This window comes from Variovorax sp. MHTC-1 (assembly GCF_003984645.1).
Lineage (GTDB): Bacteria > Pseudomonadota > Gammaproteobacteria > Burkholderiales > Burkholderiaceae_C > Variovorax.
Map to the genome: position 1 here is coordinate 277,421 of NZ_RWKI01000004.1, position 57,671 is coordinate 335,091.

Here is a 57,671-nt window from a genome sequence, read left to right on the forward strand (position 1 = left end):
GGCCAGCATGCCGGCGAAAACGCCGATCACGCCCCAGGACAGGTTCTGGATCGCGAGCGCGAGCGAGAAGCTCTGGCGCGACCAGCCCTGTTCCAGCGTGATCGGCTGCAGCCAGAGACCGAAGCCGTGGCGGATGCCCATCGAGAGGGTGACGATCATGGCGCCGCAGAACAGGACTTGCTTGAGCGACAGCGGCTTCAGGGTGGAATGCATCCAGGCAATGTATCCAAAAGCATGGATACCCGTGTGCCACGGCGGCGACGGGCATTGTTGATATTTTCGGGGCGCGCTGATGCGCGGGCTGCATCAGAGGGGCTTCTGTATGTCCATACAGGTTTTTCGCCGGGCCACGCATACAATCCGCCCCCATGGCGACCCTCAGCAAGACTCCCCCGGCCTATTCGGAAGGCTCGATCCGCGTTCTCAAGGGCCTCGAGCCCGTCAAGCAGCGTCCGGGCATGTACACCCGCACCGACAACCCGCTGCACATCATCCAGGAAGTGCTGGACAACGCCGCCGACGAGGCGCTCGCGGGCTACGGCAAGAAGATCAAGGTCACGCTGCACGCCGACGGCTCGGTCAGCGTCGAGGACGACGGCCGCGGCATCCCCTTCGGCCTGCATCCGGAAGAAAAGGCGCCCGTGGTCGAACTGGTGTTCACCCGGCTGCACGCGGGCGGCAAGTTCGACAAGGGCTCGGGCGGCGCCTACAGCTTCTCGGGCGGCCTGCACGGCGTGGGCGTGTCGGTGACAAATGCACTGTCGAAGCGCCTCGAGGTCCAGTCCTACCGCGAAGGCAAGGCGGCACAGCTCGCGTTCTCGGGCGGCGACGTGATCGAGCCGCTGGTCGTGCGGCCGATCGACGGCGGCGAACGCAGGCAGGGCACCACGGTGCGTGCATGGCCCGATGCCAAGTACTTCGAATCGCCGCAGCTTCCCATCAACGAACTGACCCACCTGCTGCGCAGCAAGGCCGTGCTGATGCCGGGCGTGACCGTCACGCTGGTCGTCGAGAAGACCAAGGAAACGCAGCAATGGCTCTACAAGGGCGGCCTGCGCGACTACCTGATGCAGACGCTCAACGGCGATCCGGTGATCCCGCTGTTCGAAGGCGCGGGCCATGCCGACAAGAATGCCGACAACTTCGCCGAAGGCGAGGGCGCCGAGTGGTGCGTGGCCTTCACCGAGGACGGCCAGCCGGTGCGCGAGAGCTACGTCAACCTGATCCCGACCAGCGCCGGCGGCACGCACGAGAGCGGCCTGCGCGACGGCTTGTTCAACGCGGTCAAGAGCTTCATCGAACTGCACTCGCTCTTGCCCAAGGGCGTGAAGCTGCTGCCGGAGGACGTGTTCGCGCGTGCCTCCTACGTCCTCTCGGCCAAGGTGCTCGATCCGCAGTTCCAGGGCCAGATCAAGGAACGGCTCAATTCGCGCGACGCCGTGCGGCTGGTGTCCAGCTTCGTGCGGCCCGCGCTGGAGTTGTGGCTCAACCAGCACGTCGACTACGGCAAGAAGCTCGCCGAGCTGGCCATCAAGGCGGCGCAGACGCGCCAGAAGGCCGGCCAGAAGGTCGAGAAGCGCAAGGGCTCGGGCGTCGCCGTGCTGCCCGGCAAGCTGACCGACTGCGAGAGCAAGGACATCGCGCACAACGAAGTGTTCCTGGTCGAGGGCGACTCGGCCGGCGGCAGCGCCAAGATGGGCCGCGACAAGGAAAGCCAGGCCATCCTGCCGCTGCGCGGCAAGGTGCTCAACACCTGGGAAGTGGAGCGCGATCGCCTGTTCGCCAACACCGAGATCCACGACATCTCGGTCGCGATCGGCATCGATCCGCACGGTCCCGAGGACACGCCCGACATGTCTGGCCTGCGCTACGGCAAGGTGTGCATCCTGAGCGATGCCGACGTCGACGGCTCGCACATCCAGGTGCTGCTCTTGACGCTGTTCTTCCGCCATTTCCCGAAACTGATCGAAACCGGCCACGTGTATGTCGCCAAGCCGCCGCTGTTTCGCGTCGACGCGCCGGCGCGCGGCAAGAAGCCGGCCTCGAAGGTCTACGCGCTCGACGAGGGCGAGCTGGTCGCCATCCTCGACAAGCTGCGCAAGGACGGCGTGCGCGAAGGCGCCTGGAGCATCAGCCGCTTCAAGGGACTGGGCGAAATGAGCGCCGAGCAGCTGTGGGAGACCACGCTCAATCCCGACACGCGTCGCCTGCTGCAGGTGCGCCTGGGCCGCTTCGACGTTTCGGGCACGCAGGGCGAGATCACCAAGCTGATGGGCAAGGGCGAGGCCGCGGCGCGGCGCGAGTTGATGGAGCTGCGCGCCGACGATGTGGAAGTCGACGTTTGAGGGCGTGACGCTGAGAGCGTTCAGGCCGAAAATGCAGCTCCCCAACCGTTCGGACTGAGCTCGTCGAAGTCACGCCCCGAACGGCAACTCCCATGCGCACCCTTGGTCGTCTCTTTCCGCTGCTGTTGGCCCTGCTGTTGTCGATGACGCAGCTGTCTGCGCACGCGGCCGACATCTACGGCTACGTCGACGCCAAGGGCGTCGCGCATTTCGCGCCCGAGAAGCTCGACGAGCGCTACCAGCTCTTCTTCCGCGGCGGCCAGAGCTTCGACACCGCCGACGGCATCGGCCCGCTTTCGCGCGGCCGCGGCGGCAGGATCGACGGCAAGGTGCCGCGCGCCTCGCAGACGCTGCTCGCGCTGTTCGAGGCCTCGCCCAGCTACAAGCCCGCCCAGGGTGCGTTGCGCGAAGCCGCCAAGCGCCATGCGATCGACTACGAACTGCTGCAGGCGCTGATCGCCACCGAGTCGGGCTTCGACGCGCAGGCCGTGTCGCCCAAGGGCGCGCTCGGCCTCATGCAATTGATGCCGGCCACCGCGCAGCGCTACGGCGTGCGGGCCGACAAGCGCGGCTCGCTCGAGAAGAAGCTGTTCGACCCGCGCGTCAATATCGCGGCCGGCTCGCGCTACCTGAGCGACCTGATCGAGATGTTCCCCGGCGACATCGAGCTCGCGCTTGCGGCCTACAACGCGGGCGAGGGCGCGGTGCAGCGCGCCGGCAACAAGATACCGAACTACCGCGAGACGCAGAACTACGTGAAGACGGTACTGCAGCTCTATGCCTATCTCAAGCCCTCGGCGGTTGCAGGTCGCGGCGGCAAGGCGCCGGGCCGCGTGCGCATGGAACTCGCACCGCCGCGCGGCGGCGCCATCGGCCGCGGCAACCTGCCGCCGGATTCGCGCAGCGTGCCCGCGATGCCGTCCCTGCCCGAGCCGCCGCAAGGGTTGCGGCTCGATCCCGCGCTGTCCTGAGACGCTATGCAACGCCGAAACTTCGTTCTCGCCACCGCGCTGGCCGCCACGACCGGCGCGGCGCGCGCGCAGCACCATCTGCCCGTGAGCCCGTCTTTGGTCGAGCCTTACGCCAAGCTGCAACGCGGCGTGCCGCATCTCACCTTGGCCTGAGCGCAGTCCTTCGCATCTTTTTTTTCTTCTTCTTCCAGTCTCTTCTTCATGGATTCCCAGCCCCCGCTCGATCTTCTAGCTCCCGACGACGATGGCGACAACGCCCTCACGCTGGCCGACTACGCACAGACCGCCTACCTCGAATACGCGCTCAGCGTGGTCAAGGGCCGCGCGCTGCCCGACGTCAGCGACGGCCAGAAGCCGGTGCAGCGGCGCATTCTTTATTCGATGTCGCGCATGGGCCTGGGCTTCGGCGGCGCCAACGGCACCGTGGGCGCCAAGCCGGTCAAGAGCGCGCGCGTGGTCGGCGACGTGCTGGGCCGCTTCCATCCGCACAGCGACCAGGCGGCCTATGACGCGCTGGTGCGCATGGCGCAGGATTTTTCGCAGCGCTATCCGCTGGTCGACGGACAGGGCAATTTCGGCAGCCGCGACGGCGACGGCGCCGCGGCCATGCGCTACACCGAGGCGCGGCTGGCGCGCATCACCAGCCTGCTGCTCGACGAGATCGACGAAGGCACGGTCGACTTCATCCCCAACTACGACGGTTCGACCGAAGAGCCGCGCCTCCTGCCCGCGCGGCTGCCCTTCACGCTGCTCAACGGCGCGAGCGGCATCGCCGTCGGCCTGGCCACCGAGATCCCGAGCCACAACCTGCGCGAGATCGCCGACGCCTGCGTGGCGCTGATCAAGTCGAACGGCAAGCTCAGCGAAGAAGAGCTGTTCGCGCTGGTGCCCGGCCCCGACTATCCCGGCGGCGCGCAGATCATCAGCGGCCCGGCCGACATCGCCGAGGCCTACCGCACCGGCCGCGGCTCGCTCAAGGTGCGCGCGCGCTGGAAGATCGAGGATCTCGCGCGCGGCCAGTGGCAGCTGGTGGTCAACGAGCTGCCGCCGGGCGTCAGCACGCAGAAGGTGCTGGAAGAGATCGAGGAGCTCACCAATCCCAAGATCCGCGCCGGCAAGAAGGCACTCACGGCCGAGCAGACGCAATTGAAGGCGGCCGTGCTCTCGGTGCTCGACGTGGTGCGCGACGAGTCCAGCAAGGACGCGGCCGTGCGCCTGGTGTTCGAGCCCAAGACCTCGCGCATCGGCCAGGAGGAGTTCATCACCACGCTGCTGGCGCAGACCTCGCTCGAGAGCTCCTCGCCGATCAATCTCACGATGGTCGGCATCGACGGCAAGCCGACGCAGAAGTCGCTGCGCCAGATGCTCAACGAGTGGATCGCGTTCCGCGAGATCACGGTCGAGAAGCGCTCGCGCCATCGCCTGGGCAAGGTGCAGGACCGCATTCACATCCTCGAAGGCCGGCAGCTGGTGCTGCTCAACATCGACGAGGTGATCGCGATCATCCGCGCAGCCGAGGACCCGAAGGCGGCGCTGATCGCGCGCTTCGACCTGAGCGAGCGGCAGGCCGAGGACATCCTCGAGATCCGCCTGCGCCAGTTGGCGCGGCTGGAGGCGATCAAGATCGAGCAGGAGCTGAAGGGCCTGCGCGAGGAACAGAAGAAGCTCGAGGACATCCTCGCGAGCCCGGCCGCGCTGCGCCGCCTGCTGGTGAAGGAGATTGAGCAGGACGCGCGGAGCTTCGAGGACCCGCGCCGCACGCTGATCCAGGCCGAGAAGCGCGCCGTCGCCGAGGTGCGCGTGGTCGACGAGCCGGTGACGGTGATCGTCTCGCAGAAGGGCTGGGTCCGCACGCAGAAGGGATGGGCCAGCGAACGCGCCGCGGGTGCGGCCGCGCCCGAGTACAGCTTCAAGTCCGGCGATGCGCTCTACGGCGCCTTCGAGTGCCGCTCGGTCGACACCTTGCTGGTCTTCGGCACCGCCAAGGACAAGACCGTGCGCGTCTACACCGTGCCCGTGGCTTCGCTGCCCGGCGGGCGCGGCGACGGCCAGCCGGTCACGACGCTGATCGATCTCGACAGCGGCACGCACGTGGCGCACTACTTCGCCGGACCGCCCGGGGCGGCGCTGCTGCTCGCCAACACGGGCGGCTACGGATTCATCGCCTCGGTCGAGAACATGATGTCGCGCCAGCGCGGCGGCAAGGCCTTCGTCGACGTCGGCGAGGGCGAGCAGCTCACCCGGCCTTCGCTGGTCGGCGGCGCGAGCGGCGCCGAGCCGATGCCGGCGGCGACGCATGTGGCCTGCGCCTCGACGGGCGGACGCATCCTGACCTTCGAGATCCTCGAGATGAAGGCGCTGCCCAAGGGCGGCCGCGGGCTCATGCTGATCGACCTCGACGCCAAGGACACGCTCGCCGGCGCCGCGGCCTACACGCGCAGCGTGAAGATCGAAGGCATCGGCCGCGGCGGCAAGGAGCGCGAGGAGACGCTCGAGATCCGCACGCTCAACAACGCGCGCGCCAGCCGCGCGCGCAAGGGCAAGGCGGCCGACCTCGGCTTCAAGCCCGCGAGCATCGTACGCGTGCTCTGAGGACAGGAGACACGCATGGATCTCGGACCCGTCGGCATCTTCGTGCTCGTGGTCACCAGCGCCTGCAGCTTCCTGCTTGCACGCTGGCTCAGCAAGCGCTGGCGCGATGCGCGCCGGGAGCGCGAAAAGCGCGCCGCGGAGGCTGCGCAAAGCCGGCAGGTGCGGCGCGCGCGCGAGCGGTCCAAGAGCCGTTCGGGCTGAGCTTGTCGAAGCCAGCGCCCCGGCTTCGACAAGCTCGGACCGACCGGACAGCGCGGCCTACTTCAAGCGCTCCCACCAGCGCACATTCGTGCGCGGCCGGCCGATGGTCAGCACCTCGCCGATCTCCGGCGTCGCAAGCTCGATCTTCTTCGCCTGCGACAAGTCCGCAATGCGGTCCAGCGGATCGCGCCAGGTGTGGAAGGCGAGGTCGAAGGTGCTGTTGTGCACCACGTAGAGCATCTTGCCGCGCAGCTCCTGGAAGGCTTGCACGCTCTCTTCGGGCGACATGTGCACCGAAGGCCAGTAGCTGTCGTAGGCGCCGTTTTCCATCAGCGCCAGGTCGAAGCCGCCGAAGCGCTCGCCGATCTGCCTGAAGCCGCCGAAATAGCCCGAGTCGCCGCTGTAGAAGATGCGCTCGCCGCCGCTCTGGATCACCCAGGAAGCCCAGAGCGTCTTGTTGCGGTCGTTCAGCGTGCGGCCCGAGAAGTGCTGCGCCGGCGTCGCCGTGAGGCCGACACCGTCGTGTTCCGTCGCCTGCCACCAGTCGAACTCGGCCACGCGCTCGGCCGGCACGCCCATCTCGACCACGCGGGCGCGCACGCCCAGCGGCACGAAATAGCGCTGCACGCGCTGCGCGAGGTACTCGATGGTCGCGACATCGAGGTGGTCGTAGTGGTCGTGCGAGAGGATCAGCCCCTCGATCGGCGGCAGCTGCTCGAGCGTGAGCGGCGGCTTGTGGAAGCGCCTGGGGCCGACGAACTGGAAAGGCGACGCGCGTTCGCTGAACACGGGATCGATCAGCCAGTACTTGCCGCGCAGCTTGAGCAGGTGCGAGGAATGGCCGAGGCGGATCACGTGGTTCGCCTGCGAATCCAGGGCCTCGAGTTGCGCGGTGGTCATGGCGCGCACGGGGATCGGATCGACGGGCACGGTGCCGTTCTTGTTGGCCGTGAGAAAGCGCGACCAGATCTTCCAGGAGCCCTGGGAGGGCAGCGCCTGCGGATTCGGCATGTTCTCGAAGACGCAGCCCTTGAATTGCGGCGAGGCGCCGTACGGGCTCTCGCAGGCGCTGGTGCTGCTGGCGCAGCCGGCGATCAGGCCGAAGGCGGCGGCCAAAAAGAGACTCTTGAACATGAGGTCGTTTGTCATCGCCGCGAGCTTAACCACTGCAACCTGCATCCGGCATAGACCGTTTGCGGCATTGATACCCCTCGCCAAGCGTGAAATATTTCACGCGGAACGACGAGGAGCCGCATGGACGACACCATCCAAGAGCTGGTGGCAACGCGCCGCAAGGCGCTGGCGGGCGTCGACGACGGCCGCCGGCCCTGGGGCTTGGCCCTGTCGGGCGGTGGCATCCGCAGCGCCACCTTCTGCCTCGGCCTGATGAAGGCGCTGGCCGCGCGCCGGCAACTGCTCAAGTTCGACCTGATCTCGACCGTCTCGGGCGGCGGCTACATCGGCGCCACCCTGGGCCGGCTCTGCACCGAAGCGAAATCGGCCGAAGAGGTGCGCGACATCGAGCGCGCGATGGGCGACGTCGACCGCGCGCGCTTCGGCTGGTGGCTGCGCAGCAACGGCCGCTATCTCATTCCGGGCGGGCTGCGCGACACGTTGTTCGCCAGCGCGCTCTACCTGCGCAACCTGCTGGGCACGCACATCGAGATCGCGATCGCCGCCGGCCTGATCGGCATGGTGCTCGCCGCCGTCAACCTGCTGCTGTGGGACACGGTGTTCCGTGCCGTGGACCTCAACAGCCTGCCTTCGGATGTGCTGGCCGGCGCCACCGATCTAGCGAGCGTGCATTCGGCGCGCCTGCTGGTGCAATGGTCGACGCAGTGGCCGACGCTGTGGTTCACGCTGATCGGCCCCTTCATCGCCTCGGTGGTGCTGGCCTGCGCCTACTGGTCGGTGCGCGACAAGCCGTCCACCTCGTCGATGCTGGTGCAGGTGGCGATGTGGTGCGCGCTCGGCGCCGGCGCCTGCTGGATCGGGCCGCGCCTGGTGCTCCACTACAGCGGGCCGCTCTGGCTGGCGCCCGCCTTCGTGGCCTTTGCGCTGTGCTGGGTCGTCGCGCTGCTGTGGGTGCTGTGGCGCAGCAACAGGCGCACGCCGGCGCAGCTGCGCAACGAGCTGACCGAGGCGCTCGCGGCCGTGATCAACTCCGCATTGCTGATCGTGATGCTGGGCCTGCTCGACCGCAGCGCCTGGTGGCTCGCCGCCGAAACGCAGCGGGAGCGCGCTTCCTATGGGGCGGCGCTGCTGATCGTTGCGGCGGCCTTGCGCGGCGTGCTGCCGATGCTGCTGTCGCAGAAGCGCGAGGCGCCTGGCATCGGCAAGACGCTGATGCTGACGCTCGCCAGCCTGTTCGGCCTGGTGCTGGCCTTCTGCCTCGCGGCCTGGTGGGTCGGCGTGGTCTATTCGGTGGCGCTGCTGCCCGTGTTCACGCCCGAGGGGCTGGACTTCTCGCGCGGCTGGGTCTGGCTCGGCACCATCGCCGTCATCGTCGGCAGCTATGCGCTGGTCACCGGGCGCAACTTCGGCTTTCTCAACGTCTCCTCGCTGCACATGTTCTACAAGGCGCGCATCGTGCGCGGCTACCTCGGGGCCGCCAACGCGAAGCGCCTGGGCGCCAGTCCGACGGACGCGGTCTCGGGCCTGGAGCCGCCGCGGGTGCCGGTCGGCGAGGTCGACGCGCGCGACGACATCTCGCAGTTGCGCTATGCGCCGCACCTGCATGGCGGGCCGGTGCATCTCGCCAACGTCTGCATCAACCAGACGCACGACCCCAAGCAGCGCCTGTTCAACCGCGACCGCAAGAGCCAGCCGCTCACCATCGGCCCGCTGGGCTGGATGCAGGCCGGCGGCGCCAACTGGGCGCAGGCGCACGGCGATGGCGCGCTCACCCTCGGCGCATGGACGGCGATTTCGGGCGCGGCCTTCGCACCCGGCCTCGGCCGGCTCACCAAGCGCGGCATCGCGGCGCTGTCGGTGTTCGCGGGGCTGCGCCTGGGCTACTGGTGGAACAGTGCCGAAGCCGGCATCGTGCAGCGCGGCGCAGCCGTGCATGCCAGCCCGTTGCTGATGAAGACGCGCTTCATGCTGCTCGAATGCTTCGGCGCCTTTCCCGGCAGCAGCTCGGCCAACTGGTTCCTGAGCGACGGCGGCCATTTCGAGAATACCGGCGCCTACGCGCTGCTGCGCCAGCAGGCCTCGCTGATCGTGATCGCCGATTGCGGCGCCGATCCGGAGTACCGCTTCTGCGACCTCGAGGTGCTGATCCGCCGCGCCCGCATCGACCTCAACGCAGAGATCACCTTCATGAAGCCCCGGCCCGGCGCCGACTGGGCGCACCTGGGCGCCTTCGGTTCGCTCAACGATCTCGCCTCGTCCCACAGCCAGGCCTGCCTGGCGCTCGCGCAGGTGCGCTATGCGAGCGGCGCGACGGGACAGATCGTGCTGGTCAAGCCCAACGTCTCGGCGACGCTGCCGGTCGACCTGGTGAATTTCAAGGCCTCCAATCCGCTCTTTCCGCAGCAGCCGACCACCGACCAGTTCTTCGACGAAGCCCAGTGGGAGAGCTATTTCCGGCTCGGCGCCGAGATCGGCTCGCGCCTCGAAGGCGAGATGCTCGACGAGGTGGCGATGGGCGCGCCGGGGCTCTTCGTCCCCGACGATGGCCAGGCGCAGCCGCCGGTGCGTGCGGCCGATGCCGATCGCGACGACAAGGACAGCGCAGCCGCACCGACTGCCGGCGCGATGAGCCGGCTGCAGGCCCGCGTGATGAGGGCCGGCGCGATGACGGCCTCGGTCGGACTCGGCACGGCCGCCACCTTCGGCGTCGCGGCCTGGCAGGGCATCGACAGCTGGCGCGTGCAGCGCGCCGAGACGCAGAAGGCCGAGAACAGCGCGTTCAAGGACCTCACCGAGCTCTGGGCCCGCCTGCGCGCCGGCACCGCGACGAACGAAGCGCCGGCGCTCCTGGCTGCCGAGCTGCTGCGCACCGGCGACCTGCTGTGCCGCGACGGCAGCGAGAACTTCATGGCGAAGTTCCGGCTCTCGGTGCGCATCGTCGACGATGCCAAGCAGGCCTGCGTCAACGAAGCGGCCGAGCAGCGCACGCCGGCCTGCGCGCGCCTGCTCGACCCCGGCAACGGCATCGACTGCCTGCAGCCGGCGCAGGCGCCGGCCTGCGCGCCGCGCTACTGGGCGCGCGACTATTCCGGGCAGACGGGTTCCAAGCAGAACTGCAGCGGCACCTTGCCCGAGCCCTGGCCGGTGGTGGTGTGGCTGCGCGATCGGATCGCCGGGCCGCCCGGGGTGCAGGTCGCCGCCGCGCCGCCGCCGGTCGTGCAGGGCGCGCAGCCGCCTTACATGCCGCGGTCGGCCCAAAACGGCGAAACGCCGGCGAACGGCGCGCCTGCCGCACCGGCCGCGGTCGCACCGCCGCCCGGCGTGTGCAACGATACCGTGGTCTACATCCAGACCTACGGCTCCGCGCTGCGGGACAAGGCCCGCGCGTGGCGCGGACCCTGGCGCGCGCTGGGCGCTTCGGTGCCGCCGATGGAGGACGTGCTCAGCACCTCGCGCCGGGCCGGACGCTCGCCGCCCACCGGCCATCCCGAGCCTAGCGTGATCATTCGCGACGAGACGGCGCGCGCCTGTGCGCAGGCCCTGGTGCAGACCGCTGCTTCCCCGACCGGCCAGCCCTGGGTCATCAAGCTGCTGCCGCGCTCGATCAGGGCGGCGCCCGGCGCGATCGAGGTGTGGCTGCCGCGGAGCAAGGACGCGTCCGCGGGTTGACGAATCATGGCCACATCCGACAAGCCCGTACGAATCATTCGACCCGAGCAGCTAGGCTTCGGCGAAGGCAGCATCAGCCCCTCGGATTTCGGCTGGCACATGCTGGCCGACGGCGACTCGTGGTTCTCCTTCGGTTCGCTCTTCGGCAACAACCTGCTGAACCGGCTGGTCCTCGGGCGCAGCACGCTGGTGACCAGCACCGCGCGTCCGAGCGACACGTTGGCCCGCATGGTCGACTGGTGGCGCGACCCGGCCTTCGCCAGCTTGGTCGACGGCGGTCCGCAGGGCCTGCGGGCCTGGAAGTTCGATGCGATCCTGCTGAGCGGCGGCGGCAACGACCTGGTCGATGCGGTCAGCGACAAGCGAGTCGACCAGCAGCTGCTGCGCAAGCTGCCGCCGGGCAGCGATCCGGCTTCGCCCGCGGACTGCATTCATCCAGAGGCCTGGGTGCTGTTCGAGCGCTACCTGCGCGAGAACTTCCGGCTCGTGTCGCGCCTGGCCGCGGACAGCGCGCTCAACAGCGCCACGCCGATCTTCGTGCACACCTACGAATACCCGACGCCCCGCAACGCGGCGGCGGCGCCGGGCAGGGGCCCCTGGCTGCTGCCGGCCCTGGTTGCGCATCGCATTCCGAAATCGATGCACCTGGAGCTCGCGAAGCACCTGATCGACCGACTGGCCGGCGTCGTGCGCACGCTGGGCCTCGCCAACGTGCATGTGATCGACACGCTGGGCACCACATTGACACCCGCCGATCCGGACAGCGAAGGCGACAGCAACGATTGGCTGAACGAAATCCACCCCAATTCGAAAGGCTACGGCAAGCTGGCTGACGTGTGGCGCGATGCGATCGAAGCGGTGATCGCGCCCGTCACGTAGGCGCGACCTGGCCCGCGGCGGCTCGCTGCGCAATCCGCCCGCATCGAACGAGAACAGCGCGAACTTGACCGACGAGGAGCCGGCGTTGAAGGTGATGACGTGGCCGGACACGATCGCCCTCAATCGGAGCCCGGCCGCCAGACCCGCATCAGCACCGCCAGCTTGGTGCGAAAGGTGTGGCGCTCGTCCGAGAGCGCATCCAGAAAGTCCGACAGCCGCTTCGACTTGACCATGGTGTAGACCGTGAGGCAGGTGGTCAGCACGCCCACCACCGCGAACCATGTCAGCTTGCGCGAGAGCGGCGCCTCGGCCTCGGCCAGCAGGTTCATGCCGAGGAAGCCGGTGGTGATGGTGCCGATCAGGCCGAACAGCGTGACTACCGTGAGCCGCACCACCGTGTTGGCCTGGCGGCGCAGGCTGTCGGCGTCCAGATACGTGTTCATGTCGGCGATGCGTACCTTGACCTCCTCGTAGAGCGGATCGAGCCCGAGGTGCGTGGTGCACAGGTGCGACAGCGCGCGCACCTGCGCCTGTTCCGAGATCTCGTGAAACCAGTAGCGGTGCGTGAAGCGAAGAAAGGTCTCGAAGCTCCTGCGGATCGTGCGCTTGAAGCGCTTGACGCTGGCCACGTCGTGCACGTTGAGCATGCGCAGCGCCTCGACCAGGCGGTCGGAGAACATCAGCAACGCGGCCTTCTGGAAATGCGCGATCAGGAACAGCAGGAAGTGCTGGTGCCGGAACTGCGCCAGCACGCCGCGGTCGCGGCAGCAGAAGAATTCGGAGCGCGCGTCGCCGACCACGACGAGCGCTCGGCCGTTGCACATGTAGCGCGTGTTGGGCGCCGCGCCGGCATCGACCCAGAAGCGGTCGTAGCAATACTTCTGCTCGAAGTCGGCCACGTGTTCCTCGGCGTAGGGCAGAGGGCCGGCGCCGCCGAGGGCCGGCTCGGCCGCGCCCGTGACCAGGGCCAGGCGGACGAAGTCGTTGCGCGTGAGCCGGCGCGGGTCGTCGAGCGAGAGGTACGCCATCACCGGCATGCGGTAGTACTCGAGCTGGCGGAAGCGCAGCTCGCCCGGCTGCTCCGAATGGTCGCTCACCAGCGGCTGCATCAGCCAGGCCCAGTGCGCGGCAATGCGCGGCGCGCGGTGCTCGGCCACGTGCGAGAGAAAGGCCTCCCGGTTCTGCACGTCCGAACTCGAAAGCACGCTGCCGTCGCTGCCCAGCCATTCGACGCTGTGCATGCAATGCAGCGCGGCGCCCTGGGCATCCCAGCCGCCCGGATAGGCGCGGCCGAAGCGGTAGAGGATCTCCTGCGCCAGCGGCAGGCTCAGGTCGTCGGAGCCGACTTCCAGGTTGAGCAGCACCAGGTCGACGTCGTAGAAGAAATAGAGGTCAACGTGCACTACCCGCAGCACGACGGGCGCATCGCCGGGCCGGGGCACCACGCGCACGGCGGCGATGTCGCGCCGGCGGAAGATGCGCATCGGCGAATCGCCGCCGTCGGGGCCGCCGGACTGGCGCCGGGCGCGGCCTTCGCCGTAGAGGAAGCGCTGCACGTAAGGCAGGAAGCTCACGAACTCGTTGTAGTGGCGCTCGTGGAAGCGCTCGCTGTTGCCCGTGTACTCGTCGATCTCCTCGCGCCAGGGCGAAGCATCGCCGAGCTCGCGCAGCGCGTCCCAGGGGCTGCGCTGCGCGTGGCGGGGCTGCGTCGTCGGCATCAGCCGCAGGGGCCACAACAGGGCCTGCCGCAGATGGCGCACGGTGGGCGCGGCGACCGCACTTTCGCCCTCTGTAGCGGCGTCCGGCAGAGTGGGGGTCAGCATCGGGCGAGTGTAGGCAGAAGGCTCGCTAGGGGAAATCCCTGATGTGATGCTGAAACCGGTTTCATACACTTCGTTCGCTCGCGCCGAAGTCCTGTTCCCTCACCGGGGCAACACCAGCGGCCCCGCAAAGCCGGTTCCGCGGTGTTCCTGGAAGGAGGCACATGAACGTCCTGATTTCTTTGTCGTCCTTCGGCGCGGCCGAGGTAGGGCGGCATGGTCAGCCCTGGTGCGCGCAACTGGCCATGGCAGCCGGCGCCGACAGCGTCGAGGTGCGCGGCGAGCTGCTGCGTGACCCCGCGGCCGAGCTGCCTGCGCTCGCGGGCCTCGCCTCGGTCTACTCGAGCCCCGAAGGTCTCTGCGCCGAAGGCGGCTGGCTCGACAGCGCCGCACTCGCCCGTGGCCTCGCTGCCGCGACCACGCTGGGCGCGCGCCGGCTCAAGATGTCGATCGGGGACTTTCGCGCGTCCTCGCACAGCGCGCTGGCCGGCCTGCGCGCGCAGCTCGCCGAAACGCCGATCGAGCTCGTGATCGAGAACGACCAGACCGTGGCGGCCGGCACGCTGCCCGCGCTGCAAAGCTTCTTCGATGCAGTCGACAATGCCGGGCTCGATCTCGGCATGACCTTCGACATGGGCAACTGGCACTGGCTCGGCGAATGCCCGCTGCAGGCGGCAGAAGCACTGGCCTCGCGTGTGCGCTACGTGCATTGCAAGGGGGTGCAGCGCTTGGCGGCCAAATGGGTCGCGGTGCCGCTGGCCGAATCCGCGGCGCCCTGGCGCGCCGTGCTGCGCGCCTTGCCGGCCGAGGTGCCGCACGCGATCGAATACCCTCTGGTCGGCGACGATTTGCTCGCCATCACGCGCGACCAGGTCGCGTATATCCGGGCATTGCGAACATGACAAACCCAGCCTTCGACGTCGCGCTCTTCGGCGAGGCCATGCTCTTGCTGGTGGCCGACCGGCCGGGACCGATCGAGAACGCCACCGCCTTCCACAAGCGCACCGCCGGTGCCGAAACCAATGTGGCGATCGGCCTCGCGCGCTTGGGCCTCAAGGTGGGCTGGGCCAGCCGGCTCGGCGCCGATTCGATGGGCCGCTCGCTGTTGGCCACCATGCAGGGCGAAGGCATCGATTGCTCGCATGTGATCAGCGACGCCACGCAGCGCACCGGCCTCCAGTTCAAGGGTCGCGTGACCGACGGCAGCGACCCGCCGATGGAATACCACCGCAAGGGCTCGGCCGCGAGCCACATGAGCCCGGCCGACGTCGACGAGGCCTGGCTGTGCTCGGCGCGGCACCTGCATGCGACCGGGGTGTTCGCGGCCATCTCCGACACCAGCCTGCAGGCCGCGATCAAGAGCATGGAGGTGATGCGCGCGGCGGGCCGCACGATTTCCTTCGACCCCAACCTGCGGCCCACGCTGTGGGCGTCGACCGATGTGATGCGGCGCGCGATCAACGACCTGGCGGCACGTGCCGACTGGGTGCTGCCCGGCATGGAAGAGGGCCTGCTGCTCACCGGCGAGAAAACGCCCGAGGGCGTGGCACATTTTTACCGGCAGCGCGGCGCGAAGCTGGTGGTGGTCAAGCTCGGCGCCGAGGGCGCCTACTATGACGGCGATGCGGCCGGCACCGGCCGCGTCGAAGGTTTCCCGGTCAAGCAAGTGGTCGACACCGTGGGCGCCGGCGACGGCTTCGCGGTCGGCGTGATCAGCGCGCTGCTGGAAGGCAAGACCGTGCCTGAGGCGGTGCGGCGTGCTGCCTGGATCGGCGCCCGTGCCGTGCAGGTGCTCGGCGACACCGAGGGCCTGCCGACGCGGGCGCAATTGAACGAAGCGAGGTTGTGATGCGCAAGAAGATCCTGGTCTTTCGCGAACTGCCAGACGACCAGTTGGCACGCCTGCAGGCGGTGCACGAGGTCACGGTCGCCAACCCGCGCATCGCGGCCGAGCGCGAGGCCTTCGAGGCCGCGCTGCCGCTGGCTCAGGGCCTGATCGGTTCGAGTTATCCGGTGGACGATGCGCTGCTCGAACGCACGCCCCAGCTCGAAGTGATCTCCAGTGTCTCGGTCGGCGTCGACAACTACGCGCTGGCCGTCCTGCATGCGCGCGGCATCATGCTGTGCCACACGCCCGGCGTGCTCGACGAGACGGTGGCCGACACCGTCTTCGCGCTCCTCATGGCGACCAGCCGCCGCGTGGTCGAGCTCTCCAACCTTGTGCGCGAGGGCCGCTGGTCCGAGAACATCGGCGAGGACCTGTTCGGCTTCGACGTGCACGGCAAGACGCTGGGCCTGCTGGGTTTCGGCCGCATCGGCCAGGCCATCGCGCGCCGCGCCGCTCTGGGCTTCGGCATGCCGGTGCTCTATCACGCGAGGCGCCCGGTCGACCTGGCCGTGCAGTCGCCCGAGCTGGTGGGGCGCGCGATGCACACGCCGCTCGATGAGCTGCTGGAACGCGCCGACTTCGTGGTCGCGATGCTGCCGCTCGCGGACAGCACGCGCGGCATGATCGACGAGCGCGTGTTCGGTCTCATGAAGCCGGGCGCCATCTTCATCAACGGCGGCCGCGGTGCCACCGTGCAGGAACACGCGCTGCTCGCCGCGCTCGACCAGGGCAGCTTGCGCGCCGCCGGCCTCGACGTGTTCGCGACCGAGCCGCTGCCTTTGGATTCGCCCTTGCGCACCCATCCGCGCGTGACGCCGCTGCCGCACATCGGCTCGGCCACGCACGAGACGCGGCATGCGATGGCCGAGCTGGCCACCACCAACCTGCTGCAGGCCCTGGCCGGCGAGCGGCCGGCGGCGGTTTACGACACGGCCTTCGCCTGAATTTGCGATCGCCCATGCAGCGCCCGGTCAAAGCAACGATTGCGGACGTCGCCAGGATGGCGGGCGTCTCCAAGGCCACCGTTTCGCGCTTCCTCAACCACCGCGAACGCCTGCTGAGCCCCGACATCGCGGCGCGCGTCGAGGCCGCGGTCGCGCAGCTGGCCTACACGCCGAGCCCGATGGCGCAGGCGCTGAGCCACGGCCGCTCGCGCCTGATCGGCCTGGTCGTGGCCGACATCACCAACCCCTACTCGGTCGCGGTGCTGCGCGGCGCCGAGAAGACCTGCCAGGACGCCGGCTACCTGGTGATGCTGTTCAACCTCGGCAACGACATCGACCGCGAGCGCGAGGCCATCGATGCGCTCGCCGGCTACCAGGTGGACGGCTTCATCCTCAACACGCTGGGCCGCGGCGCCGGCCTGGTCGATGTCGACGCGCTGCACGGCAAGCCGGCGGTGCTGGTGGATCGCCGCCATCCCGGCATGCACACCGACTTCGTATCGCTGGACAACCCGGCGGCGATGCAGGCCGCCTGCGGCCATCTGGTCGAGGGCGGCTATCGCGAGCTGCTCTACATCACCGAGCCGCAGAAGGGCGTGAGCTCGCGGCGCGAACGCACCGCCGCCTTCGGCGACTGCATCGCGGCGAACGAACCAGGCGTCGCGGGAGACGTGTTCGAGAGCACCGGCGACGACAGCGAGGCGCTCGATGCCGCGCTGCGCGCCCTGCACAAGCGCGCCAAGCGCGGGCGCCGCGCGGCTGTGCTGGCCGGCAATGCAGTCGTGACCTTGCGCGTGGCCTCGGCGATGGCGCGCCTGGGCTGGCGCTTCGGCGAGGAACTCGGTTTCGTCGGCTTCGACGATCCCGAATGGGCGCCCTTGATCGGGCCGGGTCTCAGCACCATCGCGCAGCCGACCGATGCGATCGGGCGTGCCGCGGCGACCTGTCTGATCGAGCGCCTGCGCGGCCTCGAAGGCCCCCCGCGGCAATTGCTGCTGCCCGGCGAGCTGGTGGTGCGGGGTTCGTCCGCCCCGGCCTGACCATTCGTTCGTGCGCGGCGTCGTTCCGCCGGAAACGCGCGACTTCGCGACGCATTGGCGGCTTCCGGCTGCCAGCACCTGCTCCTACAGTTTCTTCATCCAAACGATGAGGAGATGCTCGATGAGCCCGCAAGACATCCGCAAGGTCCTGGTGCTGGGCGCCGGCAAGGTCGGCAGCACGGTGGCCGACATGGTGGCCGAGTACCACCACCTGCCGGTCACGCTCGCGGACCGCACGCATGCCCATGCCGAGCCCGGCGACCGGCTGGTCGAGCGCATCGTGCTGGACGTGGAAGAGGACGCGGCGCTCGCGGCCGTGCTGGCGGGGCACCAGGTCGTGATCAACGCCTTGCCCTTCTACGTCACGGTGCGCGTCGCCACGGCTGCGCGGGCGCAGGGCGTGCACTACTTCGATCTCACGGAGGACGTGTCGGCTACCAGCGCCATCCGTGCGCTGGCCGAGGATGCATCCACCGTGCTGATGCCGCAGTGCGGGCTGGCACCGGGCGTGATCGGCATGCTCGGCATGCAACTGGCCGGCCGCTTCGAAACGCTGCATGACCTGCATCTGCGCGTCGGCGCGCTGACGCGCCATGCCACCAACCGGCTGCGCTACAACTTCACATGGAGCATCGACGGCCTGATCAACGAGTACTGCAACCCGTGCGCCGCTGTCGTGCAGGGCCGGCCGGTGTCGCTGCAGCCGCTGGAAGGGCACGAGACCCTGGTGCTCGACGGCGAGGCCTTCGAGGCCTTCAACACCTCGGGCGGGCTGGGCACGCTCGGCGAGACGCTCGCTGGCCGCGTACGCAACCTCGACTACAAGTCCCTTCGCTACCCAGGCCACCGCGATGCGATGGACTTCCTGCTGCACGACCTGCGCTTGGTCGAGCGCCGCGACCTGCTGCGCCAGGTGCTGGAACACGCCGTTCCCCACAGCCGGGAAGACGTGGTCATCGTGTTCGCATCGGCATCGGGCGAGCGGGGCGGGCGCTTCGAGCAGCAGACCCGCCTGGCCCGCATCGACGGCGGCCGGCTGCGCGGCGTGGACCGCACCGCGATCGAGCTGGCCACGGCCGCCGGAGTGGTCGGCGTGTTCGAGCTGCTGCACACCGGCCGGCTGCCGTCGCATGGCTTCGTGGGGCAGGAGCAGGTTTCGCTCGAAGCCTTTCTGTCCACGCGAGTCGGCGATTGCTATGCCGCGCTGGGCGACACCAAGACCGCCGCGCCAACGGCGCCCGCGGTGCCGCATCGGGCGCTTCGTGCAGGCAGGCGCGTGCGCAGCAACTCCGCGAAGCAGACGTAGAGGGCCGGGGTCGATTGTTGGTGAAGAGGAAACGGTGAGCTTCCGCCGGGCGCCTTCGGCGCTGCCGATGCGGCTTCAAACTCGCCACCTTGCACTGCAACAAGCCTCGGCACATGACGCCGGGGCTCCCTTCCAAGGCTTCTCCACCCATGACTGCTCCCTGCACCTCATGCGCCGATGCGCTGCCCTCTACCCCTGAAATCGCCGAAACCTCCCGCTCCGCCTGGCTCGCAGTCGGCTCGATCGCCGTCGGCACCTTCTCGATGGTGACGACGGAATTCCTGCCGATCGGCTTGCTGACCGACATCGCCACCGGCCTCGATGTCAGCGACGGCACGGCCGGCCTGATGGTCACGATCCCCGGCGTGCTGGCCGCCTTCGCCGGGCCGGCGCTGATCGTCGCCTCGGGCCGTCTCGACCGCCGCACCGTGATGATCGCGCTCTCGGCGTTGCTGGTTGCATCCAACCTGCTGGCCGCCATCGCGCCCAACTTCGCGACCATGCTGGTGGCGCGCCTGCTGCTCGGCCTGTGCATCGGCGGCTTCTGGACCTTCGCGCCGGGCGCTGCCACGCAGCTGGTGCCCGACATGTCGAAGGCGCGCGCCATGTCGCTCGTGCTGGCGGGCGTGTCTGCCGCCACGGTGTTCGGCGTGCCGGCCGGCGCCTTCATCAGCAACTTCGCCGGATGGCGTGCGGCCTTCGCGGTGACCGGACTGCTCGCGGCCGTCGTGCTGGCGGCGCAGATCTGGCTGCTGCCGGCGCTGCCGCCGGCGCGCGCCATTCGTCCGCGCGACCTGCTGACGCCGCTCACGCGCCGCATGGCGCAGGTCGGGCTGCTCGCCGTGCTGTTCCTGATCGCCGGGCATTTCGCGGCCTACACCTACCTCACGCCGCTCCTGCAGCAGACCTTCGGCCTCGCGCCGGGCGCAGTGACGGCGCTGCTCTTAGTCTACGGCGCGACCGGCTTCATCGGCACCCTCGTCGGCGGCAGCCTGGTGGCGCGCAGCGTGCGCGGCACCACGCTCTTGGCGACGGTGCTGCTCGCCGCGGCGCTGCTGCTGTCGACAGTGGCCGGCAGCGGGATCGTGGCCGGGGCGGCCGTGGTGGTCATCTGGGGCCTGGCCTTCGGCCTGATCCCGGTCTCGCTGACCGGCTGGATGATGGAAGCCGTGCCCGAGGCGCAGGAGGCCGGGCAGGCGCTGCTGGTGAGCGGGTTCCAGGTCGCCATTGCCTCGGGCGCGCTGCTCGGCGGCCTGACGGTCGACAACCACGGCATCTCCAGCACCATGCTGCTGAGCGCCGCGCTGGTGCTCGTGGCCACCGCCGTCGTCGGCACGCTGGGCCGTGGGCAGCGGCCGCAGGCGCGCTCAGCCGCTTGACGGCACCGCGCTGCGGCGGTCGACCTTGCGGCTCAGCACCACCGAGGTATGGGTGTGCTGGATGCCTTCGATCAGCCCGATGCGGTCGAGCAGGGCGTCCAGCTGCTCGTTGGTCTCGCAGCGCAGGGCCAGCATGTAGTCGTACTGGCCGCTGACGGCCGAGAGCTCCTCGACCTCGGGCAGCCGCTCGAGTGCTTGGATCACGGCGGTGGCCGACTTCGGCGCCACGCTGAGGCCGCAGTAGGCGCGCACCGCGGCCTGCTCGAGCTGCTGGCCGAGGCGTACGCCGTAGCCGCCGATCACGCCCACGCGTTCCAGCCGCGCGATGCGCGCCACCACCGTCGTGCGCGCCACCTTGAGCTTGCGCGCGAGCTCGGCAGCGGGCTCGCGGGCGTTGGCCTGCAGCAGGCTCAGCAAATGGCGATCGGTGTCGTCCAACTATTCCACTTCGGCGATCAATTCGATTTCGACGCAGGCACCCAAGGGGACCTGCGCCACGCCGAAGGCACTGCGCGCATGCGCGCCCTTCTCGGGGCCGAAGACCTCGGCGAAGAACTCGCTCGCGCCGTTGGTCACGAGATGCTGCTCGGTGAAAGTGCCGACCGAGTTGACCAGGCTCATCACCTTGACGATGCGCTTGACCTTGTTCAGGTCGCCGACCGCAGCGTGCAGCGTGCCGAGCAGGTCGATCGCGATCGCGCGTGCAGCCTGCTTGCCTTCGTCGGTGCCGAGCGTGGCGCCGAGCTGGCCGACCCAGGGCTTGCCGTCTTTCTTGGCGATATGGCCGGAGAGGAACACCAGCTTGCCTGTCTGCACATAGGGCACATAGGCCGCGGCGGGGGCCGAGACCGGCGGCAGCGTGATGCCGAGGCTGGAAAGTTTGTCGTAAACGCTCATGAAGGGTCCTCGTCTTGTTGGGATTGCGATCGGGGTTGGGACTGCGATTGTGATTGCGTCTGAGTCTGTATTCGTGTTGGCGCCTCGGCCGGCAGCTCTTCGAGCGGCCGCACCGTGACGCCGACGTCGAGCGTATGCCGTGCGCCGCCGTGCAGCACGCCGCGCATCGGCGAGACGTCGGAATAGTCGCGGCCGATCGCCAGCGCCACGTAATCCTCGCCGGGTTGGCGGCCGTTGGTCGGGTCGAACTCGGCCCAGTCGCCGGGCCCGTCGTCGCCGGGCAGGTAGACCGAGACCCAGGCATGCGAGGCGTCGGCGCCGACCAGCCGCGGACGTCCGGGCGGCGGCTGCGTCAGCAGGTAGCCGCTGACGTAGCGCGCCGGCAGGCCCAGCGTGCGGAAGCAGGCGATCATGATGTGGGCGAAGTCCTGGCACACGCCGTGGCGCTGCGCCAGCGCCTCGATCGCCGGCGTGCTGATCTCGGTGCTCTCGGTGTCGTAGACGAAGTCGCGGTACATGCGCAGCGTGAGGTCCATTGCCGCGTCGAACACCGGACGGCCGGGCGCGAAGCTCGGCCGCGCGTAGGCGGCGAAGTCCTCGTGCCGCGGCACGTAGCGCGAAGCGAAGACGAATTCGGAGGCCGCATCGAAGAGCAGGCCCTTGGCGTAGCGGAAGCGCTCGCGCACCTCCTCCCACGGCAGCGCGAGCGACGCCGCCGGCGACAGCAGCGGCGGGCCGGTCTCGACCACGCTCTCAGCCGTGACCACCAGTTCCCCGTGCGTCGAATCGAGCGCGAAGAAGGCGCGCACGTTGCCGTAGACATCGGGCGACTCGCCGCGCTGCGCGGGCTCGGGGCTGATCGCGAGCGCGTGGCTCACCAGCCGCTGGGAGCCGGTGGCCAGCGGCTTCAGGTGCGCGAGATGCTGCGCGGTCTCGACCGGCGGCGTGTACGCGTAGCGCGTTTCGTGGGTGACGTGAAGCAACATGGTCTGAAGCTTATCGGCGGCCGCCGCCGGGCCGCCCCAAGGCGGGCCGCGCCTCCCCCGCGGGGGGTGGAGTTACACGAGCGCAGCGAGTGAAAAGCCGGGGGGCCGTCGCCATGCGGCCGCCGCCGGGCCGCCCCAAGGCGGGCCGCGCCTCCCCCGCGGGGGGTGGAGTTACACGAGCGCAGCGAGTGAAAAGCCGGGGGGCAGACATTTCTAGGCACCGACCGAGCGCAGGGACTCGGAAGTCAGCGTGAAGTAGCGGATGCCGATGGCGTCCGACACATGGTAGGCCGCCGTCTCGCAGTTCTCCAGCACGTTCTCCAGCGCGGGATGGCGTCCGTCGGGCCCGGCTTCGCAAAGATGTTCGAGCGTCCACGTGGCCGGGTCGGGCAGCTCGTGTGAGAGCGCGGTGAGCTTGCCCGGCGCGCTGCCCGCCAGCCGGGCGATGCGGCCGCGCAGCGTCTGCGTCACCCAGGCCAGCGAACGCGGGTTGTCGCCGTCCTGTACCAGGAGGTCGACCAGTGTCGCCACGTCGCGGCGTTGCTGATAGCGAGCATGGAAGGTGATCGTGCTGTCGAACAGCGCGACCATGGCCTCGAAGCCGCTCACCTCGTGCACCGAGCCGATCTCGAAACCGGCCGCCAGCGAACTGGAGAGGAAGCCCAGCCGCTCGATATGGCGGCCGATCGAGAGCAGCCGCCAGGCGTCGTCGCGCGTCATGCGGTCGGTCTGGGCGCCGGTGATCGCGGCCAGCGCGGCGCTGGTCGATTCGAGCATGCGCAACGCGACGGCGCTCGCGTAGCCGCCTTCGCCGCGCTCGCCGGCCTGCTCGGCGGCGCGGCGCAGGAATTCGGCCTCGGCGCGCACGATCTGGTTCCAGTTGTCCTGCGACAGCCGCTCGCGCACCGCGGCCGCGGCCTGTCGCACGCAGCGCAGGCTGTAGCCGACGCTGCCGCCTTCTTCGACGTCGCCCAGCTCCGCGATCAGCGCGCGTTCGAACACGCGGCGCGACTTCGGGATGGTCGGTACATCGCGCGGCACCAGCGCATTGCGCAGCGTCAGCCGGTGCAGCCAGCTCAGGAGCGCCGGCGAGGACTGGTCTTCGCCGCCGAGCACGTCGAGCGTGAGCCGCGCGAGGTGCACCGCGTTCTCGGCGCGCTCGGTGTAGCGGCCGAGCCAGAACATGTTCTCGGCCGCGCGGCTGGTGACCGGTGCACGGTGCCGCGCCAGCGAGGCCGGCGTGGCATGGGGCTGCAGCAGCGTGGTGCGGTCGACCTCGCCATGGGTCTGCACCCAGACGTCGGCGCTGCTGCCGCCGCGTTGCATCGAGGCGATTTGGGCATCCGCGCCCGCGAGCCGCGCCAGGCCGCCGGGCAGCACGCGCCACGACCTTGCGCCGTCGCTCACCGCGAACACGCGCAAGAGCACTGCGCGCGGCGTGATGTGGCCGGGGCCGAGGTCCTGCGTCCAGGTCGGCATCTGCGACAGCGGCAGGTAGCTCTGCACGGTGTGCTCGTCGCCCTGGCGCACGATGCGGCCGGCCCACTCGTCGAGCTCGCGGCGCCCCATGCGGCTGCCGAGCACGGCGTCGAAGCTGGTGTGGGAATCGTCGCCGGGATAGGTGGACTTGATCGCGCAACTGTCGAGCTGCGGCAGCACCGCTTCCATGGCGGCGCGTTCGCCGCACCACCAGGTCGGCAGGGCCGGCAGCTGCAGCTTCTCGCCGATCAGGCGGCGCGCCAGCGCCGGCAGGAAGCCGAGCAGCGCAGGAGACTCCAGGAAGGCCGAGCCCGGCATGTTGGCCACCAGCACGTTGCCGGCGCGGATCGCCTGCAGCAGGCCCGGCACGCCGAGCGTGGAGTCGGGGCGCAGCTCGAGCGGGTCGAGGTACTGGTCGTCGAGCCGCTTGATCAGCCCGTGCACCGGGCGCAGGCCCTGCAGCGTCTTGAGGTAGAGGCGCTGGTCGCGCACCGTGAGGTCGCTGCCCTCGACCAGCGTAATGCCGAGATAGCGCGAGAGATAGGCGTGCTCGAAATAGGTTTCGTTGTAGGGCCCCGGCGTGAGCAGCGCGATATGCGGCGGCTGGCCGGCCGGGCACATGTGCTGCAGGCCTTCCATCATCGCGTGGTAGGTCGCGGCCAGGCGCTGCACGTGCAGCGCCTCGAAGGCCTGCGGGAACTGGCGCGCGATCGCGAGCCGGTTCTCGAGCAGGTAGCCCAGGCCCGAGGGTGCCTGCGTGCGCTGCGACACCACCCACCAGTTGCCGTCGGGTCCGCGTGCCAGGTCGAAGGCCGCGATGTGCAGCCAGGTGTCGCCGGGCGGCTTGACGCCGTGCATCGCGCGCAGGTAGCCCGGATGGCCGTGCACCAGCGCGGGCGGCAGGAGGCCCTCGGCCAGCAGCTGCTGCGGCCCGTAGACGTCGGCCATCACACGGTCGAGCACGCGCACGCGCTGCAGCACGCCGGCCTCGATCTGGGCCCAGCTTTCGGGCGAGACGATCAGCGGAAAGAGATCGAGCGACCAGGGCCGCTGCGGCCCGTCGGCGTCGGCGTAGACGTTGTAGGTGACGCCGTTGTCGCGGATCTGCCGCTCGAGGCTGACCGCGCGGCGAGGCAGGTCGTTGAAGCCGTCGGTGCCGAGCTGCTCGAAAAAATCGGCCCAGGCCGGCGCCAGCGGGGGGCGCTCGCGCGGCGGCATCTCATCGGCATCGGCGGCCGCAGGCACGGACGAAGCCTCGTAGAGCGGCGCCGGCTGGGACGGGCCCCCGACGCGCGCTGCCGTGATCGGCGTCGCGGCGCCGCGCAGCTCGTCGAAATGCCCTGGCGCAGCGGGCGGCGCGAGCGCCGAGGCCAGCTCGGCGGGCGCTTCGAGCGCCTGGGCATCGAAAAGGGAATCGTGCAGTGGGTCCAAGATGTGCCGATTGTCACATCGGCATCATCCTCGTCTCAAATCGAGCGTGAACGGGAATTCGCGGCTTCCGGCAAGTTCGATCGTCGCCGGCGGCGTGCGCAGCAGGCCCGGCGTATGGCCCATGCGCGAGAAGCGCGAGTGGCGCCGGCTCTCGGCCTCGTAGGCGTTGACCGGGAAGGTGTCGTAGTTGCGCCCGCCCGGATGGGCGACGAAGTACTGGCAGCCGCCGAGCGAACGCTTCATCCAGGTGTCGACCAGGTCGAAGGTGAGCGGCGCGTGCGCGCCGATGCTCGGGTGCAGCGCCGAGGGAGGGTTCCAGGCCTTGTAGCGGATGCCGGCCACGAATTCGCCGACCGTGCCGGTAGGCTGCAGCGGCAGCACCTTGCCGTTGACGGTGACGACGTGGCGGCTTTCGTTGAGGCCGGTCACGCGCACCTCGATGCGTTCGAGCGAGGAATCGACATAGCGCACGGTGCCGCCGGCCGAGCCTTCCTCGCCCATCACGTGCCAGGGTTCGAGCGCGTTGCGCAGCGACAGCTCGACGCCCATCGCCTGCACCTGGCCGACCAGCGGGAAGCGGAACTCCAGGTGCGGCGCGAACCAGTCCGGATCGAAGGCGAAGCCGGCTTGCCGCATCTCGCCGATGACGTCGTCGAAGTCCATCTTGACGAAGGTCGGCAACAGGAAGCGGTCGTGCAGTTCGGTGCCCCAGCGCGTGGCGGGCGCCTGGTAGGGCTCGTCCCAGAAGCGGGCGATGAAGGCGCGCAGCAGCAGCTGCTGCACGATGCTCATGCGCGCATGCGGCGGCATCTCGAAGGCGCGCAGCTCCAGCAGGCCGAGGCGGCCGGTGGCGGAGTCGGGCGAGTAGAGCTTGTCGATGCAGAACTCGCTGCGGTGCGTGTTGCCGGTGACGTCGACGAGGATGTTGCGCAGCGTGCGGTCCACCATCCAGGCCGGCATGTTCTGGCCGTGGATCTCGCGGCTCTGCGCGATTTCCTTGAGGGCGATCTCGAGTTCGTAGAGCTGGTCGTTGCGCGCTTCGTCCACGCGCGGCGCCTGGCTGGTCGGGCCGATGAACATGCCCGAGAACAGGTAGCTCAGCGACGGGTGGTTGTGCCAGTAGAGCAGCAGGCTCGCGAGCAGCTCGGGCCGGCGCAGGAAGGGGCTGTCGGCCGGCGTGGCGCCGCCCAGCACGAAGTGGTTGCCGCCGCCGGTGCCGGTGTGGCGGCCGTCGGTCATGAACTTCTCGGCCGACAGGCGTGTCTCGAAGGCCGCGTTGTAGAGGAACTCGGTGTGCGCCACCAGTTCGCGCCAGTTGTGCGCGGGATGGATGTTGACCTCGATCACGCCCGGGTCGGGCGTGACCTGCAGCATCTTCAGGCGCGGATCGCGCGGCGGCGGATAGCCTTCGAGCACCACCTGCACGCCCAGCTGCTCGGCCGTGGCTTCGACCGCGGCGACGAGGTCGAGGTAGTCCTCCAGCCGCGCGAGCGGCGGCATGAAGACGTAGAGCACGCCCGAGGCGCTGCCGACCTTCTCGGCTGCCGGCCCGTTGGCGCGGCGCGGGTCGCGCACCTCCACGCACAGCGCGGTGCGCGTGACCCAGTGCGCCGACTCGCCGCGGCGCGGCTCGCGGGTCGTGGTCGGATCGGAGGAGGCCGCGGCCGCGCGCGCCGCCGCCGGGTTGCCGTGCGCGGCCTGGAAGCGCAGCGCCGACGGCGACTGCTGCGGCACGCCGAAGTCGTAGGGCACGGCGCCCAGATCGGCCGGCGCGCCGGCGAGCCCGCCTTCGTAGCGCGCCCGAAAGAGGGTGGAGGCGGGCAGGGGCGCGCGCGGCGCAGTGGGGTCGCGCTCCACCAGGTAGGGATAGTCGCCCTTGCTGACCCAGGGCTGCGAATCGAGCGGCAGGCGGTAGCCCATCGGCGAATCGCCGGGGATCAGGTACATGCGGTCGTCGCGCAGGAACCAGGGGCCGGTCTTCCAGCCCGGACCGGCGAGGGCGGGCGCATCGGTGTCGGCGTTCGCGGCCTCGATGGGCAGCATGTAGCCGATCACCGCATCGAGCTTCTGCGTGAACACGCGGCGCAGACGCACGCGTTCCAGCTCGTCGTCGAGCTTCGAATCGAAAGGGTCGACGTTCACCGGCAGCCGGCGCTCGCGCCAGAGGTAGTAGTAGACGTCTTCGTAGCCGGGCTGCACGAAGCGGTCGGTGAGGCCGAGCTTGTGTGCGAGCGCGCTGGTGAAGCGGCACGCGTCTTCGCTCGTGTAGTGGGTGGGCGTGCGCTCGTCGGCGAAGAGCTCGGGCTTGTGCCACAGCGGCTGGCCGTCGGCGCGCCAGAAGATCGACAGCGCCCAGCGCGGCAGCTGCTCGCCCGGGTACCACTTGCCCTGGCCGAGATGCAGGAAGCCGCCCTGGCCGTATTCGGCGCGCAGCTTGTGCACCAGCTCGGTCGCGTAGCCGCGCTTGGTGGGGCCGAGCGCATCGGTGTTCCACTCGGGCGCATCGCGGTCGCTGGTGGCGACGTAGGTCGGCTCGCCGCCCATCGTGAGGCGCACGTCGCCGGCATTCAGGCGCGCGTCGACCGCCTCGCCGAGCGCCAGCACTTCGGCCCATTGCTCCTCGGTGTAGGGCTTGGTCACGCGCGGCGATTCGTGGATGCGCGTGACCTTCATCTCGTGGGCGAAGTCGACCTCGGCTTCGTCGACCGCACCCTCGATCGGCGCCGCGCTCGAAGGCGTGGGCGTGCAGGCGAGCGGAATGTGGCCCTCGCCGGCCATCAGGCCCGAGGTGGCGTCGAGCCCGATCCAGCCGGCGCCGGGCAGGTAGACCTCGCACCAGGCATGCAGGTCGGTGAAGTCGACGGTGGTGCCGCTCGGGCCGTCGAGCGCCTTCACGTCGGGCGTGAGCTGGATCAGGTAGCCCGAGACGAAGCGCGCCGCCAGCCCGCAATGGCGCAGCAGTTGCACCAGCAGCCAACCCGAATCGCGGCAGGAGCCGGAGGCGTTGGCCAGCGTCTGCTCGGGCGACTGCACGCCGGGCTCCATGCGGATCAGGTAGCCGACGTCCTTCTGCACCTGCTGATTGAGGCCGACGAGGAAGTCGATGGTGCGCTGCGTCTTGCGGTCGATCTTCTCGAGGTAGGCCGCCACCAGCGGCGTGGCGGGGTCGGCCACGAGGTAGGGCGCGAGTTCCTGCGCCTGCGACTCGGTGTACTTGAAAGGGAAGTTCTCGGCCTGCGGCTCGAGGAAGAAGTCGAAGGGGTTGTAGACCGCCATCTCGACCACCAGGTCGACCGTGACCTTGAACTCTCGCGTCTTCTCGGGGAACACCAGGCGCGCCTGGTAGTTCGCGAAGGGGTCCTGCTGCCAGTTGACGAAGTGCTGCTCGGGCTCGACGCGCAGCGAGTAGGAGATCACGTTGCTGCGGCAATGCGGGGCGGGACGCAGGCGGATCACCTGAGGACCCAATTGCACCGGACGGTCGTACTTGTAGTGGGTGACGTGGTGGAGAGCGGCGTGAATGGACATTTTTTCTCGTGACGTCGAGGGTGCCTCGGGGTGAGACGCATACTAGCCCACACGGATAGCAATTAGCGCGCCACAGAGAGCGTGTCAGGGAGTGATTGCTGCATGTCATCGAGGACCGTTGCATGAGGCCGGGTGCGGAGCCGCGCGGCCTGTCTTTCTTTGCCGCCATGGCCGGCTCGGTGCTGGGCGCTGCGCTGCAGTTGCAGCAGGCTGCGCTGTGGGGCTGGGCTGTTTATGCCGGACTGCTGCTTGTCGCGGCTGCCGCGTGGCTGTTGTTGCGCGGATGGCGGCGCTCGGCGCTGGCCATGCTGCTGCTCGGCGCGATGACCGGCGGCGGTCTCGCGGGCTGGCGCGCAGCCGCCTATGCAGGCGATGCGCTGGCGCCCGCGCTCGAGGGACGCGACCTGCAGGTGGTGGGCATGGTTTCGCAGATGCCGCAGCGCGGCGATGGCACCGTGCGCTTTCTCTTCGATGTCGAGTCGGCGCGCTGGGCCGGCGGCAATGATGGTGGCATGCCGCGCGTGCCGCCGCGCATCTCGCTCGGCTGGTATGCCGACAACACCAGCCTCTGGGGCAGCGCGGCCGACGATGCGCTGCGCGCCGAGAGCGCCGCCGCGCCCGGCCCGGTGCATGCGGGCGAGCGCTGGCGCCTGACGGTGCGCCTCAAGGCGCCGCACGGCAATCTCAATCCGCACGGCTTCGACCACGAGCTGCGCTTGTGGGAGCAGGGCGTGCAGGCCAGCGGCTATGTGCGCACCGATGCAACGAACGCCGAGCGTATCGGCCAGAGCTGGCGCTATCCCTTCGAGCGGGCGCGCGAATCGGTGCGCGATGCGATCCTGGAGCGGGTGGCCGATCGTCGCCTTGCCGGCGTGATCGCAGCGCTGGTCACGGGCGACCAGAACGCGATCGACCGCGCCGACTGGGACATCTTTCGAGCCACCGGCGTCGCACACCTGATGTCGATCTCGGGGCTCCACATCACGATGTTCGCCTGGCTCGCTGCCTGGCTCGTCGGCGCGCTCTGGCGCCGCAGCGGCCGGCTGATGCTGTGGTGGCCGGCGCCGCATGCGGCGCTGGCGGGCGGGGTGCTGCTCGCGGCGCTCTATGCGCTCTTCAGCGGCTGGGGCCTGCCTTCGCAGCGCACCGTATGGATGCTGGCCACGGTCGCGCTGCTGCGCCTCGCGGGGCGGCGCTGGCCCTGGCCCTTCGTCTGGCTCTGCACCTGCGCGGTGGTGGTGGCGCTCGATCCGTGGGCGCTGATGCAGCCGGGCTTCTGGCTCAGCTTCGTCGCGGTCGGCGTGTTGTTCGCCGCCGGCGCCGCGGGGCCCGAGGCCGGCGTCACGGGCGTGAAGGCGCGGCTTGCGCGAATGTGGCGCGAGCAATGGACGGTGACGCTGGCCTTGGCGCCGCTCGGCCTGCTGCTCTTCCAGCAGGTGTCGGCCGTCGGCCTGATGGCGAATGCGATCGCGATTCCGTGGGTGACGCTGGTCATCACGCCGCTGGCGATGCTCGGCGTGCTGCTGCCGCCGCTGTGGAACGTGGCCGCGTGGGCGGTGCAGGCGCTCGCGCTGCTGCTGCAGTGGCTGGCGCAGTGGCCGCTGGCGACTTTCTCGGCGCCCGCGCCAGCGCTGTGGGCGGCGGTGGCGGGCGTTGCCGGCGGCGTGCTGCTCGCGATGCGCCTGCCGTGGTCGGTGTGCGCGCTCGGCCTGCCGCTCGTGCTGCCGGCGCTGCTGTGGCAGGCACAGCGGCCGGCGGCGGGCGAGTTCGAACTTCTCGCGGCCGATGTCGGGCAAGGCAACGCAGTGCTGGTGCGCACCGCCACCCGCAGCCTGCTCTACGACACCGGCCCGCGCTACAGCGTCGAGAGCGATGCCGGCCACCGCGTGCTGGTGCCGCTATTGCGCGCGTTCGACGAGAAGCTGGCGACCGTGGTGCTGAGCCACCGCGACAGCGACCACACGGGCGGCGCGCCCGCGGTGCTGGCGATGCAGCCGCAGGCCGAGCTGCTGAGCTCGATCGAGGCGGCGCATCCGTTGCAGAAGCTGCGCGCGGCTCGGCGCTGCGCGGCTGGCCAGCGCTGGAGCTGGGATGGCGTGGACTTCGAGATCCTGCATCCGGTCGAGGCCGACTACGCCGGCTTCACTAAGCCCAATGCCGTCTCCTGCGTGCTGCGCATCGGCAATGGCCGCGCCGCGGCGCTCCTGGCCGGCGACATCGAGCGCCTGCAGGAAGCGGCTCTGGTGGCGCGAACGCCAAGCTTGCGCGCCGACCTGCTGCTGGTGCCGCACCACGGCAGCAAGACCTCGTCGAGCCCGGCGCTGCTCGATGCGGTGCGGCCGCGAATCGCGCTGGTCCAAGCCGGCTACCGCAACCGATTCGGGCATCCGGCCGAGGAAGTGGCGGCGCGTTATCGCGAGCGCGAGATCGCCATCGTGGACTCCGCACACTGCGGTGCCGCCAGCTGGTCCAGCAGGCAGCCGAGCGAAGTGCAATGCCAGCGCCGGACTGCGAAACGCTACTGGCACCACGTTGTCCCGTAGAGATACTGGCCCTGAACTTGCTAAGCTACGCGCAAGGAGATTGGTCGTTCCATGCACAAATTCGACGAGATGTACGAACAGCTGCCCTACAGCGGCGCAGCAGTTCGAAACCACTACAAGCGCTACGACCAATGGCTCGCGAAGCAGCCCGCCGAGGTGATGCGATCGCGGCGCGAGGAGGCGGAAATGATCTTCCGCCGGGTCGGCATCACCTTCGCCGTGTACGGTGCGAAGGACGAGGACGGTTCGGGCACCGAGCGCCTGATCCCCTTCGACCTGCTGCCGCGCATCATTCCCGCCCACGAGTGGGAGAGCATGGAGAAGGGGCTGGTGCAGCGCGTGACCGCGCTCAACCGCTTCATCCACGATGTCTACCACGGGCAGGAGATCGTCAAGGCCGGCGTGATTCCGTCCGAACAGATCTTCAACAACGCGCAGTACCGCCCCGAGATGGTGGGCGTGAAGGTGCCGAACGACATCTACGCGCACATCTGCGGCATCGACATCGTGCGCGCGCCCGACGCCGCCGGCAATGGCGAGTACTACGTGCTCGAAGACAACCTGCGGGTGCCCAGCGGCGTGAGCTACATGCTGGAGAACCGCAAGATGATGATGCGGCTCTTCCCCGAGCTGTTCAGCCAGAACCGGGTCGCGCCGGTGGCGCACTATCCCGACCTGCTGCTCGAGACGCTGCGTGCCTGCGCGCCGCCGGCGACTGCCGAGCCCACCGTGGTGGTGCTCACGCCCGGCATGTACAACAGCGCCTACTTCGAGCATGCCTTCCTCGCGCAGCAGATGGGCGTGGAGCTGGTCGAAGGACAGGACCTCTTCGTCAAGGACGACTTCGTTTACATGCGCACCACGCGCGGCCCCCGGCGCGTCGACGTGATCTACCGCCGCGTGGACGACGATTTCCTCGACCCCGAGGTGTTCCGCCCGACGTCTACGCTCGGCTGCGCCGGCCTCATGCGCGCCTACCGCGAGGGCAACGTCGTGATCTGCAATGCAGTCGGCACCGGCGTGGCGGACGACAAGTCGATCTATCCCTACGTGCCGAAGATGATCGAGTTCTATCTCGGCGAGAAGCCGATCCTCAAGAACGTGCCGACCTACATGTGCCGCAACAAGGACGATCTCGACTACACGCTCTCCCACATGAAGGACCTGGTAGTCAAGGAAGTGCACGGCGCCGGCGGCTACGGCATGCTGATCGGCCCGGCGGCAACGCATGCCGAGATCGAGGATTTCAAGAAGGCCGTGCTTGCCAAGCCCGACGGCTACATCGCCCAGCCGACGCTGAGCCTGTCGACCTCGCCCACCTTCGTGGAGGCCGGCATCGCGCCGCGCCACATCGACCTGCGCCCCTTCGTGCTCTCGGGCAAGGAGGTGCAGATGGTGCCCGGCGGCCTCACGCGCGTGGCGCTCAAGGAGGGCTCGCTGGTCGTCAACTCGTCGCAGGGCGGCGGCACCAAGGACACCTGGATCCTCGAAGGGGACCGGCGCGTCAAGCCGCGCGCGGAGTCGCAGTCGCAATCGCAAACCCAGTCGTCCTGATCACGGGAGCTTCGCATCATGTTGTCACGCACCGCCGATCACCTCTACTGGATGTCGCGCTATACCGAACGGGCCGAAAACACCGCGCGCATGTTGGACGTCAACTACCAGACATCGCTCTTGCCGCAATCCGCCGAGGTCGCCAAGTACGGCTGGCAGGGCCTGCTCTCCATCAGCGAGCTGCTGCCCGCCTTTAACGAGAAGCACGACCAGATCAATCCAGGCGAGGTGATGGAGTTCATGGTCAAGGACGAGTCCAATCCCTCGTCGATCGTCTCCTGCCTTCGTGCCGCGCGCGAGAACGCGCGGGCCGTGCGCGGTGCGCTCACCACCGAAGCCTGGGAAACGCAGAACACGACCTGGCTCGAGGTCAACCGTATGCTGCGCGCCGGCGAATTCGAGCGCGACCCGGGCCAGTTCTTCGAATGGGTCAAGTTCCGCTCGCACCTCTCGCGCGGCGTGACCCTGGGCACCATGCTGCAGGATGAGGCTTTCCACTTCTCGCGCCTCGGCACCTTCCTGGAGCGCGCGGACAACACGGCGCGCCTGGTCGACGTGAAGTTCCATGCGCTAAACAGCGAATTCTTCGGCACCGCCACCGAGGAAGACCAGGAGTACGACTTCTATCACTGGAGCGCGATCCTGCGCAGCGTCTCGGCCTTCGAGGTCTACCGCAAGGTGTACCGCGACGTGATCAAGCCGGAGCGCGTGGCCGAACTGCTCATCTTGCGCGCCGACATGCCGCGTTCGCTGCATGCGAGCCTGGTCGAGGTGGTGAGCAATCTGGCAAAGGTGCAGAACGACCAGAGCGCGGAGACGCAGCGGCGTGCGGGGAAGCTATTGGCCGATCTGCAGTACGCGCGGGTCGATGAGATCCTGGCGACGGGACTGCATGCCTACCTCACGCAGTTTCTCGATCGGGTGAATGAGCTGGGGTGGCGGATCAGCCAGGACTTTTTGGTGCCTGGGCACTGAGGCTATGGGGCTGCTGGATTGAGGCGGCGCCCGTTCAAACCAGCGTCGCCCTCCTTACCGCCAGCTCCCACCGCTCCATCTTCTCCTCAGCCTTCGCCCGGCTCAGCGTAGGCATGAAGCGCCGCTCGACGCGCCACTGCTTCGACAGCTCACCCACGTCGCGGTAAACGCCGGTGAAGAGGCCTGCGAGGTAGGCCGCACCCAGGGCCGTGGTCTCGATGACCTCAGGCCGCACTACCGGAATCCCCAGCAGATCCGCCTGAAACTGCATCAGCAGATCGTTGACGGCTGCGCCGCCATCGACGCGCAGCTCCGCCACCGGCGTGCCGCCCGCGGCGACGGCGTCGCGGCTCATGGCCTGCAGCAGCGCCGCGCTTTGGTACGCGATGCTCTCCAGCGCCGCGCGCGCGATGTGCGCGACCGTCGTGCCTCGCGTGAGTCCAGTGATAGTCCCGCGCGCGTCCGCGTTCCAATAGGGCGCGCCGAGGCCGGTAAAGGCCGGCACCATCATCACGCCGCCCGCATCGGGCACGCTCTCGGCCAGCGCCTGCACCTGCGCGCTGCCTTGAATCGCTTTCAAGCCGTCGCGCAGCCACTGCACGACCGCGCCGCCGACGAACACGCTGCCTTCCATCGCGTACTGCGGCTGGGCGCTGGTCTGGGCCGCGCTGGTCACGAGCAGGCCGTTCTGCGAGGGCTGGAAGGCGCCGCCGGTGTGCATCAGCAGGAAGCAGCCGGTGCCGTAGGTGTTCTTGGCCATGCCGGCCTCGAAGCAGGCCTGGCCGAAGAGGGCGCTCTGCTGGTCGCCGGCCACGCCGCCGACGGGCAGGCTGCGTTCGAACAATCCCACGTCGGTGTCGGCGAAGTGCGCGCTCGAAGGCTTCACGTCGGGCATCAGTGAAGCGGGGATGTCCAGCGCCTTGAGCAGATCGGCATCCCACTGGTTGCTGCGCACATTGAAGAGCATGGTGCGCGAGGCGTTGCTGACATCGGTGACGTGCACCTTGCCGCCGGTCAATTGCCAGATCAGCCAACTGTCCACCGTGCCGAAGGCCAGCTCGCCGCGCTCGGCCGCGGCGCGCGCGCCGGGCACGTTGTCGAGCAGCCAGCGCAGCTTGGTGCCGGAGAAGTAGGCATCGATCACGAGGCCGGTCTTGTCGCGGATGGTGTCGGTCATGCCGTCTTCGCGCAGCTTCGCGCACAACGGCTCGGCGCGCCGGTCCTGCCAGACGATGGCGTGGTGCACCGGCTGGCCGGTCTTGCGGTTCCACAGCACGGTGGTCTCGCGCTGGTTGGTGATGCCCACGGCATGGATGTCGGTCGCCTTGAGCTTGGCCTTCGTGAGCACCTCGCGCGCGGTCGCGAGCTGGCTGCTCCAGATCTCCAACGGGTCGTGCTCGACCCAGCCGGGCTGCGGGTAGATCTGGGTGAGCTCCTGCTGGGCGATGGCGACGATGCGGCCCTCGCGATCGAAGACGATGCTGCGGGAGCTGGAGGTGCCCTGGTCCAGGGCGAGCAGGTAGGTCATGGGCTGAGTTCTCTCTGTTAAGTGCGGCCGAGGCTTCGACAAGCTCAGCCCGAACGGCTCGGGGACGCGATCTCGCATCGCACTTGCGCTCGTTCCAACAGCTCCGGAAACGGCGGCGGCGGCTCGGCGTCGGTAAAGAGGCAATCGATCTGCGACAGCTTCGCCAGCTCGATCATGGCAGGGCGGTTGAACTTGCTCGCGTCGGCCGCGAGCCAGACCTCGCGCGCCTGCGCAATGATGGTCTGCGCCACTTTCACCTCGCGCAGGTCGAAGTCGCGCAGCGTGCCGTCGGCCTCGATGCTGGAAACGCCAATCAGCGCAATGTCGACTTTGAACTGGCGGATGAAGTCGACCGTGGCCTCGCCCACGATCGCGCGGTCGCGCAGCCGTACCGAGCCGCCCGCCACGATCACCTCGCAATTCGGGTTGTCGCTCAGGATGGTCGCGACATTGAGGTTGTTGGTGATCACGCGCAGCCCGGTGTGCTGCAGCAGCGCCTTCGCGATCGCCTCGGTGGTGGTGCCGATGTTGAGGATCAGCGAGCAGTCGTTCGGCACCCGCGCGGCCACGGCGCGCGCGATGCGCGCCTTGCCTTCGGCATGGAGCGTCTCGCGCTGCTGGTAGCCGATGTTCTCGGTGGTCGAGCTCGGCACGCGCACGCCGCCATGGAAGCGCGTCAGCAGGCCTTCGTCGGCCAGGCGCTGCACGTCGCGGCGCACGGTCTGCAGCGTCACGTCGAGCATCTCGGCCAGCTGTTCGACCGTGATCGAACCACGCGCGCGGACGGTGTTGAGCAGCTTGAGTTGACGGGGATTGGAATTCACTGAATGGAAAGAGAGCGCGCGGCGCGCTACTTTAGAACGAAAGAAAACGAATGGATTTAAGGGTTAACGCCGAGGAGAATCGCGCCGTAAGGAATCAAAATGAAAGAATACGAAAACGCCACCGGCGAAATAAGTGAACACATTCACAGGTCCCTTCCTCCTTCTGCCGTGAGCGCCATTCCCCCGTCCACCTCCGCCGCCATCACCGACTGCGACGTGCTCATCGTCGGCGGCGGCATCAATGGCTGCGGCATCGCGCGCGATCTCGCAGGCCGCGGCTTTCGGGTGCTGCTGTGCGAGAAGGACGATCTCGCGGCGCACACTTCGTCCTCCTCCACCAAGCTGATCCACGGCGGGCTGCGCTACCTCGAGTACTACGAGTTCTCGCTGGTGCGCAAGGCGCTGCAGGAGCGCGAGGTGCTGCTCAAGAGCGCGCCGCACATCATGTGGCCGCTGCGCTTCGTGATGCCGCACGACCCTTCGATGCGGCCGGCGTGGATGGTGCGCATCGGCCTCTTCATGTATGACCACCTGGCCAAGCGCGAGGTGCTGCCGGGGTCGCGCGCCATCGACCTGCGCAGCCACGCGGCGGGCGAGCCGCTCAAGCCGCAATTCGAACGCGGCTTCGTCTACTCCGACGGCTGGGTCGACGACGCGCGGCTGGTGGTGCTCAATGCGCTCGATGCGCGCGCCAAGGGCGCCGAGGTGCTGACGCGCACGCGCTGCGTGAGCGCACAGCGCGATGCCGGCGGGTGGACCGCGCTACTCGAATCCGCGGACGGCGGCCAGCGCACCGTGCGCGCGCGCGCCGTGGTCAATGCGGCCGGGCCTTGGGCCGAATCCTTTCTGCGCGGCGTGGCCCATGCGGCGAAGGGCGAAGCGCTGGCCACGCGGCATCTGCGGCTGGTCAAGGGCAGTCACATCGTGGTGCCGCGCCTCTTCAAGCACGACCACGCCTACATCTTCCAGAACCCCGACAAGCGGATCATCTTCGCGATCCCCTACCAGGACGACTTCACGCTGATCGGCACCACCGACATCGAGCTCAAGGGCGACGATCCCGGCGCGGCGCGCATCGGCCAGGACGAGATCGACTACCTCTGCACGCAGGCCAGCCGCTACTTCGAGAAGCCCGTCATACCGGCCGACGTGGCGTGGACCTACTCGGGGGTGCGGCCGCTGCTCGACGACGACTCGGGCGACCCCTCGGCCGTCACGCGAGACTACATGCTCGAATCGAACACCGCTGCGGCGCCGCTGCTCTCGGTGTGGGGCGGCAAGATCACCACCTTTCGCAAGCTCGCCGAAGACGCGGCCGACGAGGTCGGGCGCATGCTCGGCGAGGCGCGGCCGGCATGGACCGAGGGCGCCTTTCTCGCAGGCGGCGACCTGTCGGACTGGATCGGCGCCGCCGCGCGGCCCGACGACGACTTCGAGCGCTTCGTGGCAGCGGTGCGCTCGAAGCACCCGTGGCTCGACGCCGCGCTGGCGCGCCGGCTCACGCGCGCGTACGGCGCCCGCATCTCGAAGGTGATCGGCGACGCGCGATCGATGGCCGAGCTCGGCGCCCCCGTGGCGCCCGGCCTGCACGAGCGCGAGCTGCGCTACCTGCAGGACGAGGAATGGGCCTGCAGCGCCGATGACGTGCTGTGGCGCCGCTCCAAGCTGGGCCTGCATTTCACACCGGAACAACGCGAGCGCGTCGGCGCCTGGATGCAGGCCAACGCCTCGCGGCAGCAAGAGGCGATTTCATGCAACTGACACTCGAGCGCGTCACCAAGAAGGTGGGCGCCCAGACCTGGCTCTACCCGCAGAGCATCGCGCCGAGGCACGGCGCGGTGACGGTGCTGCTGGGCGCCACGCAGGCCGGCAAGACCAGCCTGATGCGATTGATGGCAGGACTCGACACGCCGACCGAAGGCATGGTGCTGGTCGACGGCAAGGACGTGACCGGCGTGCCGGTGCGCGAGCGCAACGTGGCCATGGTCTACCAGCAGTTCATCAACTATCCCTCGCTGACCGTGGCCAAGAACATCGGCTCGCCGCTCAAGCTGCGCGGCGAAAAGAACGTCGACGCAAAGGTGCGCGAGCTGGCCGACAAGCTGCACATCGGCATGTTCCTCGACCGCTACCCGGCCGAGCTCTCGGGCGGGCAGCAGCAGCGCGTGGCGCTGGCGCGCGCGCTGGCCAAGAACGCGCCGCTGATGCTGCTCGACGAGCCGCTGGTCAACCTCGACTACAAGCTGCGCGAAGGCCTGCGTGAAGAACTCACGCAGCTCTTCGCCACCGGCGACTCGACCGTGATCTATGCGACCACCGAGCCCGGCGAGGCGCTGCTGCTGGGCGGCTACACCGCGGTGATGGATGCCGGCGAGCTGCTGCAGTACGGGCCGACGGCCGAGGTGTTCCATGCGCCGCAGTCGCTGCGCGTGGCGCGCGCCTTCAGCGATCCGCCGATGAACCTGCTGGCTGGCCGCGCGGTCGCCGGCGGCGTGCAGCTCGAGGGCGGGCCCATGCTGCCGATCGCGCTGCCGGACGGCGTGGAAGGCTCCGTGACCATCGGCCTGCGCTCGAGCGCGCTGAACGTGAACGCGGGAGAGGGCGACATCGCCTTGCCCGGCAAGGTCGAGCTGGCCGAGATCTCGGGTTCCGACACCTTCGTGCATGCGGAGACGCTGGTGGGCGAGCTCGTGGCGCAGCTCACCGGCGTGCACCGCTTCGAGCTCGGCACTGCCATCACCTTGTACTTCGCGGCATCGCAGGCCTACGTGTTCGACGCCGGCGAGCGGCTCGCCGTGGCGCCGGCATGGCGCAGGAAAGGAGACTGACATGGCCCGCATCGAGCTCGACCTCGCCCATGCCTACCGCCCCAATCCGAGGGAGGACAGCGACTACGCGCTGCTGCCGCTCAAGATGAGCTTCCGCGACGGCGGGGCCTACGCCTTGCTCGGCCCCTCGGGCTGCGGCAAGACCACCATGCTCAACATCATCTCGGGCCTGCTCGCGCCCTCGCAGGGCAGCGTGCGCTTCAACGGCCGCGACGTGACGCTGGAGACGCCGCAGCAGCGCAACATCGCGCAAGTGTTCCAGTTCCCGGTGATCTACGACACGATGACGGTGGCGCAGAACCTCGCCTTCCCGCTGCGCAACCGCCAGCTGCCGGCCGAGCAGATCAAGAAGCGCGTGGGCGAGATCGCCGAGATGCTCGACATGAGTGGCCAGCTCAACCAGCGCGCCGCCGGCCTTGCCGCCGACGCGAAGCAGAAGATCTCGCTCGGCCGCGGACTGGTGCGCAGCGACGTGTCGGCGGTGCTCTTCGACGAGCCGCTGACGGTGATCGATCCGCACCTCAAGTGGCAGCTGCGGCGCAAGCTCAAGCAGATCCACCGCGAGCTCAAGCTCACGCTGATCTACGTCACGCACGACCAGGTCGAGGCGCTGACCTTCGCCGAAGAGGTGGTCGTGATGACGCGCGGCAAGGCGGTGCAGGTCGGCAGTGCCGAGGCGTTGTTCGAGCGGCCGGCCCACACCTTCGTCGGCCACTTCATCGGCTCGCCCGGCATGAACTTCCTGCCGGCGCAGTGCGCGGGCGGCGTTCTGGAGATCGCGGGCAACCGGCTCGCGCTGCCGCGGACGCTGCCCGAAGGCGCGCTCAAGCTCGGCATCCGGCCCGAGTACCTCGCGCTGGCCGAGCTCCAGTCGCCCGGTGCATTGAGGGCGACGGTGACGCAGCTGCAGGACGTCGGCACGCACCAGATGCTGAGCGCCCAGGTCGGCGACAACCTGCTCAAGGCGCGCCTGCATTCGGATGCACGCGTGCCGGCCGTGGGCGAGCCGGTCTGGCTCAGGGTGGTGGACAAGCACACCTGCTATTACCGCAACGAGGAGCTGGTGGCATGAGCGCAGCGCAGAACCGCTTCAAGCAAGCTCGCGCCCCCCTTGGGGGCAGCGAGGACACAAAGTGCCGAGCGTGGGGGCAGACATGAACGGAACCGTGAAACCCATCAACCAGAAGGCCTGGTGGCTGGTATTGCCGGTGCTGCTGTGCGTCGCCTTCTCGGCCATCGTGCCGCTGATGACGGTGGTCAACTATTCGGTGCAGGACATCATCTCGCCCGAGCGGCGCGTGTTCGTCGGCACCGAATGGTTCGCCGCGGTGATGCGCGACGACGAGTTGCACGCAGCGCTGTGGCGCCAGCTCGGCTTCTCGCTCGCCGTACTCATGGTCGAGATCCCGCTGGGCATCTGCCTTGCGCTGTCGATGCCCTCGACCGGCTGGAAGTCCTCGGCCGTGCTGGTGGTCGTTGCGCTTTCGCTGCTTATTCCGTGGAACGTCGTCGGCACCATCTGGCAGATCTTCGGGCGCGCCGACATCGGCCTCTTCGGCTGGGCGCTGCAGAAGCTGGGCATCGACTACAGCTACACCGGCAACGCACGCGATGCCTGGCTCACGGTGCTGGTGATGGACGTCTGGCACTGGACGCCGCTGGTCGCGTTGCTTTGCTACGCCGGGCTGCGCTCGATCCCCGACGCCTACTACCAGGCCGCGCGCATCGACGGCGCGAGCAAGTTCGCGGTGTTCCGCTACATCCAGCTGCCCAAGATGCGCGGCGTGCTGGTGATCGCAGTGCTGCTGCGTTTCATGGACAGCTTCATGATCTACACCGAACCCTTCGTGCTGACCGGCGGCGGTCCGGGCAATGCGACCACCTTCCTGAGCCAGTATCTGACGCAGAAGGCCGTCGGCCAGTTCGACCTCGGTCCGGCAGCGGCCTTCTCGCTGATCTATTTCCTGATCATCCTGCTCCTGTGCTTCGTGCTCTACAACTGGATGCAGCGGGTCGGCACGCAAGAGGTGGAGGAACCACAATGAACGAACGCCGCTTCCGCAAGCGCAGCTTCTTCCTGCTGCTCTACATCCTGTTCGCGCTCCTGCCCATCTACTGGATGGTCAACATGAGCTTCAAGACGAACGAGGAGATTCTTTCGAGCTTCTCCTTCTTTCCGCAGCAGTTCACCTGGGCCAACTACGCGCGCATCTTCACCGACGAGTCGTGGTACTCGGGCTACATCAACAGCCTGATCTACGTCGGCATCAACACGGTGATCTCGCTTACCGTCGCGCTGCCGGCGGCCTATGCCTTCTCGCGCTATTCGTTCCTCGGCGACAAGCATGTGTTCTTCTGGCTGCTGACCAACCGCATGACGCCGCCTGCCGTGTTCCTGCTGCCTTTCTTCCAGCTCTACACCACGGTCGGGCTGATGGACACGCACCTGGGCGTGGCGCTCGCGCACCTGCTCTTCAACGTGCCGCTGGCGGTGTGGATCCTGGAAGGCTTCATGAGCGGCATTCCGCGCGAGATCGACGAGACCGCCTACATCGACGGCTATTCCTTCCCGCGCTTCTTCCTCACCATCTTCCTGCCGCTGATCAAGGCCGGCGTCGGCGTCGCGGCCTTCTTCTGCTTCATGTTCAGCTGGGTCGAACTGCTGCTGGCGCGCACGCTCACCAGCGTGAACGCCAAGCCGATCGTGGCCACGATGACGCGCACCGTGAGCGCCTCGGGCATGGACTGGGCCACGCTGGCAGCGGCCGGTGTGCTGACCATCGTGCCGGGCGCGATCGTGATCTGGTTCGTGCGTCACTACATCGCCAAAGGTTTTGCGATGGGGCGGGTTTGATGACTTGCTCCCTCTCCCGGAGGGAGAGGGAACGAAGAAAGGAGATTTGAAATGTTTGAATGGATGGTCTGGACCACCCCGGTGGCCGTTTTCTTCAGCTGCATCGCGCTGATGCTGGTCGGCATGACCGTGTGGGAATTCAAATCGCCGACGACCTTGCGCCGCGGCTGGCTGCCGATGGAAACCACGCGCGGCGACCGGCTTTTCATCGGGCTGCTCATCGCGGCCTACATCAACCTGGCCTTTATCGGCCTGGCCGGCCAGTTCCAGGAGTGGTTCGGCCTGGAGGCCGAGCCGTCGATCTGGATCAGCTTCGTGCTGTCGATGCTCGCGCTCGCGCTGGTGATGCGCAAAGGTTGAAATGAAGCTCTCCCCCAGGCTCCCCCACTTCGTGTGGTCCGCCAACCCCCTCACCTGGGGCAACACCAGCGGCCCGGCAAAGCCGGCTCCGCGGTGTTCCCCCGATCGACGTGCGCGGCTTCATGCGTCGCGGGTCGCGCGAAGCGCGGCTGAGCAACTGAGATGATTTTTTCGCTGTCCGGCTCTTCGCTTTCCCGGGGCCGGGATCTGCACAACACCGGGAAGCACCATGAGGAGACATCCATGAAGATTCGCTATACAGCGTTGGCACTGGCAGCGGCGACACTCGCCTTGCAGAGCGCCTGGGCCGGGGAGCCGGAGGCCAAGAAATGGATCGACAGCGAATTCCAGCCGTCGACCCTGAGCAAGGACCAGCAGACAGCGGAGATGAAATGGTTCATCGACGCCGCCAAGAAGCTGCAGGACAAGGGCGTCAGGGAAATCTCGGTGGTGTCGGAAACCATCACCACGCACGAGTACGAATCGAAGACGCTGGCAAAGGCCTTCGAGGAGATCACCGGCATCAAGGTCAAGCACGACCTGATCCAGGAAGGCGACGTGGTCGAGAAGCTGCAGACCTCGATGCAGTCGGGCAAGTCGATCTACGACGGCTGGATCTCCGACTCCGACCTGATCGGCACCCACTACCGCTACGGCAAGATCATGAACCTGACCGACTACATGGCCGGCAAGGGGAAGGAGTACACCAACCCGGGCCTGGACCTGAAGGACTTCATCGGCACCAAGTTCACCACCGGTCCAGACGGCAAGCTCTACCAGTTGCCCGACCAGCAGTTCGCCAACCTCTACTGGTTCCGCGCCGACCTGTTCGCGCGCCCGGACCTGAAGGAGAAGTTCAAGGCCAAGTACGGCTACGACCTGGGCGTGCCGCTCAACTGGAGCGCCTACGAAGACATCGCCGAGTTCTTCAGCGTCGACGTGAAGACCATCGACGGCAAGCCGATCTACGGCCACATGGACTACGGCAAGAAAGACCCGTCGCTCGGCTGGCGCTTTACCGACGCCTGGCTCTCGATGGCCGGCACCGCCGACATCGGAGCGCCCAACGGCGTGCCGATCGACGAGTGGGGTATCCGCGTGGGCGACGACAAGTGCACGCCGGTCGGCGCCAGCGTCTCTCGCGGCGGTGCGACCAACTCGCCCGCGGCCGTCTATGCGCTCACCAAGTACATCGACTGGATGAAGAAGTACGCACCCAAGGAAGCCACCGGCATGACCTTCGGCGAAGCCGGCCCGGTGCCGGCGCAGGGCCAGATCGCGCAGCAGATCTTCTGGTACACGGCCTTCACCGCCGACATGACCAAGCCCGGCCTGCCGGTGGTCAACGCCGACGGCACGCCCAAGTGGCGCATGGCGCCCGGCCCGAACGGCCCGTACTGGAAGCAGGGCATGCAGAACGGCTACCAGGACGTGGGCTCGTGGACCTTCTTCGCCGCGCACGACGAGAACCGCACGGCCGCCGCCTGGCTCTACGCGCAGTTCATCACTTCCAAGACCACCTCGCTGAAGAAGACCATCGTGGGCCTGACGCCGATCCGCGAGTCCGACATCCAGTCGAAGGCCATGACCGACATGGCGCCCAAGCTGGGCGGTCTGGTCGAGTTCTATCGCAGCCCGGCGCGAGTGGCCTGGTCGCCGACCGGCACCAACGTGCCCGACTATCCGAAGCTGGCCCAGCTCTGGTGGAAGAACGTGGCCGAGGCGGTGACGGGCGAGAAGACACCGCAGAAAGCCATGGACAACCTAGCCGACGAGATGGACAGCGTGATGGCCCGCCTGCAGCGCGCCGGCATGGCCAAGTGCGCGCCCAAGCTCAACGCCAAGGGCGATCCCAACAAGTACCTGAGCGACCAGCACGCGCCATGGAAGAAGCTCGCGAACGAAAAGCCGAAGGGTGAAACCATCGACTACAACAAGCTGCTGACGGCCTGGAAGGAAGGCAAGGCACGCTGAGCGCCTAAGCGCAAGGCTTCGAGGGCTGCTGTGCGAAGGCGCAGCAGCCCTTTTCGCTTTGGGGTCGATCGCGCTTTGCTAGCCTCGCGCGATGCTCAGACGACGTGAATTCGCCTTACTCGGCTTGGCCGCCGCCGGCTGGGCCCATGCCCAGTCCGAAGCGGATCCGTTCGTCGAGCGGCTGCGCGCGGGCCGGTGTGCGCTGCTGTGGCGGCATGCGCAGACCACGCCCGGTGTCGGCGATCCGCCTGGCTTTCAGTTGAATGTCTGCAGTACCCAGCGCAACCTGAGCGAGGAAGGGCGCGCGCATGCCCGTGCCGCGGGCGAGTGGTTCAAGGCACGCGGCCTGCGCCCGCGCGCGGTGCGCTCCAGTGCCTGGTGCCGGTGCAAGGACACGGCGGAGCTGGCCTTCGGCGCCTATGAGGTGTGGACGCCGCTCAACTCCACCTTCGGCCGCGGCGACGCTGCGAACAGCGGCAGGCAGGCGTTGCTGGAGCGGCTGGGCCGCATTTCCGCCGGCGCCTTCGAGGTGTGGGTCACGCACCAGGTCAACATCACGGCGCTCACCGGCGAATTCGCCGCCATGGGCGAGGCCGTCGTCGTCGACGCTGCGGGCAAGGTGATGGCGCGCAGCAGCCTGCGCTGATCAGCCGATCGCCTTCTGCAGGTTGAGGCGCGCCTGAGCTTCCAGTTTCGTTCGGATGGATTCAGTGAAATAGATGGGATCGCGCGCCAGGAAGCGGCCGAGGATCTCGCGCCGCCGCGGCGCGAAGACTTCGGGCGGCACGTGCGCATACTCGATGCGGATCTGCCGCTCGTATTCGGCGAAGCGCGCGGCCGGCGCACCGAGGATCGAGAGGTCGATGTCGACCAGCAATTGCGCGTCGGTGCCCTCGGGCTGCGCATCGTGGCGCGTGGCCATCACCAGCGCGTGGACACGCCGGGCCGCATCCTCCGCGACGCCGGCGGCCCGCAGCGCCTGTTGCGCCCAGTCGGCGCTCCGCGCCTCGTTGTCGTGCCGGTGCACGTCGTAGATCGCGTCGTGGAACCAGAGCGCGAGCGCAATCTCGGCCGGGCGCTCTGCATGGCTGCGTTCGCGCGCCAGGCCGGCCAGGCATTCGTCCAGGTGCTGCAGCGTGTGGTAGGCGCGATGCGGCTCGCTGTATTGCGCCAGCAGTTCGGCCAGCAGCGCCTCTTCGGGCGCAGCGGCGCCGAGTTCGCGCCAAGCATCGAGCCACGAAGCGCGCCGCGCGCCGGCGTCCATGGCTACTGCTCCATCGCGGCGCGGACTTCGCGGCCGAGATCGATCACCGACATCGCGTAGTAGCTGCTCCAGTTGTAGCGCGTGATGACGTAGAAGTTCTGCGTGCCGGCCACGTAGCTCGGCGCATCGGCGCCGTTCTGCAGCTCGATCAGCGCGAGCAGGCCCTTGTGCGTGAGCGCCTCGCCCTCGAGCACGGCGCCGCCGGCCACGAAGGCGTCGGCGCTGAAGGTGGGCAGGATGTCGGGCGCCATCAGCACGTCCTTCTTGAGCCGAGCCTCGTCGAAGCCGACCGGGTAGATCGACGGCATGCCCGGCTGCCAGCCGAAGGCCCTGAAATAGCTGGCCACCGAACCGATCACGTCGACCGGGTTGTTGACCAGGTCGATGCGGCCGTCGCCGTCGAAGTCGATCGCGTACTTGGCGATGCTGCTCGGCATGAACTGCGGCATGCCCATCGCGCCCGCATAGCTGCCGACCGGCACCATCGGGTCTTCCGCGGTACGGCTTTCGGTGCTCAGAAAGCTCTCGAGTTCGCTGCGAAAGAAGGCTTGGCGCTCGGCCGCGCGCGGATGGCCCTGCGGGAAATCGAAAGCCAGCGTGGCCAGCGCGTCGATGACGCGGAAGTTGCCCATGTTGCGGCCGTAGATGGTCTCGACGCCGACGATGCCGACGATGATCTCGGGCGGCACGCCGTACTCGGCTTCGGCGCGCGCCAGCGTATCGGCATTGGCGCGCCAGAAGCGCACGCCGGCCGCGATGCGGATCGGATCGATGAAGCGGCTGCGGTAGACGCGCCAGTTCTTCGCCGTGCCCTTGGGCGCCGGCAGCATCAGGCGCGGCACGTTGGGCAGCAGCCGCGCGTTGCCGATGGTTGCGCGCACCCATTTGCGATCGAGGTCGCGCCGTTCTGCGACGTCGTCGGCGAACTGCATTGCATCCTCGCGCGTGGCATAGGGCGTTTCGCCGCGCACGGTTTTCTGGGCCGATGCGGGGATCGGGGAAGTCAGCAGGAGGAGGGCCAGCGGAAGAGCGGTCGAAAGAAGGCGTCGCATGGCCCCGATTGTGCCGCCCGTGCCCTGCGCCCCGGCGCGGGACACATGCGGTTTCAGTGCGGCCAGGCCAGGCGGCGGAACTCGGACTTGAGCGCGGCCAGCGCGGGCCCGGGCGTTCGGGCGTAGCGCTGCGCCTCGAGCTTGAGCAGCCAGTCCGCTGCGCCTTGCGCGCCGGCGCCGAAGCGTTCGGCCAAGCGGGCCGCCATCTGGCGCGGCGGCATCGCATCGGGCACCTCGATGCCGGCTTTCTTCATGCGCGCGCGGGCCTGGCCGAGCAGGCGCAGCCACGGGTCGTGCTGGCTGCGTTCCCACAACGTCCACCCGGCGCCCGCCAGGCTGGCCACGACCAGCAGCGCGAGCAGCACGGTGGCGAGGTCTTGCAGGCTCGGCGCTTCGAAGCCCAGGTTCTTGAGCAGATCGAGCTGGCGGCTTTGCGTGTAGTTGAGCACCCACTGGTTCCAGCCGTTGTTCACGGCTTCCCAGGCGGCGCGCAGGTTCTGCGCCAGCGTGGGGCTCATCACGTTGATCGCACCGGCGAAGAGGCCCGGCTGTGCTACCAGGCGCTGGAACTGGCCGACGCGGTCGGGCGAGATCGCGCCGGTCGGATCGACGCGCACCCAGCCCGCGCCTTCCTGCCACACCTCGGCCCAGGCGTGCGCATCGCTGTGGCGCAGCGTCCAGAAGTTGTCGACGCCGTTGATTTCGCCGCCCTGGTAGCCGGTGACGATGCGCGCGGGAATGTCGAGCGCGCGCATCAGCACCACGAAGGCGGAGGCGATGTGCTCGCAGAAGCCGGCCTTCCTGTCGAACCAGAACTCGTCGGCGGTGTCGTTGCCGTAGACGCCGGGTTCTAGTGTGTAGCTGTAGCCGCCCGTGCGCAGCCGTTGCATTGCGGCCTGCACGAAGGCTGCCGTGGCGGCGCCGGCAAGGGCTGGGTCGCTTTTCATCTGCGCGGCCAGTTCGGCCGTGCGCGGGTTCGAGCCCGGCGGCAGCGCGACGTAGGGCTGCAACGCGGCCGTTCGACGCTGCGGGCCGCTCTGGAACTGGGTGAAGCTCTCGGCCCGGTAGCGCACCAGATCGCCGATCGGCCGGTTGGCGAACCACTGCAGTTCGGGCGTGCCGAACAATTCGTAGCCCGGCAGCTCCGGCTTGGCCGGCGCGGCATCGAGCGTCAGCAACCAGGGCCGGTTGCTGGGCTCGAGCGTGACTTCGTAGCCGACGGCGTCCCCGCGCACGCGCAGGTTCTGCGCCAGGAAGCCGCGCGAGAAGAGCGGCGGCGAAGTCCATTCACGGCCGTCGAACTGCGACAGCACCGGTCCGCGAAAGTACAGGTCGCGCTGCGCCGGGACGCGGTTGCCGTCGAACCTGATGCGCGCCGCGATGCCATCGTCGAGCGCGAGCCGCGCGATGCTGCCCACGCGCATCGTGCTCGAGAGGCCGGTGCGGCCGGTCATCGCGTCGTTGGGCGTGCCCCAGAGCGGCGCCATGCGCGGGAACAGCAGGAACAGCACCAGCATGATCGGCGCGCCGAGCAGCGCCATCCAGCCCGCGGTGCGCGCCGCCTGCATGAGCGGCGGCTTGCCGACCGGCATGTGGGCGTTGACCAGCGCGGTCAGGAGCCCCAGCAATGCCAGCAGCATCGCGAAGGCGGTGGGGAGCGACTGCGAGTAGAAGAAGTTCGTGAGCATCGTGAAGAAGCCCAGGAAGAAGATCACGAAGGCATCGCGCCGGGCGCGCAGCTCCAGCGTCTTGAGCGCGAGCAGGATCACGATCAGCGTGACGCCGGCGTCGCGGCCCAGCAGCGTGCGGTGGGTGGCGTAGGTGGCGACCAGCGTGACCGCGAGCAGGCCGGCACGCCACCATCTGCTGGGCAGCGGCTTGGCCTGCACGGCCAGGACGCCGCGCCAGAACAGGACGATAGCGGTGAGGGTGCTGCACCACCAGGGCAGGTTGGGGACCTGCGGCAGCAGGATGAGCGCGATCACGCCGAGCAGGAAGAGGGTGTCCCTGGCTTCCCTGGGCAAGGACTGGAGCTTGGTGGCTAGGCGCATGGCGGCTTTACTCCCTCTCGCTCCGGGAGAGGGTTGGGGTGAGGGCACTGGGCTTTTGGATCGTTGCTGTTCTTTGGTGAAGCCGGAGCCGGGAATTCGCCCCGGCGGGCGAGTCACTTTCTTTTGCGTCGCCAAAAGAAAGTAACCAAAGAAAAGGCGACCCCACTGTCTGCGACCCCGCAGCTGCGCTGCGGGGCAACCTGCGGTGCTCGCGCAGCCGGCCTGCCGCAGAACTCGCTGCGTTCACTGCGTTCACTGCGCTCAAACAGCTGCGGCAAGTCAGATCACGAAGCACGCCTGTCCTTCGGCAGGCGTGCGGCCGGCTGCGCTGCGCTCCTCGGCGCAGCCAGAGGGGAGTGGCTCGGGCCTTCGCTTCGCTCGGCCGCCAAGAACCCCAACAGCCAACCCCAACACAAGGACGCGCCCTGGCGCGTCCTTGTTCAATCCCCTCTGGGCGTGCCGAGGAGCGCAGCTTCAGGCGGAAAAAGGGCCGCGCGTGTTTGAGCCGAAGGCGAGTTTGCGCGGACCCCGCCTGAAGCGAGCACCGCAGGTTGCCCGCAGCGAAGCGGAGGGACACGCACAGTGGGGTCGCCTTTCTTTGGTTACTTTCTTTGGCGAGACAAAGAAAGTAACTCGCCCGCCGGGGCGAATTCCCGGCTCCGGCTTCAAGCCAAGCGCAACGTACGGAATCAAGCGGACAAGTGCCCCCACCCCAGCCCTCCCCCGGCGGGGGAGGGAGCAGTAAACCGCTCAACATAGAGCCAGCACCTCCAGGCACCGCCGCTTGTGCGCCTCTCCCTGAGAAGGCGCAACCACCTTCCCGCCCACCCGCAACCCGTAGTCCACGCCCAACCGGTCCGCCATCAGCACCCACGCGCAAAGCCGCGACAGCCGCGCCTCCCAGCCGGGCAGGCCCGCAGCTTGCGCGTCCAGCCACAGCTCCTGCCGCTGCGCCTGCTGCGTGTCGCGGCTCACGAGTTCTTCCGAGCCCGTGGCCTGCGCCCGCGCCGCGCGCTTCCACACCACGAGCTTCAGCGGGTCGCCGCGCCGGTATGCGCGCACGCCGTCGTACTCGCCGGCCACGTTCGCACGCAGCATCGACGCCGCCGCCTGCCCGGCCAAAGGTTCGCCGGGCGGCAGCGGCGGCGGGTTCGGCTCGGGCGCCGGATAGACCAGCACCTGCGAGGCCGGCCGCCATACCGTCCAGACGCGAAAGGTGCCGAGCGGAAAGCGGGTCTCGGCGGTAAGCGTCGGCACCGGATGCAGGCCGCGCCGTTCGGGCTTGAAGGCGACCTCGACCGTTGCGCTGCCCTCGGCCGGCACGTCGCTCCACGACCATTGCCCGCTGTGGCGCACGGCCAGGCCGATGCCGTAGCGCGTGCTGCGCCGCCGGTTGTGCAACATCACGCGGAACACCGCGGCAGCGCCCGCGTAGCGCGCATCCGGTGCCATCAGGCGCAGCGCCAGACCACGCAGCGTCGCGTGGCACACATACATGCCGACCGCCACGCAGCCGGCCAGCAGGAAGGTCAGCAGGTAGCCGAGGTTGAGCTGGTAGTTGATCGAAGCGATCAGCAGCAGCAGCAGCGTGCCGGCCAGCATCCAGCCCGCGGGCGTCGGCACGATGTAGACGTTGCGCTGCGTGAGCTCGAGCGTGTCCGAAGGCGGCCGGCGCGAGAGGAACCAGCCGTCGATGCGCGAGCGAAGCGGCGCCAGCAGTTTCACGGCAATGGGACTGCGGCGGTCATGGCGCGCACCTGCTCGACCGCGCCGCGGCCCGCGTCGCCGAGCGGCGTGAGCCGGTGCGCGATGGTCTGCGGCAGCACGGCCTGCACATCGTCGGGCGCCACGTAGTCGCGGTTGGCCAGAAGCGCCTGCGCCTTGGCCGCGCGCAGCACCGCGATGCCGGCGCGCGGCGAGAGGCCCTGCAGGAACCAGCGGCCCGAGCGCGTCGCGGCGATCAGGTCCTGCACGTAGTTCAGGAGCGGCTCGGCCGCATGCACCTGCAGCACGCGCTGTTGCAGCGCCGTGAGCTCGCCCGCGGTGAGCAGCGCTGGCAGGCCCGCGAGCATCTCGCGCCGGTCGGCGCCGGCCAAGAGCTCGCGCTCGGCCGCGCGGTCGGGGTAGCCCAGCGAGATGCGCATCAGGAAACGGTCGAGCTGCGACTCGGGCAGCGCGAAGGTGCCCAGCTGGTCGTGCGGGTTCTGCGTCGCGATCACGAAGAAGGGGGTGGGGAGAGGGCGCGTCTCGCCTTCGACCGTGACCTGCTTCTCTTCCATCGCTTCCAGGAGCGCGCTCTGGGTCTTGGGGCTCGCGCGGTTGATCTCATCGGCGAGCAGCACCTGGGCGAAGATCGGTCCGGGGTGGAACACGAAGGCCTGCTGTCCGCGGTCGTAGATCGCCACGCCGGAGAGATCGCCCGGCATCAGGTCGGCGGTGAATTGAACCCGCGAGAACTGCAGGCCGAAGGTGTGCGAGAGCGCGTGGGCGAGGGTGGTCTTGCCGACGCCCGGCACATCCTCGATCAGCAGGTGGCCGCCGGCCAGAAGACAGGCCACGCAGTCGCGTACCTGTGCCTCTTTGCCCACGATCACCGTGTTAAGCTGGCCGAGCAAACTGGCGAGCTTCGCGGCAACGTCCATTTTTGTATCCATATGCAAACAATACCGTAAAGCCATGCAGCCCTGCGTTGCATCAGGCTACGACGTGATCGATCCATGGGCAAAACCGGCTATTTCACCCACCGCGACTGCTGGAAACACGAGATGGGCCCGGGGCATCCCGAATGCCCCGAGCGGCTCGATGCGATCGAGGACCGGCTGCTGGCGACCGGCGTCGCCGATGCGCTCGAACGCGCAGAGGTGCCGCTGGCCACGCTGGAGCAGATCACCCGCGCGCACAGCGTCGAACACCTGGAACTCCTCGAGGCGCTGAGCCAGCGGCTGATCGCCGACGCGCCGGCCGGCGGCCCGCGCTACGCGCAGCTCGATCCCGACACCGCGCTCTCGCGCTTCAGCGTGCTGGCCGCCCGCCGTGCCGCTGGCGCCGCCATCGCCGCGACCGATGCGGTGATCGCCGGCACGCTGGACAACGCCTTCTGCGCCGTGCGGCCGCCCGGCCACCATGCCTGCCGCGACAAGGCGATGGGCTTCTGCGTCCTCAACAACGTGGCGATCGCTGCGCGCCACGCGATCGAGGAGCACGGCCTGAAACGCGTCGCGATCGTCGATTTCGACGTGCACCACGGCAACGGCACCGAAGACATCCTGAGCAACGACCCGCGCGTGCTGATGGTGGGCTTCTTCCAGCATCCCTTCTATCCGTACAGCGGCACCGACCATCCGGCGCCGAACATGCTCAATCTGCCGGTGCCGGCCTACACCAAGGGCATGGACGTGCGCGAGCTGATCGAGGCCTGCTGGATGCCGCGGCTCGAAGACTTCAAGCCGCAAATGATCTTCGTGAGCGCGGGCTTCGACGCCCATCGCGACGACGACCTGGGCCAGCTGCGGCTCAACGAGAACGACTTCGCCTGGATCACCGAGCGCATCCGCGATGTGGCCCGGCGCCATGCCGGCGGGCGCATCGTGTCGATGCTGGAGGGCGGCTACAACCTCGATGCGCTCGCGCGCAGCGTCGAAACGCACTTGCGCGTGCTGGCCGATCTCTAGGGCGAGCCCTGGGATGGATTTCAGCGCCTTCACTCAGCGCCTCGGGCAGATCGACGCGCGCAGCCTGTCGATCGAACTTGCTGCCCTGGTGGGATGCGTGGCGCTGGCCTGGGCGGTCTGCCGCTGGTTCGGTCGCGACCAGCCCAAGGATTCGATCTGGTTCGGCGAGCGCACCTTCGACGGCCTGCTGTTCCCGCTGCTCGCGCTGCTCCTGACCGACCTGGCGCGCCGCTTCGCGCTCGAGTTCCAGCCGGTGCTGGTGCTGCGCATCGCGGTGTCGGTGTTCCTCTCGCTGGCGGCGATCCGCCTGTTCGCGCGGGTGCTCAAAGCCGTGTTCCCGGCCTCGGCGCTGGTTCGCCTGATCGAGCGCACGATTTCCTGGCTCGCATGGATCGCGGCCGTGCTCTGGATCGTCGGGCTGCTGCCGGTGGTCCTTGCCGAGCTCGAGAACGTCACGCTGGCCTTCGGCAAGACCCGCGTCAGCCTGCGCACGATGCTGGAAGGCATTCTGTCGGCCGCCATCGTGCTCGTGATCGCGCTGTGGATCGCCTCGACGATCGAAAAGCGCATCCTGCGCACCTCGGTGACCGACCTGTCGATGCGCAAGGTCGCGTCGAACGCGATCCGCGCCTTCCTGCTGCTGATCGGCCTGCTGTTCGCCTTGTCGGCGGTAGGGGTCGACCTGACGGCGCTCTCGGTGCTGGGCGGCGCGCTGGGCGTCGGCTTGGGCTTCGGCCTGCAGAAGCTGGCCGCCAACTACGTGAGCGGCTTCGTGATCCTGCTGGAGCGCTCGATCCGCATCGGCGACAACGTCAAGGTCGACGGCTTCGAGGGCCGCATTACCGACATCAAGACGCGCTACACGCTGGTGCGGCAGGGCAACGGGCGCGAGTCGATCGTGCCGAACGAATCGCTGATCACGAGCCGGGTCGAGAACCTTTCCGTGTCCGACCTCAAGTTCCACATCACGACCAACATCGTGGTCGGCTACGACAGCGACGTCGCGCAGGTGCAGGCCATCCTGCGCGATGCGGCCGCCGCGCAGGCGCGCGTGCTGAGCGACCCCGCGCCGGTCGCATTCCTCGTCAACTTCGCGCCCGACGGACTGGAGTTCAGTCTCAATTTCTGGATCGCCGATCCCGACAAGGGCAAGGACAACCTCCGCTCGCCGATCAACATCGCGATCCTCGAGGGCCTGCGCGCCGCCGGCATCGACATTCCATATCCCCAGCGCGTGCTGCGCGTCGAGTCGCTGCCGCCGGGCCTTTCGGCGCCTGAGGCGGCTCGCCTATAATCGCAAAAAAAGCACGATCGTTCTTTTTCTCGCGCCCCACGCTAGGTGATTGAAATGAACAGCTCGCGCGGAGGTCGGCGCCTAAAATCTTCGCATCCTCTGCACCCCCGGTTTCGCAATTCAATGGAGTCAAGCCAATGAAGGTCCTGGTCCCCGTCAAGCGGGTCGTCGATTTCAACGTGAAGGTGCGCGTCAAGAGCGACGGCACCGGAGTCGACATCGCCAACGTCAAGATGAGCATGAACCCCTTCGACGAAATCGCCGTCGAAGAGGCGGTCCGCCTGAAGGAAAAGGGCGTGGTCACCGAAGTCATCGCCGTCTCCTGCGGCGATGCCAAGTGCCAGGAAACCCTGCGCACCGCCATGGCCATCGGCGCCGACCGCGGCATCCTGGTCGAGACCTCCGAAGAGCTGCAGCCGCTGGCCGTGGCCAAGCTGCTCAAGGCGCTGGTCGACAAGGAACAGCCGCAACTCGTCATCCTTGGCAAGCAAGCCATCGACGACGACGCCAACCAGACCGGCCAGATGCTGGCAGCGCTCGCGGATTTGCCCCAGGCCACCTTCGCTTCGAAGGTCGAGGTCGAGGGCGACAAGGTCAAGGTCACGCGCGAAGTCGACGGCGGCCTCGAAACCATCCAGCTCACGCTGCCCGCGGTCATCACCACCGACCTGCGCCTGAACGAGCCGCGCTACGTCACCTTGCCCAACATCATGAAGGCCAAGAAGAAGCAGCTCGACACCTTCAAGCCGGAGGACCTGGGCGTGGACGTCAAGCCGCGCCTGAAGACCCTGAAGGTCAGCGAGCCGCCCAAGCGCGGCGCCGGCATCAAGGTGCCCGACGTTGCCACGCTGGTGGACAAGCTCAAGAACGAAGCGAAGGTGATCTGAACATGACCGTACTTGTTATTGCCGAACACGACCACGCCACCGTCAAGCCGGCGACCCTCAACACCGTGACCGCGGGCATCGCCTGCCAGAGCGGCGACGTGCACGTGCTGGTGGCGGGCGCCAATGCCGCCGAAGCCGCTGCCGCTGCCGCCAAGATCGCGGGCGTCGCCAAGGTCATTGCCGCAGACAGCCCGTCGCTGGCCGAGAACCTGGCCGAGAACGTCGCCGCCCAGGTGCTGGCCATCGCCAAGAACTACAGCCACATCCTGTTTCCGGCCACCGCCAACGGCAAGAACGTGGCGCCGCGCGTGGCGGCCAAGCTCGACGTCGCGCAGATCAGCGACATCACCAAGGTCGACAGCCCCGACACCTTCGAGCGCCCGATCTACGCGGGCAACGCGATCGCGATCGTGCAGAGCAGCGATGCGATCAAGGTGGTCACGGTGCGCACCACCGGCTTCGATCCGGCGGCAGCCACCGGCGGCAGCGCCACGGTCGAGAACGCCGAGGGCGTGGCCGATTCGGGCAAGTCGAGCTTCGTCGGCCGCGAAATCACCAAGAGCGAGCGTCCCGAACTCACGGCCGCCAAGATCATCGTCTCCGGTGGCCGGGCGCTCGGCAGCGCCGAGAAGTTCACCGAAGTGATGGCGCCGCTGGCCGACAAGCTCAACGCGGGCCTCGGCGCCAGCCGCGCCGCGGTGGACGCGGGCTACGCGCCCAACGACTGGCAGGTCGGCCAGACCGGCAAGATCGTGGCGCCGCAGCTCTACATCGCCTGCGGCATCTCCGGCGCGATCCAGCACCTGGCGGGCATGAAGGATTCGAAGGTGATCGTGGCGATCAACAAGGATCCGGAGGCGCCGATCTTCTCGGTGGCCGACTACGGCCTGGAAGCCGACCTGTTCGCGGCGGTGCCGGAACTGGTGAAAGCGCTCTGATCCGCTTTCGTCGAACAGAGAAAGACAGGTGAAGGGCATCGTTCGCGATGCCCTTTTCGTATCCGCCGCACAGGAGACACCATGAGCTACACCGCCCCCATCAAGGACATGCTGTTCGATATCGAGCACCTCGCGAACATCGCGCAGGTCTCGCAGATGCCGGGCCTCGAAGACGCCGGCCTCGAAACCGCCCAGGCCGTGCTCGAGGAGTGCGCGCGTTTCAACCGCGACGTGATCGCGCCGCTCAACGTCGCGGGCGACCGGCATCCGTCCTCGTTCAAGGACGGCCGGGTCGCGACCACGCCCGGCTTCAAGGAAGCCTTTGCGCAGTACGTCGCCGGCGGCTGGCAGGGCCTGCAGCACCCGGCCGATTTCGGCGGCCAGGGCCTGCCCAAGACCATCGGCGCGGCCTGCGGCGAGATGCTCAACTCGGCCAACATGAGCTTCGCGCTGTGTCCCTTGCTCAGTGACGGCGCCATCGAGGCGCTGCTCACGGCCGGCTCCGACGAACTCAAGACGACCTACCTCGAGAAGCTGGTGAGCGGGCAGTGGACCGGGACCATGAACCTGACCGAGCCGCAGGCCGGCAGCGACCTCGCAATGGTGCGCAGCCGCGCAGAACCGCAACCCGACGGCACCTACAAGATCTTCGGCACCAAGATCTTCATCACCTACGGCGAGCACGACATGGCCGAGAACATCGTGCACCTCGTGCTCGCGCGTGTGACCGGCGCGCCCGAGGGGGTGAAGGGCATCAGCCTGTTCGTGGTGCCGAAGTTCCTCGTCGACAAGGACGGGTCGCTCGGCGAACGCAACGACGTGCACTGCGTGAGCATCGAGCACAAGCTGGGCATCAAGGCCAGCCCCACCGCCGTGCTGCAGTACGGCGACGGCATGGCGGCGAGCATCGCAAACAGCGCCGGACCCGGCGCTGTGGGCTATCTCGTAGGCCAGGAAAACCGCGGCCTCGAGTACATGTTCATCATGATGAACGCGGCCCGCTACGCCGTGGGCATGCAGGGCATCGCGATCGCCGAGCGCGCCTACCAGCAGGCGGTGGCCTACGCCAGGGACCGCGTGCAGAGCCGCCCGGTCGACGGCTCGATCAATGCCAGCGCGCCGATCATCCATCACCCCGACGTCAAGCGCATGCTGATGACAATGCGCGCCTATACCGAGGGCTGCCGCGCCATGGCCGCGGTGGCCGCGGCCGCATACGACGCGGCGCACCGCCACGCGGACGCCGACACGCGCCGGCAGAACCAGGCCTTCTACGAATTCATGGTGCCGCTGGTCAAGGGCTACAGCACCGAGATGAGCCTGGAGGTCGCGTCTCTGGGCGTGCAGGTGCACGGCGGCATGGGCTTCATCGAGGAGACCGGCGCGGCGCAGTACCTGCGCGATGCCAAGATCCTCACCATCTACGAAGGTACGACCGCAATCCAGGCCAATGACCTGGTGGGCCGCAAGACCGCGCGCGACGGCGGGCAGACCGCGAAGGCGATTGCCGCGCAGATCGAGAAGACGGAAGCCGAGCTCGCGAAGCAGGACAGCGCCGCGGCACGCGCAGTGCACAAGCGACTCAAGGCCGCGCGCGAAGCCTTCGTCGAGGTGGTCGACTTCGTCGCCGGCCAGACCAAGTCATCGCCGAACGCGGTTTTCGCGGGCAGCGTGCCTTACCTGATGCTGGCAGGCAACCTGGTGGCCGGCTGGCAGCTCGCGCGCTCGCTGCTGGTGGCCGAGAAGCTCGCTGCGGCCGGCACCGACACCGCCTTCATGAATGCCAAGATCGCCACCGCGCGCTTCTATGCCGAGCACATCCTCAACAAGGCGCCGGGCTTGCGCGACAGCATCGTCGACGGCGCCGAGAGCGTGACGGCGCTGGCGCTCGACGCTTTCTGAATTCATCGTCATCAACATCGCCACGGAGACCCCATGTCCAAGCTGCCCCCCGTTCTCGCCAACCTCCCGCTGCCGATCATCGGCTCGCCGCTGTTCATCATCAGCAACCCCAAGCTCGTGATCGCGCAGTGCAAGGCCGGCGTCGTCGGCGCGATGCCAGCGCTCAATGCGCGGCCCGCGTCGCAGCTCGAGGACTGGCTGGCCGAGATCACCGAGGAGCTCGCGGCCTACGACAAGGCGAATCCGGACAAGCCCGCTGCGCCCTTCGCCATCAACCAGATCGTGCACAAGAGCAACGACCGGCTCGAGCACGACATGGAGATGGTCGTGAAGTACAAGGTGCCGATCGTCATCACCTCGCTGGGCGCGCGCACCGATGTCAACGATGCGGTCCACAGCTACGGCGGCGTGACGCTGCATGACATCATCAACAACGCCTTCGCGCGGAAGGCGATCGAGAAGGGTGCCGACGGCATCATCGCCGTGGCGGCCGGCGCCGGCGGCCATGCCGGCATCAAGAGCCCCTTCGCGCTGGTGCAGGAAATCCGCCAGTGGTTCGATGGGCCGATCGCCCTGTCGGGTTCGATCGCGACCGGCGGCGCGGTGCTCGCGGCACAGGCCATGGGCGCCGACTTCGCCTACATCGGCACCGCCTTCATCGCCACCGAGGAGGCGCGCGCCAG

General features: G+C 68.4%; 45 protein-coding genes (2 of these 45 running past the window's edge). 30 read left to right on the forward strand and 15 right to left on the reverse strand.

The features are described from left to right. On the reverse strand, positions 1–213 hold the 5' end (the start) of the coding sequence (locus EJI01_RS09375; RefSeq protein ID WP_126836836.1) for an MFS transporter. 1,005 nt of this gene lie to the left of the window's left edge; the window shows 213 of its 1,218 coding nt (coding positions 1–213); its start codon is at positions 211–213; its stop codon lies beyond the left edge, outside the window. A 155-nt stretch (positions 214–368) separates the two neighbouring features. Here EJI01_RS09375 and EJI01_RS09380 point away from each other — a divergent pair, with 155 nt between their 5' ends. From EJI01_RS09380 to EJI01_RS09395, 5 genes are all read left to right on the forward strand, one after another. Next, the gene (locus EJI01_RS09380; protein WP_126836837.1) at positions 369–2,345 is read left to right on the forward strand and encodes a DNA topoisomerase IV subunit B; all 1,977 of its coding nucleotides are present in this window, start codon (positions 369–371) and stop codon (positions 2,343–2,345) included. 92 nt (positions 2,346–2,437) lie between these two features. After that, positions 2,438–3,316: a lytic transglycosylase domain-containing protein gene (locus EJI01_RS09385; RefSeq protein ID WP_126836838.1), complete on the forward strand. Its 879-nt coding sequence runs from the start codon at positions 2,438–2,440 to the stop codon at positions 3,314–3,316. Positions 3,317–3,322: 6 nt separating this feature from the next. Beyond that, positions 3,323–3,469, forward strand: coding sequence for a hypothetical protein (locus tag EJI01_RS28735; RefSeq protein ID WP_185878876.1), 147 nt, complete (start codon positions 3,323–3,325; stop codon positions 3,467–3,469). 48 nt (positions 3,470–3,517) lie between these two features. Then, positions 3,518–5,908, forward strand: a complete 2,391-nt coding sequence (gene parC / locus EJI01_RS09390; protein ID WP_126836839.1) for a DNA topoisomerase IV subunit A — start codon at positions 3,518–3,520, stop codon at positions 5,906–5,908. A gap of 15 nt (positions 5,909–5,923) precedes the next feature. Beyond that, positions 5,924–6,109: a hypothetical protein gene (locus tag EJI01_RS09395; protein WP_126836840.1), complete on the forward strand. Its 186-nt coding sequence runs from the start codon at positions 5,924–5,926 to the stop codon at positions 6,107–6,109. A 57-nt stretch (positions 6,110–6,166) separates the two neighbouring features. Here EJI01_RS09395 and EJI01_RS09400 read toward each other — a convergent pair whose 3' ends face one another. Further along, positions 6,167–7,258: an MBL fold metallo-hydrolase gene (locus EJI01_RS09400; protein WP_126836841.1), complete on the reverse strand. Its 1,092-nt coding sequence runs from the start codon at positions 7,256–7,258 to the stop codon at positions 6,167–6,169. A gap of 105 nt (positions 7,259–7,363) precedes the next feature. Between EJI01_RS09400 and EJI01_RS09405 the strand changes: the two genes are divergently transcribed. Continuing rightward, positions 7,364–10,912, forward strand: coding sequence for a patatin-like phospholipase family protein (locus EJI01_RS09405; protein WP_126836842.1), 3,549 nt, complete (start codon positions 7,364–7,366; stop codon positions 10,910–10,912). A 6-nt stretch (positions 10,913–10,918) separates the two neighbouring features. Beyond that, on the forward strand, positions 10,919–11,791 hold the full coding sequence (locus tag EJI01_RS09410; RefSeq protein WP_126836843.1) for a GDSL-type esterase/lipase family protein: 873 nt from the start codon (positions 10,919–10,921) through the stop codon (positions 11,789–11,791). A gap of 119 nt (positions 11,792–11,910) precedes the next feature. On the opposite strand, the gene EJI01_RS09415 is transcribed toward EJI01_RS09410, so the two are convergent. After that, complete coding sequence (locus EJI01_RS09415; RefSeq protein WP_126836844.1) at positions 11,911–13,614, reverse strand: hypothetical protein; 1,704 nt, start codon at positions 13,612–13,614, stop codon at positions 11,911–11,913. Positions 13,615–13,775: 161 nt separating this feature from the next. Here EJI01_RS09415 and EJI01_RS09420 point away from each other — a divergent pair, with 161 nt between their 5' ends. From EJI01_RS09420 to EJI01_RS09445, 6 genes are all read left to right on the forward strand, one after another. After that, positions 13,776–14,513: a sugar phosphate isomerase/epimerase family protein gene (locus EJI01_RS09420; protein WP_126836845.1), complete on the forward strand. Its 738-nt coding sequence runs from the start codon at positions 13,776–13,778 to the stop codon at positions 14,511–14,513. Next, a complete protein-coding gene (locus EJI01_RS09425) occupies positions 14,510–15,460 on the forward strand; it encodes a sugar kinase (protein ID WP_126836846.1) in 951 nt (316 codons plus the stop codon). The genes EJI01_RS09420 and EJI01_RS09425 overlap by 4 nt, the downstream gene beginning before the upstream one ends. Next, positions 15,460–16,443, forward strand: coding sequence for a 2-hydroxyacid dehydrogenase (locus EJI01_RS09430; RefSeq protein WP_126836847.1), 984 nt, complete (start codon positions 15,460–15,462; stop codon positions 16,441–16,443). The genes EJI01_RS09425 and EJI01_RS09430 overlap by 1 nt, the downstream gene beginning before the upstream one ends. Positions 16,444–16,457: 14 nt before the next feature. After that, the gene (locus EJI01_RS09435) at positions 16,458–17,483 is read left to right on the forward strand and encodes a LacI family DNA-binding transcriptional regulator (RefSeq protein WP_126836848.1); all 1,026 of its coding nucleotides are present in this window, start codon (positions 16,458–16,460) and stop codon (positions 17,481–17,483) included. A gap of 121 nt (positions 17,484–17,604) precedes the next feature. Continuing rightward, the gene (locus EJI01_RS09440) at positions 17,605–18,789 is read left to right on the forward strand and encodes a saccharopine dehydrogenase family protein (RefSeq protein WP_126836849.1); all 1,185 of its coding nucleotides are present in this window, start codon (positions 17,605–17,607) and stop codon (positions 18,787–18,789) included. Between the two features lie 149 nt (positions 18,790–18,938). Then, positions 18,939–20,168 (forward strand): MFS transporter, encoded by a 1,230-nt coding sequence (locus EJI01_RS09445; protein WP_126836850.1) that lies wholly within the window; start codon positions 18,939–18,941, stop codon positions 20,166–20,168. Here EJI01_RS09445 and EJI01_RS09450 read toward each other — a convergent pair. From EJI01_RS09450 to EJI01_RS09470, 5 genes are all read right to left on the reverse strand, one after another. After that, positions 20,157–20,606: an Lrp/AsnC family transcriptional regulator gene (locus EJI01_RS09450; RefSeq protein WP_126836851.1), complete on the reverse strand. Its 450-nt coding sequence runs from the start codon at positions 20,604–20,606 to the stop codon at positions 20,157–20,159. The two genes, EJI01_RS09445 and EJI01_RS09450, sit on opposite strands and share 12 nt — an antisense overlap. Beyond that, a complete protein-coding gene (locus tag EJI01_RS09455; protein WP_126836852.1) occupies positions 20,607–21,065 on the reverse strand; it encodes a RidA family protein in 459 nt (152 codons plus the stop codon). It abuts the gene before it with no gap. Then, positions 21,062–22,051 (reverse strand): transglutaminase N-terminal domain-containing protein, encoded by a 990-nt coding sequence (locus tag EJI01_RS09460; RefSeq protein WP_126836853.1) that lies wholly within the window; start codon positions 22,049–22,051, stop codon positions 21,062–21,064. The genes EJI01_RS09455 and EJI01_RS09460 overlap by 4 nt, the downstream gene beginning before the upstream one ends. 213 nt (positions 22,052–22,264) lie before the next feature. After that, positions 22,265–24,961 carry a circularly permuted type 2 ATP-grasp protein gene (locus EJI01_RS09465; RefSeq protein ID WP_126836854.1) on the reverse strand — a complete coding sequence of 899 codons (2,697 nt, stop codon included), beginning with the start codon at positions 24,959–24,961 and terminating at the stop codon, positions 22,265–22,267. Positions 24,962–24,985: 24 nt separating this feature from the next. Beyond that, on the reverse strand, positions 24,986–28,489 hold the full coding sequence (locus EJI01_RS09470) for a DUF2126 domain-containing protein (RefSeq protein ID WP_126836855.1): 3,504 nt from the start codon (positions 28,487–28,489) through the stop codon (positions 24,986–24,988). Positions 28,490–28,611: 122 nt separating this feature from the next. On the opposite strand from EJI01_RS09470, the gene EJI01_RS09475 reads away from it, so the two are divergent. Genes EJI01_RS09475 through EJI01_RS09485 form a run of 3 tightly spaced genes read left to right on the forward strand, consistent with a single transcriptional unit; the run spans position 28,612 to position 33,561 of the window. Beyond that, the gene (locus EJI01_RS09475; RefSeq protein WP_260602383.1) at positions 28,612–31,032 is read left to right on the forward strand and encodes a DNA internalization-related competence protein ComEC/Rec2; all 2,421 of its coding nucleotides are present in this window, start codon (positions 28,612–28,614) and stop codon (positions 31,030–31,032) included. Positions 31,033–31,083: 51 nt separating this feature from the next. Next, a complete protein-coding gene (locus EJI01_RS09480) occupies positions 31,084–32,586 on the forward strand; it encodes a circularly permuted type 2 ATP-grasp protein (RefSeq protein ID WP_126836856.1) in 1,503 nt (500 codons plus the stop codon). Positions 32,587–32,604: 18 nt separating this feature from the next. Beyond that, positions 32,605–33,561 (forward strand): alpha-E domain-containing protein, encoded by a 957-nt coding sequence (locus tag EJI01_RS09485; RefSeq protein ID WP_126836857.1) that lies wholly within the window; start codon positions 32,605–32,607, stop codon positions 33,559–33,561. Between the two features lie 34 nt (positions 33,562–33,595). On the opposite strand, the gene glpK is transcribed toward EJI01_RS09485, so the two are convergent. Beyond that, positions 33,596–35,089: a glycerol kinase GlpK gene (glpK, locus tag EJI01_RS09490; RefSeq protein WP_126836858.1), complete on the reverse strand. Its 1,494-nt coding sequence runs from the start codon at positions 35,087–35,089 to the stop codon at positions 33,596–33,598. A 44-nt stretch (positions 35,090–35,133) separates the two neighbouring features. Further along, positions 35,134–35,913 carry a DeoR/GlpR family DNA-binding transcription regulator gene (locus tag EJI01_RS09495; RefSeq protein ID WP_126836859.1) on the reverse strand — a complete coding sequence of 260 codons (780 nt, stop codon included), beginning with the start codon at positions 35,911–35,913 and terminating at the stop codon, positions 35,134–35,136. A 168-nt stretch (positions 35,914–36,081) separates the two neighbouring features. Between EJI01_RS09495 and glpD the strand changes: the two genes are divergently transcribed. The 8 genes from glpD to EJI01_RS09535 all read left to right on the forward strand — a co-directional run bounded on the left by glpD (position 36,082) and on the right by EJI01_RS09535 (position 44,575). After that, positions 36,082–37,674 (forward strand): glycerol-3-phosphate dehydrogenase, encoded by a 1,593-nt coding sequence (gene glpD, locus EJI01_RS09500; RefSeq protein ID WP_409513941.1) that lies wholly within the window; start codon positions 36,082–36,084, stop codon positions 37,672–37,674. Continuing rightward, on the forward strand, positions 37,665–38,741 hold the full coding sequence (locus EJI01_RS09505; protein ID WP_126836861.1) for an ABC transporter ATP-binding protein: 1,077 nt from the start codon (positions 37,665–37,667) through the stop codon (positions 38,739–38,741). The genes glpD and EJI01_RS09505 overlap by 10 nt, the downstream gene beginning before the upstream one ends. A 1-nt stretch (position 38,742) precedes the next feature. Beyond that, complete coding sequence (locus EJI01_RS09510; protein WP_126836862.1) at positions 38,743–39,813, forward strand: ABC transporter ATP-binding protein; 1,071 nt, start codon at positions 38,743–38,745, stop codon at positions 39,811–39,813. A gap of 82 nt (positions 39,814–39,895) precedes the next feature. Continuing rightward, entirely contained in the window at positions 39,896–40,786 is an 891-nt protein-coding gene (locus tag EJI01_RS09515; RefSeq protein ID WP_126836863.1) for a carbohydrate ABC transporter permease, read from the forward strand. After that, a complete protein-coding gene (locus tag EJI01_RS09520; protein WP_126836864.1) occupies positions 40,783–41,595 on the forward strand; it encodes a carbohydrate ABC transporter permease in 813 nt (270 codons plus the stop codon). Before EJI01_RS09515 ends, EJI01_RS09520 begins: the two co-directional genes overlap by 4 nt. Positions 41,596–41,646: 51 nt before the next feature. Further along, a complete protein-coding gene (locus EJI01_RS09525; protein WP_126836865.1) occupies positions 41,647–41,955 on the forward strand; it encodes a DUF2160 domain-containing protein in 309 nt (102 codons plus the stop codon). Between the two features lie 243 nt (positions 41,956–42,198). Beyond that, positions 42,199–43,929, forward strand: coding sequence for an ABC transporter substrate-binding protein (locus EJI01_RS09530; RefSeq protein ID WP_126836866.1), 1,731 nt, complete (start codon positions 42,199–42,201; stop codon positions 43,927–43,929). A 91-nt stretch (positions 43,930–44,020) separates the two neighbouring features. Then, positions 44,021–44,575: a histidine phosphatase family protein gene (locus tag EJI01_RS09535; RefSeq protein ID WP_126836867.1), complete on the forward strand. Its 555-nt coding sequence runs from the start codon at positions 44,021–44,023 to the stop codon at positions 44,573–44,575. Here EJI01_RS09535 and EJI01_RS09540 read toward each other — a convergent pair whose 3' ends face one another. The 5 genes from EJI01_RS09540 to EJI01_RS09565 form a co-directional block, all read right to left on the reverse strand. After that, entirely contained in the window at positions 44,576–45,193 is a 618-nt protein-coding gene (locus tag EJI01_RS09540) for an N-methyl-D-aspartate receptor NMDAR2C subunit (RefSeq protein WP_126836868.1), read from the reverse strand. A gap of 2 nt (positions 45,194–45,195) precedes the next feature. Continuing rightward, positions 45,196–46,245, reverse strand: a complete 1,050-nt coding sequence (gene mltB / locus EJI01_RS09545; RefSeq protein ID WP_126836869.1) for a lytic murein transglycosylase B — start codon at positions 46,243–46,245, stop codon at positions 45,196–45,198. A 53-nt stretch (positions 46,246–46,298) separates the two neighbouring features. After that, positions 46,299–48,296 (reverse strand): transglutaminaseTgpA domain-containing protein, encoded by a 1,998-nt coding sequence (locus EJI01_RS09550; protein ID WP_126836870.1) that lies wholly within the window; start codon positions 48,294–48,296, stop codon positions 46,299–46,301. A 750-nt stretch (positions 48,297–49,046) separates the two neighbouring features. After that, positions 49,047–50,015, reverse strand: coding sequence for a DUF58 domain-containing protein (locus EJI01_RS09560; protein WP_126836948.1), 969 nt, complete (start codon positions 50,013–50,015; stop codon positions 49,047–49,049). Between the two features lie 2 nt (positions 50,016–50,017). Further along, positions 50,018–50,938, reverse strand: a complete 921-nt coding sequence (locus EJI01_RS09565) for an AAA family ATPase (protein WP_093102643.1) — start codon at positions 50,936–50,938, stop codon at positions 50,018–50,020. Positions 50,939–51,013: 75 nt separating this feature from the next. Here EJI01_RS09565 and EJI01_RS09570 point away from each other — a divergent pair, with 75 nt between their 5' ends. The 6 genes from EJI01_RS09570 to EJI01_RS09595 form a co-directional block, all read left to right on the forward strand. Further along, complete coding sequence (locus EJI01_RS09570; RefSeq protein WP_126836872.1) at positions 51,014–51,967, forward strand: histone deacetylase family protein; 954 nt, start codon at positions 51,014–51,016, stop codon at positions 51,965–51,967. A 13-nt stretch (positions 51,968–51,980) separates the two neighbouring features. After that, positions 51,981–53,261, forward strand: coding sequence for a mechanosensitive ion channel family protein (locus EJI01_RS09575; protein ID WP_126836873.1), 1,281 nt, complete (start codon positions 51,981–51,983; stop codon positions 53,259–53,261). 137 nt (positions 53,262–53,398) lie between these two features. Then, complete coding sequence (locus tag EJI01_RS09580; RefSeq protein WP_093112348.1) at positions 53,399–54,148, forward strand: electron transfer flavoprotein subunit beta/FixA family protein; 750 nt, start codon at positions 53,399–53,401, stop codon at positions 54,146–54,148. 2 nt (positions 54,149–54,150) lie between these two features. Then, positions 54,151–55,086, forward strand: coding sequence for an electron transfer flavoprotein subunit alpha/FixB family protein (locus EJI01_RS09585; RefSeq protein WP_126836874.1), 936 nt, complete (start codon positions 54,151–54,153; stop codon positions 55,084–55,086). Between the two features lie 81 nt (positions 55,087–55,167). Continuing rightward, positions 55,168–56,988, forward strand: coding sequence for an acyl-CoA dehydrogenase (locus EJI01_RS09590; protein ID WP_126836875.1), 1,821 nt, complete (start codon positions 55,168–55,170; stop codon positions 56,986–56,988). A 33-nt stretch (positions 56,989–57,021) separates the two neighbouring features. Then, positions 57,022–57,671, forward strand: partial view of an NAD(P)H-dependent flavin oxidoreductase gene (locus tag EJI01_RS09595; protein ID WP_126836876.1) — the 5' portion only. Its footprint extends 313 nt past the window's final position; only the first 650 of its 963 coding nucleotides appear in the window; its start codon is at positions 57,022–57,024; its stop codon lies beyond the right edge, outside the window.

Coding starts and splice junctions, on each gene's coding strand:
- EJI01_RS09380 (WP_126836837.1), top strand. CDS start 369: ATGGCGACCCTCAGCAAGACTCCCCCGGCCTATTCGGAAGGCTCGATC.
- EJI01_RS09385 (WP_126836838.1), top strand. CDS start 2,438: ATGCGCACCCTTGGTCGTCTCTTTCCGCTGCTGTTGGCCCTGCTGTTG.
- EJI01_RS28735 (WP_185878876.1), top strand. CDS start 3,323: ATGCAACGCCGAAACTTCGTTCTCGCCACCGCGCTGGCCGCCACGACC.
- parC (WP_126836839.1), top strand. CDS start 3,518: ATGGATTCCCAGCCCCCGCTCGATCTTCTAGCTCCCGACGACGATGGC.
- EJI01_RS09395 (WP_126836840.1), top strand. CDS start 5,924: ATGGATCTCGGACCCGTCGGCATCTTCGTGCTCGTGGTCACCAGCGCC.
- EJI01_RS09400 (WP_126836841.1), bottom strand. CDS start 7,258: ATGACAAACGACCTCATGTTCAAGAGTCTCTTTTTGGCCGCCGCCTTC.
- EJI01_RS09405 (WP_126836842.1), top strand. CDS start 7,364: ATGGACGACACCATCCAAGAGCTGGTGGCAACGCGCCGCAAGGCGCTG.
- EJI01_RS09410 (WP_126836843.1), top strand. CDS start 10,919: ATGGCCACATCCGACAAGCCCGTACGAATCATTCGACCCGAGCAGCTA.
- EJI01_RS09415 (WP_126836844.1), bottom strand. CDS start 13,614: ATGCTGACCCCCACTCTGCCGGACGCCGCTACAGAGGGCGAAAGTGCG.
- EJI01_RS09420 (WP_126836845.1), top strand. CDS start 13,776: ATGAACGTCCTGATTTCTTTGTCGTCCTTCGGCGCGGCCGAGGTAGGG.
- EJI01_RS09425 (WP_126836846.1), top strand. CDS start 14,510: ATGACAAACCCAGCCTTCGACGTCGCGCTCTTCGGCGAGGCCATGCTC.
- EJI01_RS09430 (WP_126836847.1), top strand. CDS start 15,460: ATGCGCAAGAAGATCCTGGTCTTTCGCGAACTGCCAGACGACCAGTTG.
- EJI01_RS09435 (WP_126836848.1), top strand. CDS start 16,458: ATGCAGCGCCCGGTCAAAGCAACGATTGCGGACGTCGCCAGGATGGCG.
- EJI01_RS09440 (WP_126836849.1), top strand. CDS start 17,605: ATGAGCCCGCAAGACATCCGCAAGGTCCTGGTGCTGGGCGCCGGCAAG.
- EJI01_RS09445 (WP_126836850.1), top strand. CDS start 18,939: ATGACTGCTCCCTGCACCTCATGCGCCGATGCGCTGCCCTCTACCCCT.
- EJI01_RS09455 (WP_126836852.1), bottom strand. CDS start 21,065: ATGAGCGTTTACGACAAACTTTCCAGCCTCGGCATCACGCTGCCGCCG.
- EJI01_RS09460 (WP_126836853.1), bottom strand. CDS start 22,051: ATGTTGCTTCACGTCACCCACGAAACGCGCTACGCGTACACGCCGCCG.
- EJI01_RS09470 (WP_126836855.1), bottom strand. CDS start 28,489: ATGTCCATTCACGCCGCTCTCCACCACGTCACCCACTACAAGTACGAC.
- EJI01_RS09475 (WP_260602383.1), top strand. CDS start 28,612: ATGAGGCCGGGTGCGGAGCCGCGCGGCCTGTCTTTCTTTGCCGCCATG.
- EJI01_RS09480 (WP_126836856.1), top strand. CDS start 31,084: ATGCACAAATTCGACGAGATGTACGAACAGCTGCCCTACAGCGGCGCA.
- EJI01_RS09485 (WP_126836857.1), top strand. CDS start 32,605: ATGTTGTCACGCACCGCCGATCACCTCTACTGGATGTCGCGCTATACC.
- glpK (WP_126836858.1), bottom strand. CDS start 35,089: ATGACCTACCTGCTCGCCCTGGACCAGGGCACCTCCAGCTCCCGCAGC.
- EJI01_RS09505 (WP_126836861.1), top strand. CDS start 37,665: ATGCAACTGACACTCGAGCGCGTCACCAAGAAGGTGGGCGCCCAGACC.
- EJI01_RS09510 (WP_126836862.1), top strand. CDS start 38,743: ATGGCCCGCATCGAGCTCGACCTCGCCCATGCCTACCGCCCCAATCCG.
- EJI01_RS09515 (WP_126836863.1), top strand. CDS start 39,896: ATGAACGGAACCGTGAAACCCATCAACCAGAAGGCCTGGTGGCTGGTA.
- EJI01_RS09520 (WP_126836864.1), top strand. CDS start 40,783: ATGAACGAACGCCGCTTCCGCAAGCGCAGCTTCTTCCTGCTGCTCTAC.
- EJI01_RS09525 (WP_126836865.1), top strand. CDS start 41,647: ATGTTTGAATGGATGGTCTGGACCACCCCGGTGGCCGTTTTCTTCAGC.
- EJI01_RS09530 (WP_126836866.1), top strand. CDS start 42,199: ATGAAGATTCGCTATACAGCGTTGGCACTGGCAGCGGCGACACTCGCC.
- EJI01_RS09535 (WP_126836867.1), top strand. CDS start 44,021: ATGCTCAGACGACGTGAATTCGCCTTACTCGGCTTGGCCGCCGCCGGC.
- EJI01_RS09540 (WP_126836868.1), bottom strand. CDS start 45,193: ATGGACGCCGGCGCGCGGCGCGCTTCGTGGCTCGATGCTTGGCGCGAA.
- mltB (WP_126836869.1), bottom strand. CDS start 46,245: ATGCGACGCCTTCTTTCGACCGCTCTTCCGCTGGCCCTCCTCCTGCTG.
- EJI01_RS09550 (WP_126836870.1), bottom strand. CDS start 48,296: ATGCGCCTAGCCACCAAGCTCCAGTCCTTGCCCAGGGAAGCCAGGGAC.
- EJI01_RS09565 (WP_093102643.1), bottom strand. CDS start 50,938: ATGGACGTTGCCGCGAAGCTCGCCAGTTTGCTCGGCCAGCTTAACACG.
- EJI01_RS09570 (WP_126836872.1), top strand. CDS start 51,014: ATGGGCAAAACCGGCTATTTCACCCACCGCGACTGCTGGAAACACGAG.
- EJI01_RS09575 (WP_126836873.1), top strand. CDS start 51,981: ATGGATTTCAGCGCCTTCACTCAGCGCCTCGGGCAGATCGACGCGCGC.
- EJI01_RS09580 (WP_093112348.1), top strand. CDS start 53,399: ATGAAGGTCCTGGTCCCCGTCAAGCGGGTCGTCGATTTCAACGTGAAG.
- EJI01_RS09585 (WP_126836874.1), top strand. CDS start 54,151: ATGACCGTACTTGTTATTGCCGAACACGACCACGCCACCGTCAAGCCG.
- EJI01_RS09590 (WP_126836875.1), top strand. CDS start 55,168: ATGAGCTACACCGCCCCCATCAAGGACATGCTGTTCGATATCGAGCAC.